Source organism: Bradyrhizobium mercantei (assembly GCF_001982635.1).
GTDB classification, from domain to species: Bacteria; Pseudomonadota; Alphaproteobacteria; order Rhizobiales; family Xanthobacteraceae; genus Bradyrhizobium; species Bradyrhizobium mercantei.
In genome coordinates this window covers 113,558-168,959 of the sequence record NZ_MKFI01000005.1, presented here as the reverse complement: position 1 = coordinate 168,959, position 55,402 = coordinate 113,558, and the positions used below count along the sequence as shown (strand labels likewise).

The window sequence follows — 55,402 nt, the reverse complement described above, 5'->3', positions numbered from 1 at the left end:
CCGAGATTGGCCGCCAGCGGCCAAACAGCGCGCCCTCGACCCGTGCGCCGCTCTCGCATACGACGTTTGTGAGCGTTCACTCAACAGCGCTGACGTCGCGCGGCGGACATTCGCGGTCGGCGGCGCGCCGCATCATTGCCGATTTGTTAACTTGGCCCGGGGTTGCCTTGGGCTTGAACCGGTGCCGCAGTCGGACTGACACAATCTTTCAAACGTCAGTCTTTTCAGGCCTCAACGTTGCGTCCAGTCCTTGCGGGCAGGACCCTCTCTCCTATATCAGGCTCACCGTCGCAATATCGCGAGTATGTGAACGTCTGGGGGTTCGGTACGGAGCGCCGTCAGGGCCCAACCAACCTGCCGTAGCAAAGAGGATATCAAAATCATGGGTAAGGTCATTGGGATCGACCTCGGCACCACGAATTCGTGCGTCGCCGTAATGGATGGCAAGAACGCCAAGGTGATCGAGAATGCCGAGGGCATGCGGACGACGCCGTCGATCGTTGCCTTCACCGACGATGGCGAGCGCCTTGTCGGACAGCCGGCCAAGCGCCAGGCGGTGACCAATCCCGAGCGTACGTTCTTTGCGGTGAAGCGCCTGATCGGCCGCCGCTATGACGACCCGATGGTCGAGAAGGACAAGAAGCTCGTTCCCTACAAGATCGTCAAGGCATCGAACGGCGACGCCTGGGTCGAAGCCGACGGCAAGACCTATTCGCCCTCGCAGGTCTCGGCCTTCATTCTGCAGAAGATGAAGGAGACCGCTGAGGCGCATCTCGGCCAGAAGGTCGATCAGGCCGTCATCACCGTTCCCGCTTATTTCAACGACGCGCAGCGTCAGGCCACCAAGGACGCCGGCAAGATCGCCGGCCTCGAAGTGCTGCGCATCATCAACGAGCCGACGGCTGCCGCGCTCGCCTATGGTCTCGACAAGTCGAAGTCCGGCACGATCGCCGTGTACGACCTCGGCGGCGGCACCTTCGACGTCTCGATCCTCGAGATCGGCGACGGCGTGTTCGAGGTGAAGTCGACCAACGGCGACACCTTCCTCGGCGGTGAAGATTTCGACATGCGCCTGGTCGGCTATCTCGCCGACGAATTCCAGAAGGAGCAGGGCATCAACCTGCGCAACGACAAGCTCGCGCTGCAGCGTCTGAAGGAAGCCGCTGAAAAGGCCAAGATCGAGCTGTCGTCGACCACGCAGACCGAAATCAACCTGCCGTTCATCACGGCCGACCAGACCGGTCCGAAGCATCTGACGATGAAGCTGACCCGCGCCAAGTTCGAGGCGCTGGTGGCCGACCTCGTCGAGAAGACCATCGAGCCGTGCCGCAAGGCGCTGAAGGATGCCGGCCTGACCGCCGGCGAGATCGGCGAAGTGGTGCTGGTCGGCGGCATGACCCGCATGCCGAAGATCCAGGAAGTCGTGAAGCAGTTCTTCGGCAAGGAGCCGCACAAGGGCGTCAATCCCGACGAAGTCGTCGCGATCGGTGCTGCGATCCAGGCCGGCGTGCTGCAGGGCGATGTCAAGGACGTGCTGCTGCTCGACGTGACCCCGCTGTCGCTGGGCATCGAGACGCTGGGCGGCGTGTTCACCCGGATCATCGACCGCAACACCACGATCCCGACCAAGAAGAGCCAGGTGTTCTCGACCGCCGAAGACAATCAGGGCGCGGTCACCATCCGCGTCTTCCAGGGCGAGCGTGAAATGGCGGCCGACAACAAGATGCTCGGCCAGTTCGACCTGATGGGCATTCCGCCGGCTCCGCGCGGTATGCCGCAGATCGAGGTGACCTTCGACATCGACGCCAACGGCATCGTCAACGTCTCGGCCAAGGACAAGGCGACCGGCAAGGAACAGCAGATCCGGATCCAGGCGTCCGGCGGTCTGTCCGAGGCTGACATCGACAAGATGGTCAAGGACGCCGAGGTCAACGCGGCCGAGGACAAGAAGCGCCGCGAGGCCGTCGACGCCAAGAACCATGCCGATGGCCTGGTTCATTCGACCGAGAAGGCGCTGGCCGAACACGGTTCGAAGATCGCCGACACCGAGCGCCGCGCGATCGAAGACGCCGTCAGCGACCTCAAGGAAGCGCTGAAGGGCGACGACGCCGAGGCGATCAAGGCCAAGACCAACACGCTGGCGCAGGCTTCGATGAAGCTCGGCGAGGCGATGTACAAGCAGCAGGCCGAGGCCGACGCGGCCAAGGACGCTGCGAAGGATGACGTTGTCGACGCGGAGTTCACCGAGGTCGACGACGACAAGAACAACAAGAAGTCTGCCTAAGCGGATTTGCGATCATGACCCTCACACCAAAGAGCACGCGCCGCGTCTCGGAGGAGTGGGGGTCATTTTTCTTTAAGGCGATCGCTGCATCTTCCAGACAGGCGCAATCCTTGACGCAATCGTCAACGCAATCCCTGGCGCGACCTTTGGCGATCGCGATGAACTTCGGACGGAATTGAAGGATGTCCACCAAGCGCTGCTATTACGAGACCCTCGAGGTTGAGCGGAACGCGGACGAGACCAAGCTGAAATCGGCTTTCCGCAAGCTCGCGATGAAATGGCATCCGGACAAGAATCCGGGCGACGCCACCAGCGAAGTCCGGTTCAAGGAAATCAACGAGGCCTATGAGGTCTTGAAGGACGGCGACAAGCGCGCCGCCTATGACCGCTTCGGCCATGCCGCCTTCGAGCAGGGCATGGGCGGCGGCGGCCCCGGCTTCGGCGCCGGCTTCGCCTCATCCTTCTCCGACATCTTCGAGGACCTGTTCGGCATGGCCGGGCAGCGCCGCAGCGGCGGCCGCGAACGTGGCGCCGACCTGCGCTACAACATGGAGATCACGCTCGAGGAGGCCTTCCAGGGCAAGACCGCGCAGATCGAGATCCCGGTCTCGGTCACCTGCGAATCCTGCTCCGGCACCGGCGCCAAGGCCGGCACCAAGCCGAAGACCTGTTCGCATTGCGGCGGCGCCGGGCGTATCCGGCAGGCCCAGGGCTTCTTCACGCTGGAGCGCACCTGCCCCGGCTGCCAGGGCCGCGGCCAGATGATCGAGGACGCCTGCACCTCCTGCGCCGGTTCCGGCCGGGTGACGCGCGAGCGTGCGCTGTCGGTCAACATTCCTCCGGGCGTCGAGGACGGCACCCGCATTCGTCTCGCCGGTGAAGGCGAGGCCGGTGTCCGCGGCGGACCGCCCGGCGACCTCTACATCTTCTTGTCGCTGACCACGCACCAGTTCTTCCAGCGCGATGGCGCCGACCTGCATTGCCGCGTGCCGATCTCGATGGTCACCGCAGCACTCGGCGGCGAGTTCGAAGTGCCGACCATCGACAAGGGCAAGACCAAGGTGAAGGTGCCGGCCGGCACCCAATCCAGCCGGCGATTCCGCATCGCATCAAAGGGTATGCCGGTGCTCCGCTCACGTCAGACCGGCGACATGTATGTCCAGGTCGTGGTTGAAACGCCGCAGAATCTGACCAAGAAACAGCAAGAATTGCTGATGGAGTTCGAAAAACTGTCGTCCGGCGCAACCCAGCCGGAGGCAGCGGGTTTCTTCTCTAAGGTCAAGGACTTCTTCGGAAACCGTTCCGTCTAGCCGCAGTCGTTACGCTTGACCGTAACGACTTCGATCTATACGTGTTTGTGAACGTTTTCTGACAACCGCTCGATTGTGCGCGGTCCCGCCTGGTAGCGACATGCCTCTGCAATCGTCCGTGCGTGCGTCGAAGAAGCCCCTCCGTCTCGACGACGAGGTTCGTTTTCTCCGTTCATGGATCGAGAAGCCGCTGCATATGGGCGCGGTGATGCCGTCCGGTCGGCTGCTTGCGCGCACCATGGCGCAATATGTCGATCCCGACGCGGAAGGGCCTGTCGTCGAACTTGGGCCCGGCACCGGGGCGATCACCAACGCGCTGATCGAGCACGGCGTCGATCAGAAGCGTCTCGTCCTGGTTGAATACAATCCCGGCTTCTGCGCGTTGTTGCGCGAACGCTATCCGCAGGCCAAGGTGGTCCAGGGTGACGCCTACCGGCTGCGCGACACGCTGTGGGACGTCATGAAGTCTCCGGCCTCGGCCGTGGTCTCCGGTCTACCGCTGGTCACCAAGCCGATGCTGACCCGCCTGAAGCTGATCCGCGACGCCTTCCTGGCACTCGCGCCCGGCGCGCCCTTCGTCCAGTTCACCTATTCGGTGGCGCCCCCGATTCCGAAGTCGCTGCCGGGCGTGTCCACAGAGGCCTCGGAGCGGATCTGGATGAACCTTCCGCCCGCGCGGGTCTGGGTGTATCGCAAGGGCTGATCGCTCAGCATCGTCGCGCTGGGCGCGTGCCCAACCTGCGATTTCGAAATGTCCGCGTTGAAAATCCTCGTGATCCCGGGATCGCTTCGATCAGGCTCGCTCAATGCGAAGCTGGCCGCCGTGCTGGCGCACGAGCTCGCGCAGCTGGGCGCCGACATCTCCCGCATCTCGCTCGGTGATTTTCCGCTGCCGATCTATGACGGCGACCTGCAGGCCAAATCGGGCGTGCCGCAGCACGCCGTCAACCTGAAGCGGATGATCGGCGGCCATCACGGCGTGCTGATCGTGACGCCGGAGTATAATTCCTCGGTGCCGGCGCTGGTGAAGAACACCATCGACTGGGTGAGCCGCGTGCAGGATCCGCAGGAGACCCGCGGCCAGGTGTTCCGCGAGCGCGTGTTCGCGATCGCTGCGGCATCCGGCAACCGGCTCGGCGGCACCCGCGCGCTGGCGGCGCTGCGGCTGATCCTGTCGGCGTGCCACGCCACCGTGATCCCGAACCAGCTCGCGCTGTCATTCGCCGAGCAGGCCTATGACGATATGGATCGTCTGAAGCACCAGGCCGACATCGACACGATGCGGGCGCTGGTGCGGCAGCTGATCGACCATTCCCAACGCATGATGTGAGGTGACATGCAGCCAGCCCAGATCGCTCCAGGGATCGCGCCAAGAGACCGGTTGATTGTGGCGCTCGATGTGCCGTCGGTCGTGGCGGCCGAGGCGATGATCGACAGGCTCGGCGACAGCGTTACCTTCTACAAGATCGGCTATCAGCTCGGTTATGCCGGTGGTCTCGTGTTGGCGAAGCAGCTGGCAGGCCGCGGCAAGAAGGTCTTTCTCGATCTCAAGCTGCACGACATCGGCAACACGGTCGCGCGCGGGGTCGAAAGCGTCGCCGGTCTCGGCGCGACCTTTCTCACCGTGCACGCCTATCCGCAGACCATGAAGGCGGCGGTCGAGGCGCGCGCAGGCTCCGGCCTGAAGATCCTCGCGGTGACGGTGCTGACCTCCTACGACGACGCCGACCTGCACGCGGCGGGCTATCGCCTCAACGTCTCCGATCTCGTCGAGGCCCGCGCCAGGCAGGCCCAGGCGCTCGGTGTCGACGGCCTCGTCAGCTCGCCCGAGGAAGCCGCCGCCCTGCGCACAATCGTCGGCGATCAGATCAGCCTGGTGACGCCGGGCATCCGCCCCGCGGGCTCGGCGACCGGCGACCAGAAGCGGATCATGACGCCGGCCCGTGCCATTGCCGCCGGCGCTGACTATCTGGTGGTCGGGCGCCCGGTGATGGAAGCCGCGGATCCGAAGGCCGCGGCCGAAGCCATTCACGCTGAGATCGCCCAGGCGCTCGCCTGAACCAACAACAAGGGAGAACAGAGATGGCGAAGGGATACTGGATTGGACGCGTCGACGTTCATAACGATGAGGGTTACAAGCCCTATATGGCGGCCAATCCGGCCATCTTCCAGAAATTCGGCGGCAAGTTCATCGTCCGCGGCGGCAGGTTCGCCAGCGTGGAAGGCCAGAGCCGCTCGCGCAACGTGGTGATCGAATTCCCGGACTATGAGACCGCGCTCGCCTGCTACAACTCGCCCGAATACCAGGCCAACATCAAGGTCCGGCAGCCGCACTCGATCGCCGACCTGATCATCATCGAGGGGCACGCCAGCCCGTAGCCGGGGCCGCCGGTTCGGTTGCCGGAACAGCCTTTGCTCGCTATATCGCGTGCAGAGGTGAGCCATGGCTGACATGCGTCTGATTGTTGCGGGAGCTGGCGGCCGGATGGGCCGCACGCTGGTGCGGGTGATTTCCGAAACCCCGGGGGCGGTGCTGGTCGGCGCGCTGGAAGCGCCGGGCTCGGAACTGCTCGGCAAGGATGCCGGCGTGCTCGCCGGCCTTCCCGCCAATGACGTCAAGCTGTCGGCCGATCTGTGGTCGATGTCGGCGGGTGCCGACGGCATCCTGGATTTCACCGTGCCGGCCGCGACCATCGCCAATGTCGCGATCGCCGCCGAGCGCGGCCTCGTTCATGTCATCGGCACCACCGGCCTGTCGCAGTCCGACGATGCGGTGATCAAGAGCGTCACCAACCGCGCCATCGTGGTGAAGTCGGGCAATATGAGCCTCGGCGTCAATCTGCTCGCCGCGCTGGTCAAGCGCGTCGCGCAATCGCTCGACCAGAGCTTCGACATCGAGATTCTCGAGCTGCATCACAAGTCCAAGATCGACGCGCCGTCGGGCACCGCCCTGATGCTCGGCGAAGCCGCCGCGGCCGGCCGCAAGATCGCGCTTGACCAGCATTCGGCACGCGGCCGCGATGGCCTGACCGGCGCGCGGCGTGCCGGCGATATCGGCTTCGCCTCGTTGCGCGGCGGCACCGCGGCCGGCGATCACAGCGTGATCTTTGCCGGTCCCTCGGAGCGCATCACGCTGTCGCATCATGCCGAGGATCGCGCGCTGTTCGCGCAGGGCGCGCTGAAGGCGGCGCTGTGGGCGCACGGCAAGAAGCCCGGCATGTATTCGATGGCCGACGTTCTCGGGTTGAGCGACTGAGTCCGCTCGACGAAATCAAATCCAGCTAAGCGAAAACGGAATCAGAAATGAGTGATCGTCTTCTTGTGCTCGTTCGTCACGGTCAGAGCGAATGGAATCTGAAGAACCTCTTCACCGGGTGGAAGGACCCTGATCTCACCGAACAGGGTGTCGCCGAGGCCAAGGATGCCGGCCGCAAGCTGAAGGCGCAGGATCTGTCGTTCGATGTCGCCTTCACCTCCGATCTCACCCGTGCGCAGCACACGCTGACGCTGATGCTGGAGCAGATCGGCCAGACCGGCTTGCCGACCACGAAGAATCTCGCGCTCAATGAACGCGACTATGGCGATCTCTCGGGTCTCAACAAGGACGACGCCCGCAAGAAGTGGGGCGAGGATCAGGTCCTGATCTGGCGCCGTTCCTACGACGTGCCGCCGCCCGGCGGCGAAAGCCTGAAGGATACGCTGGCGCGTACGCTGCCCTATTACGTGCAGGAGATCCTGCCCGGCGTGCTGCGCGGCCAGCGCACATTGGTCGCCGCCCACGGCAACTCGCTGCGCGCGCTGATCATGGTGCTGGAGAAGCTCTCGCCCGAGCAGATCCTCAAGCGCGAGCTCGCGACCGGCGCGCCGGTGGTCTACCGGCTCAACGCCGATTCCACCGTGGCCTCGAAGGTCGATCTGGCCGGGTAGCTGAAGCGGTCAATATCACCGTCCCGTCATCCTGAGGTGCGAGCCTTGCGGCGCAATTGCGCCGCTGGGCGAGCCTCGAAGGATGCACGGCCCCGCTCGTGGCCGTCGACCCTTCGAGGCTCGCTTGCGCGAGCACCTCAGGATGACGGTGAGAGACCGGACGCTTTGTCCGCGCGCGCTCAGTGCAACCCGACCTGACCGGCTTCCCAGCCCAGCATCGCCTGCTTGCGGGTGACGCCCCAGTGATAGCCGGTCAGTGCGCCGCTCTTGCCGAGTGCGCGATGGCAGGGCACCACGAACGACACCGGGTTGCGGCCGACCGCGGCGCCGACGGCGCGTGACGCCTTCGGGTTGTTGATGTTGCAGGCGATGTCCGAATAGCTCACTGCGCGGCCCATCGGGATCTTGAGCAACGTCTCCCACACCCGCACCTCGAAGTCGGTGCCGATCAGGACGACGCGCAGCGGCTGGTCCGCTCGCCACAGCCGCGTATCGAACACGCGCTGCGCCAGGGCGGTGGTGCCGTCGGTGTCCTCGACATAAATCGCGTTCGGCCAGCGCCGCTTCATGTCGGCGAATGCGGTCTGCTCGTCGCCGGGGTCGGCGAAGGCAAGCCCCGCCAGCCCGCGGTCGGTTGCGATCACGATCGCGGTGCCGAACGGCGAGGGGTGGAAGCCGTAGCGCAGCGTCATGCCGCCGCCACCAGTCTTCCATTCGCCTGGTGACATCGCCTCGTGCGTGACGAACAAATCGTGCAGCCGTCCCGGCCCCGAGAGGCCGGAGTCGAGTGCCGCGTCGAGCACGCTGGCCGAATCGCGCAGCAGGTTCTTGGCGTGATCGAGCGTCAGCGCCTGCATGAAGGCCTTCGGCGTCAGCCCGGCCCAGCGGCGGAACAGGTGGTGCAGCTCATCCGGCGTCACGGCGGCGGCATCGGCCATCGCTTCGATGGTCGGCTGCGTACGCCAATGTTCCGAGATGAACGCGATGGCGCGCCGCACTGAATCATAGTCGCGCAGGGCGGCGCTCTGGAGGCCCGGCTTGGCCAGGCGCTGATCATGTATGGCGAGTGTCATCATGGTGTCTGATTTAGGAGCCATGGCGCGTCCAAACCACCCGATTTCTGACAAGCTCGACTAGGTGATGGGATTGTAAGTGGGTCCGCGTTTCGCGGCATTCAACGCAGCCGTCAATGCTTTGGAAAAGCTTGCCTTTTCGTCCGGACCCAGGAAACTGCCGACGCTGACCCGGCGGCCCCGGGACACCAGGTAAAGCCGCTCGATGCCGAACTCCTCATGCGAGATCTGCTCGAACCGCACCCAGAGCGGATTGAGCACCCATTCGACCACATGGCCGCGATGGCTGATCCTGCGCACCCGCAGTTCCGACGGCGTCACGGTGATCTCCTCACTCGCCTTGGCGGTGCGGAAATTGACCTTGAACGCCCAGTAGATCACCAGCACGTCGAGGCCGAAGAAGCCGAAGATCGGCCAGGCGCCCAGCCACCAGAACACCGCGCCGGCGATGAAGCTGATCACGGTGACGAACGACATCAGCACGATGAAGCCGGTGCGGTTCAGCGAGCGATGCGGCGTCAGCAGCGCCGAGAACAGTTTCGGCTCGGCCTCGGGGCCGGTCGCCTCGGCGTCGTTCGCGGGATCAAAGTCGTTGCCTGCGGTCATGACGTGTCAGTATATCCCGTTCATGGCCAAAATCATCCGCTCTCAACGCGCCAGCACGCCAAGCGTTCGGTCGCCGCCGAAGAAGAAAGCCGCCAAAGCGGCAAAGCCGCTGTCCAAACGCGCGGCAAACAAGCCGCCCGCAAAGGCCGCCAAGAAAACGACAAAGCCCAAGCCATGGACGGCCGCGGAGGTCTACGAGGTCTTCGACCGGTTCCGCAAGGCCAATCCCGAGCCGAGGGGCGAGCTCGAGCATCTCAACCCCTACACGCTGCTGGTTGCGGTGGTGCTGTCGGCGCAGGCAACCGACGCCGGCGTCAACAAGGCGACACGAGCGCTGTTCGCCGTCGCCGACACGCCGGAGAAGATGCTTGCGCTCGGCGAAGACAGTGTGCGCGACTACATCAAGACCATCGGGCTCTATCGCAACAAGGCGAAGAACGTCATCGCTCTGTCTGAGAAGCTGATCGCCGAATTCGGCAGCGAGGTGCCGCGTACCCGCACTGAGATCGAGTCGTTGCCCGGCGCCGGCCGCAAGACCGCGAACGTCGTGCTCAACATGGCGTTCGGCGAACACACGATGGCGGTCGACACCCATGTGTTTCGCGTCGGCAACCGCACCGGGCTCGCACCCGGCAAGACGCCGCTCGAGGTCGAGCTGGGATTGGAGAAGGTGATCTCGACGGAATTCATGCTGCACGCCCATCACTGGCTGATCCTGCACGGCCGCTACACCTGCCTCGCCCGCGGGCCACGTTGTGAAGTATGTCTGATCAATGATCTCTGCCGGTGGCCGGAGAAGACTGTCTGAAGCATGATCGTCATCGTGTGCTAGTAGAGCGTCTTCGGTAGCGCGCCTGAGGGAGTGTAGTGTGGCAGAGCAGGTTCAAGACGGTCCGTCACCCGCCACTCAGACCGCGCCTGGCCCGGCGGCAGCCCCGGTCGCGCCGAAATCTGCGACGAAGGGCTTCTGGCGCCGTTTCGCTATTCCGCTGTTTGCGGTGCTCGTCGCGCTCGCCTTCGTCGTGGTGGCAACCAGCCGCTGGAACGCGTGGGTCGGCGCCGCCACGATCCAGACCACCGATGATGCCTATGTGCGCGCCGAGTTGACCCAGCTCTCCAGCCGCGTCTCGGGCGAAGTGCTGACGGTCGCCGTCTCCGATTTCCAGCGCGTCAAGGCCGGCGATCTGCTGGTGCAGATCGATCCTGCCGACTACCAGGCGCAGGTCGCACAGGCCGAGGCCGGCGTGGTCGGCGCGCAGGCCGCGCTCGACAACCTCAACAACCAGGTCGAGCTGCAATATGCGACCATCGCGCAGGCCGAGGCTTCGCGGCTATCCGCCGAGTCGCAGCAGACCCTGGCGCGCCAGGAGGAGGAGCGCCAGCACTCGTTGTCGCAAACCGATGCCGGCACATTGCAGCGGCTCGAACAGGCCACGGCGGCTTACGCCAAGGCGCAGGCCGACGTGCAGGCCAGCCGCGCGGTGATCGCAGCGCAACGCCATCAGCTCGAGGTCCTGCAAGGCACCAAGAAGCAGCGCGCCGCCGATCTCGATGCCGCCAAGGCGCTGCTGGCGTCGGCCAGGCTCAAGCTCGGCTACACCAAGATCGTCGCGCCGTTCGACGGCGTCACTGGCGAGCGCCAGGTGCAGCCGGGCGACTATGTCAACATCGGCACCAATCTGATCAATGTCGTGCCGCTGCCGAACGTCTATGTGATCGCCAACTACAAGGAGACCCAGCTGACCAACGTCAAGCCGGGTCAGCCGGTCGAGGTCACCGTGGATACGTTCTCCGGCCGGAGGCTGCGCGGCACAGTCGAGCGCATCGCGCCGGCCAGCGGGTCGCAATTCGCGCTGCTGCCGCCCGACAACGCCACCGGCAATTTCACCAAGGTGGTGCAGCGCATCCCGGTGCGCATCCAGTTCGACAAGGGCCAGCCGTTGCTCGAGCGCCTGCTGCCGGGCATGTCGGTCGTGACGCGGATCAACACCGGCGAGGCGGCCGCCAATGGCGGAAAGTGACGACCGACACAGCGGTCCGGTCTCGCGCGGCGACGTCGCGCGCTATCCGTTCTTCGCTGTTGTCGCCGTATTGCTCGGCGCGTTCCTGGCGAATTTCGACAGCCGCCTGACCACGGTCGGCCTGCCCGACCTGCGCGGCGCGTTCTCGCTCACCTTCGACGAGGGCGCCTGGCTCTCGACCGCCGCGATCGGCTCGCAGATCTTCATCGCGCCCGCGGTGGCCTGGCTCGCCACCGCGTTCGGCCTGCGGCGCGTGCTCGGAATTCCGAGCCTGGTCTATGCCGTGGTCTCGCTGACCATTCCGTTCGTGCGCGACTACACGACGCTGATCGCGCTCAGCATCGCGCATGGCATGCTGCTCGGCACCTTCGTGCCGGCAACGCTGATGATCATCCTGCGCAATCTGCCGATCCGATGGTGGGTGCCGGCGATCGCGATGTATTCGATCCGCGTCGGCTTCGCGCTGGACTCGTCGAGCTCGCTGGTCGGCTTTTATGTCGAGCACCTCGGCTGGCAGTGGCTGTATTGGCAGGGCGTGGTGATCGCGCCGCTGATGGGCTTGATGGTGTATCTCGGCACGCCGAACGAGCCGGTCAATCGCGACCTGCTGCACCATGCCGATTGGGGCGGCATGCTGCTGCTCGGCGCCGGCGTCGCGATGGTCTATGCCGGGCTCGACCAGGGCAACCGGCTCGATTGGCTGTCGTCAGGAACCGTGATGGCGCTGCTGATCGCGGGCGGCGCGTTGATCGTCGCCTTCATGATCAACGAGATGGTCGCGCCGCGGCCCTGGGCGCATTTCAACGTGCTGTTCTCGCGCAATATTGGGCTCTCGCTGATCGTCATCCTCTTGTACACGCTGACCAGCCTGTCGAACTCGTCGCTGGTGCCGAATTTCCTCGGCTCTGTCGGCGCGCTGCGTCCGGAACAGTCCGGCGTGCTGTTGTTCACCTATGGCGCGCTGCCGATGTTCGTGCTGGTGCCGATCTCGATCCTGCTGCTCCGTCATTTTGATCCGCGCATCGTCGTGGTGCTCGGCTTCTCGGCATTCGCGGCGGCCAATCTCTGGGGCACGCAGCTGAGCCATGTCTGGGCGCGCGAGGATTTTGTCGGCATCGTGCTGCTCACGTCGGTCGGGCAGGCGCTGACGCTGCTGCCGATCATCATCATGGCGCTGTCGAACTCCGATCCGTCGCGGGCGACCGCGTTCGCGGCCTATATCCAGATCATGCGGCTCGGCGGCGCCGAGATCGGCATCGCACTGATGGGGACGTGGCTGCGGGTTCGCGAGCAGATCCATTCGAACTATCTCGGACAGCACGTCCAGAATGGCGATATCGACGTCGTGAACCTGTTGAAGCGGCTGGCGGGTGAGTTTTCCGGCCACGGTGTGGGGGCGGCGACAGGGCGTGCCGTCGGCACGCTCGCGGCGCTGGTGCAGCGCGAAGCCAACACGCTCGCCTATATTGACGGCTTCTGGCTGTGCTTCTGGTTCGCGATCCTGGCGCTGGTCCTGGTCGCCCTCATCACGCGCGCGCCGCAGGGTCCGCTGTCACCGGTGCCGCTCGGCTTCGTGAAGAACATGCTGCGCAAGTCGGACGCCACCGCTTCTTGATTGGCCAACGGCGCCGCGCGGATAGCGCGCCGGGGGTCAATTTATAGTGAAGGCGGCGCCGCCTCTATCTCTCGGCGTCTGAAATATTTTGCACGTCGCGTGGTTCCACAAGCGGGGGAACTGGAGCCACGATGATTGAGACCAAGCAGACGGCCGCACTTGTTTCCCTGTCGACGGCGGTTCCACCGCATCTGTTCCACCAAGGACAAGTCCTGCAGGCCGCGCGTAACCTGCTCGCCGAGCGCTACCCCGAATTCGAGACGCTCTCCAGCCTGTTCGCCAATACCGGCATTCAGCATCGCTATGGCGTGAAGCCGATCGAATGGTATCTCGAACGGCGCGGTTGGCCGGAGCGGACGCAGGCCTTCCTCGAAGGCGCGGAGGCGCTGTTCGTCGACGCTGCCCGCAAGGCGATCGCGCGAGCCGACCTGACCGGCAACGACATCGATATCGTGGTCACGGTGTGCTCGACGGGGATCGCTACGCCGACGCTGGAGGCGCGCGTCGCCGGCAAGCTTGGCCTGCGGACCGATGTGTCGCGCGTGCCGGTGTTCGGTCTCGGCTGCGCGGGCGGCGTGTCGGGCCTGTCGATCGCCTCGCGGCTGGCGGAAGCGCGGCCCGGCGCGAACGTGCTGCTGGTTGCGCTCGAACTCTGCACGCTCGCGGTCCGCCACGACGAGCTGACCAAGGCGAACATCGTTGCCGCCAGCCTGTTCGGCGATGGCGCCGCCGCGATCGTGCTGCGCGCCGGTGATGGCGGTGCGACGCGGATCGAGGCGGCGGGCGAAAAGCTCTGGCCGGATACGCTCGACATCATGGGCTGGACAGTCGATCCGGAGGGATTCGGCGTCGTGTTTCAGCGCACCATTCCGGATTTCGTCCGCGACCGTCTCGGGCCGGCTGTTGCCGAAATCCTGGCGCGGATGCAGCTTGAGGCCGATGATATCGATCGCTTCCTCTGCCATCCCGGCGGCGCCAAGGTCATCGCCGCGCTGGAGCGGGCGCTTGCGCTCGATCAGGGCACGCTCGATCACGAGCGCGATGTCATCGCGGCCTGCGGCAACATGTCGGCGCCCACGGTTCTCTTTGTGCTCGAACGCGCTCGCGCAAAGGGATTGCCGCCACGCTCGCTGCTCACGGCGCTCGGACCCGGATTCACGCTCAGCTGTGTTGCGCTCAGGCATGCGGCGTGAGCATCGCGTCGGTCATCCTTGCGCTGGTCACGCTGCAGCGTCTCGGCGAGCTCGTACTGTCACGCCGCAACACGGCGCGGCTGCTAGCGTGTGGCGCAATCGAGGTCGGCGCCGGTCACTACAAGCTCATCGTGCTGGTTCACGCCGGCTGGCTGATCGCGTTGTGGATCTGGGGCCGTAACCAGGACGTCAATCTGACGATCCTGGCGGCGTTTGCGTCGCTGCAAGTCTTGCGGCTGTGGGTCCTCACCGCGCTCGGGCCGCGATGGACCACGCGCATCATCGTATTGCCGGGCGTGCCGCTGGTCGCGTCCGGGCCTTATCGATTCTTCCCGCATCCAAACTATGCCGTCGTCGTCGGTGAAATCGCGCTGCTTCCGCTCGCACTGCATCTGCCGCTGTTGGCGCTGGTCTTCACGGTGCTCAATCTCGCGGTGCTTGCGGTCCGAATCCGCGCCGAGGGCCGTGCCCTCTCGATTTCCGACTGGCCGCGTAGCAGCACGCCATGAGCGCCCGGGCGGATCACCCAACCGACAGCCCATCGGTTGTGACCTGGGCGGGCTTCCTCCTGATGTGCCTCGGCATGTTCATGGCGATCCTCGACATCCAGGTGGTCGCGACCTCGTTGCCGACGATCCAGCGTGCGCTTGCGATCTCGCCGTCCACGATGAGCTGGATCCAGACCGCCTATCTGATCGCCGAGGTGATCGCGATCCCGCTGACCGGACTGCTCACGCACGTGCTGTCGCTGCGATGGTTGTTCGCGATCGCCGTCAGCCTGTTCACTGTCGCGTCGATCGGCTGCGCCGTCAGCGGCGGCTTTGCCTTGCTGCTGGTGTTTCGCGTGCTGCAGGGATTTTCCGTCGGCGTCCTGATCCCTGCGGTGTTCTCCGCCGTGTTCATGTTATTCCCGGTCCGTCTTCATGCGGTAGCCACCACGATCGCCGGCGTCGTCGCGGTGCTTGCACCGACCGTTGGACCCGTCGTCGGCGGCTGGATCACGCAAACCTGGTCGTGGCCGTGGCTGTTCCTGATCAATGTGATTCCCGGGGCGATTGCCGCCTCGGTCACACCGTTGCTGCTTCCGAAGGAAGAGGTGCATTTCCGCGCGGTGATCAGGCTGGACAAGGGATCGCTGGTCTTGCTCGCAGCGGTGCTCGCAAGCTTCATGATCGGCCTGAAGGAAGCGCCGCAACGTGGCTGGGTCTCGATGCTGTGCCTCAGCTTGCTGATTGGAAGCGTCGCCGGGATGGCACTGTTGATCCGGCGTACACTTGGTGCTGCGTATCCGATTGCGCGATTGACTCTGTTCCGGCGGCGTTCGTTCGCGATCGGTTGTGCCCTGAGCTTTTGCCTCGGCGTCGGCCTGTACGGATCGACCTACCTGATGCCGGTGTTCCTCGGCTTCGTCCGCCGCCATGATGCCTTCGAGATCGGCACCATCGTGCTGGTCACCGGAATTGCGCAGCTCGTCGCCGCGCCGCTTGCGGCCGTCCTTGAAAGCCGCATCGGCGCCCGGTTGTTGACCGGCGCGGGCTTCGCCTTGTTCGCACTCGGTCTCGGCTTGAGCGCCTTTCAGCCCCGCACCGCTGATTTCGGCGAGATGCTATGGCCGCAGGTCGTCCGTGGTGTCGCGATCATGTTCTGTCTGCTGCCGCCGACGCGCATCGCGCTGGGCGCGCTGCCGGAGGCGGAGATTGCCGACGCCAGCGGACTGTTCAACCTGATGCGCAATCTGGGTGGCGCGATCGGGATCGCCCTGATCGACACGATCCTCTACGGCCGAAGCCCGATCTATGGTGAGGATTTCCGTGCGCGGCTGCTGGCAGGCGATGTCAGCGCGGCGCAGGCGATCGGGCTCGATCCGATGTTGCTGATCAACCGTCCGCCGGGTCCGCCCGACGAGGCGACGGTGGCGTTCATCCGGCCGCTGGTCGAGCGGGCGTCGCTTGCACTCAGCGTCAACGAGGCATGGGCGATGCTTGCCTGCGTGGCAATCGTCGGGCTGCTGCTGGTGCCCTTTGCGCGCGATCGGACGCCTGCATCGGTGCCGGCGCCGCGGGATGCGAGCTAGATCGAGGAGACGTTGCTTCGCCGCGCCGGCTCAATCAGCTCGCGCCGCGGGCCGGACAGCCGCTTGTACATGTGAACCATGAAGGCCATGCCGAACAGCGGCGTCGCCAGATTGACGATCGGGATCGAGACGAAGGCTGCGATGAACAGGCCCGCGGTGAACACCGTCGCCGCATTCTCCTTGCGCATCGCCTTGGCGTCAGCAGGCGAGCGGAATCGCATCGCCGCGAGCTCGAAATACTCGCGGCCGAGCAGCCAGGCGGTCGCGATGAAGAAGATGATGAAGCCCGCGCCCGCGAACAGCACGAACGGCAGCGCGACCAGATAGACCAGGATCGTCAGCAACGCGGTCTTGACGCCCTCGATCGTCGCCAGCGTGACCGGCAGCGCCACGCCGGGATGATCGGCCGGATAGTGCTCGCGCTCGACATGGTCGGCGACGTCGTCGACGAACAGGCTCGCCACCAGCGAGGTGATCGCGGGCATCAGGAAGATGCCGCCGAGCACGACGCCGAGGCCCGCCGAGATCGAGATGATCCAGGACAGCACGTGCAGCGTGGAATGGAAGTTGGGGCCGAGCATGCCTTCGGCCCAGACCTCGCCGGTGTCGGCAAACCAGCTCAGCAGCCGCTGCAACCCGATTGCCAGTACGGTGATCAACACCAGCGCAAGCCCGATCGAGCGCCACAGGATGGTGCGCATCGGCGGCGACAGGATTTGCGAAAGCGCCTTGACGGCGGCGTCGAACATGACCGGGTTACCTCTGCAAATTGACGAGCGAGAGGTAGCCACCCAATATGGCTTCGGCAAGTGCCGTTTGTGTCGCGTTGAGAGCGTTTCAGGCGTCGAGCGGCTTGCCGCGGACCAGAGGTCCCCAGACACCGATCGCAACGATCACGATGACCATCGCCGCGGTGATCAGGCCGAACACCCCGCTGACGCCGGCCTCCTTCAACATGAACGCCACGATGAAGCCGGAGAAGGTCGCGCTGAGCCGGCTCATCGAGTAGACCAGCCCCGCCGCGCGGGCCCGGATCGCGGTCGGGAACACCTCGGTCTGATAGGCGTGATAGGCGTAGGACAGCGTCATGTTGGCGCCGGTCACCAGCACGCCGCTGGCAATCAGCAACACCGGCTCAGTGAGTTGCGCGAAGGCGAGGCCGAACACCGCGATCGCGGCGGCCGCGCCGCAGATGATCCATTTGCGCTCGAAGCGGTCGGCGAAGGTTGAAGCCAACAGCGGCGCCAGCGGATAGGCGAACGCGATGATGAAGGAATATTGCAGGCTCTTGGTGACGTTGATGCCCTTCTCGACCAGCAGCGCCGGAACCCAGTTGGAGAAGCCGTAGACACCGAACGCCTGGCAGAGATTGAAAATCATGAACAGCACGACCAGCGAAGCGTAGGGCGGCCGGAACAGGTCTGCGTAACCGGTCTCGGCCCGCGCGCGCGCCGTCGTCGGCACGGCCACGGGTGCGGGGCGCGATGCCGTCGTGCCCGAGGCAGCCTCGAGCGTCCGCATGATCTTTTCGGCCTCGGCGGCGCGGCCATGGCGGGCGAGCCAGAGCGGGCTTTCCGGCACGTACAGCCGCAGCACCCAGATGATCATGCTGGCGGCTGCGCCGATCAGCACCACCCAGCGCCAGCCGTCGATGCCGTGAGGCGAGAGCGGCACGAGCCACCACGACAGCGCGGCGACAATCGGCACCGCCGACAGCATCACCGCCTGGTTGATCGCAAAGGCCCGGCCGCGCATCCAGCTCGGCACCAGCTCGGTGATGTAGGCGTCGATGGTGATGACCTCGATGCCGATCCCGATTCCGGCGATGAAGCGCCACAGCAAGAGGCCGCCCGGGGTGGTCTGGCACGCCATGACGACGGATGCCGCGCTGTAGAACAGCAGCGACCAGGTGAAGACCGCCTTGCGCCCGTAGCGATCGGCGAGGAAGCCGAGGCAGAAGGTGCCGATGAAAAGGCCGGCGAAGGTCGCCGCGACGAAGGCGCCGATGCCGGAGAAGCCGAAGAAGGCCTGCGTCGTCGTGGTCATCAGCCCGCTGCGGGCGAGCCCCGGGGCGATATAGCCGGTGAAGAACAGATCGTAGATTTCGAAGCAGCCGCCGAGCGAGAGCAGGATCACCAGCCGCCAGACATAGGCGGACGTCGGCAGCGCCTCGAGCCGCCGCGAGATCTGGTCCGGTCCGCTGGTCGTGTTGGTGAGATCGGCAACCGGGCCGAGTTCGACGGCGCTCATGATGGTCCTCCCCGTGTGGTCCAGCGGCCGCCTTTCTTGCGAAGGCGTGCCCGTCGCCCATGTTTGGCAGCCGGAAGCCAGAAATCCAGACGAACATATCGAAGAGATCGTTCGATATTTTCGATGGGACTATCCAAGACGCGCTTTCTTGACGCGAACCGGCGTCCACCCCGCATCGCGTGCGGGACAGGCTTCGCTTGAAAGCGCTTCAGATGAGAAGCGTGGCCTCCCAGGCGCCGCGGCCGACCTGGTCTGCGATCAGGGCGCGGATCAGGCGGCACATCTCCTCCATGACATACGTCATCGGGCGGTTGCGCAGGCGGCAGAGATAGAGCGTGCGGGTCAGTTTTGGTTCGATGACCTCGCGCGCGACCAATAGCCGTGCCTTCAACGGCTCGCTGACGAAATGCGTCGTCGCGATCGTGCAGCCGAGGCCCGCGGTCAGCGCGCCGATCATGCCGCTGGTCGAGTTGAGATGCATGATGGCGTTGGCCTCGAGCCGCTTCAGCAGCACGGGATCATCCAGCAATGCGCGCGCCGACAGTCCGTAGCGCAACAGGATCAGCGGCAGCCGCGTCACTTCCTCGAAGGCGATCGGCGCCTTCTTGCCGATCAGCTTCTCGGTGCCGACGCAGAACATCTGCTCCTCCAGCACCGGCTCGGCGACCAGGTCCTTCTCCGAGGGCGGGTTGTAGACCAGCGCGAGGTCGACATCGGAGCTCAGCAGATGCAGCAGCGTCGCGCCGGAGAGACTCTCGGTCAGCGACAGCTTCAGGTTCGGATATTTGGTCAGCACGGTCCGCATCAGCGGCACGCCGATCGCCTTCATCCCGGAATTGGCCATGCCGATCGAGATGTCGCCGGCGATCTCGCTGCCGCCTTCCTTGATCTCGCGCTCGGCCGCCGCCATCGCGCGCAGGATGATGCGGGCATGCTCGTAGAGCCGCTCGCCGGCGGCGGTCGGTTCCATGCCGCGTGGCTTGCGCTCGAACAGCGGCGTGGCGAATTCCGCTTCGAGATTGGCGATGTGGTGGCTCAGCGCGGATTGCGCGACGTTGGCCTGATCCGCCGCCCGCGACAGGTTGCGCTGTTCGTAAACTGCGATGAAATAGCGAAGCTGGCGCGAATCCATGAGGGTTCAGCGTTCTAGAACGACGAATGCACTATTCGACAGATTATATTTTTCAGATAGCGTGCGGAAGCCTAACCTGCGCCTATTACAAAGCGTTTTCGAGCCAACTGGGTAGCGGTTCGCATGATGAAAACGCGTCAGAACAAGAGCGCACGAGCACGGAGAAACCGATGACCGGGAGCGGACTGCCGCTGGAGGGCGTGAGGGTCGTCGAGATGACCCACATGGTGATGGGGCCGACCTGCGGCATGATCCTGGCGCAACTCGGCGCCGAGGTAATCAAGGTCGAACCTCCGGCGGGCGACAAGACCCGCTCGCTCGGCGGCATGGGCGTCTCGTTCTTCCCGCTGTTCAACCGCGGCAAGCGCAGCATCGTGCTCGATTTCGCCAAGGCCGAGGACCGCGACACGATGCACAGGCTGCTCACCGGCGCCGACGTGTTCCTGGAGAATTTCCGCGACGGCCAGCTCGACAAGCAGGGGCTAGGGCCCGAGGAGCTACGCCAAAAATATCCGCATCTGATCATCGCCGGCCACAAGGGCTTTCTCTCCGGTCCCTACGATCATCGCCCGGCGCTCGACGAGGTCGTGCAGATGATGTCGGGGCTCGCCGCGATGACCGGCACCAGCGAGAAGCCGCAGCGCGTCGGCTCGTCCGCCAACGACATCATGGGCGGCATGTTCGGGGTGATCTCGATCCTCGCCGCGCTCTATCAGAAGCGTGGCGGCAAGGCTGATGGCGCCGACATCCGCATCGGCCTGTTCGAGAATTGCCTGTTCCTGGTTGCCCAGCACATGGTCGAGTACGAGATGACCGGACGCAAGCCGCGCTCGATGCCGGAACGCGAGCACGCCTGGCCGATCTACGACATCTTCGACGCCGCCGGCGGCGATCGCATCTTCATCGGCGTCGTCACCGAAGGCCATTGGCAGAGTTTTTGCCGCGAGTTCGGCTTGCAGGAATTCGCCGACGATCCGACGCTGCGCTCGACCACGGATCGCATCATGGCGCGCGACCGGATCATTCCGCGCGTCGCCGAGGTGATCAAGGGCTGGAACGTCGCCGATCTTTCGACGAGGCTCGACGCGCTCAACATCTGCTTCTCGCCGATCAACCGGCCGGAGGATTTGTTGCAGGACCCGCATGTGCTGCGTCCCGGCGGTCTCGTCAACAATTTGAACGCCGACGGCAAGCCGTTCCGCGTTCCTGCGCTGCCGGTCGAATGGAACGGCCGCAATATCGGCGAAGGCCTGAAAGTGCCGGTGCTCGGCGCCGATACCGAGGCGGTCCGCGCCGAGCTCGCACAACAAAAGATTTCATCAACCGGAAACGCTGCGTGAGGCTGACATGACCCGCGTCCACGATATCTATCCCAACGACAGAGTGAGTCTGCGCGAGGTCGGTCTGCGCGACGGCCTGCAGCTCGTGAAGACATTTCCGTCGACCGCGGCGAAACAGCGCTGGGTGCGCGATGAATATGCCGCCGGCGTCCGGCATTTCGAGGTCGGCTCGTTCCTGCCGGCCAAGACTTTTCCGCAATTCGTCGATGTTCGCGACGTGGTTGCCACCATCGCCGCGCTGCCCGGCGCGCATGGCGTCGCTCTGGCGCTGAACGAGCGCGGCGTCAACGAGGCGCTGGCCTCCGGTGTCGCCGAGATCGCTTCGGTGGTGTCCGCGACCGAGGAGCACAGCCAGGCCAATGCCAACCGCTCGCGTGAATCCGCGATCGAGAACATCAAGCGCCTTTGTGAATTGCGCGATGCCAGCGCGCACAAGCCGCTGGTCAATGCCGCGATCTCGATGGGGCTGGGCTGCTCGATCGTGGGCGCGGTCGATCCGAAGGAGGTGCTGCGCCTCACCGAGAAGCTCTACGAGGTCGGCGTCGACATGGTCGCGATCGCCGATACCGTCGGCTATGCCGGGCCGAAGGCGGTCGGCGAGCTGACGCGCGGCGCGGTGAAGATCGCGGGCTCCAAGCCGGTCTGCGTCCACCTGCACGACACCCGCGGCATGGGCATTGCCAATGCCTCCGCCGCGCTTGATGAAGGCGCCCGCGTGCTCGACGGCTCGCTCGGCGGCCTCGGCGGCTGCCCGTTCGCGCCGGGCGCGACCGGCAATGTCGTATTCGAGGACCTCGTCTTTCTGTGCGAGAGCAAGGGATTTCCGACCGGCATCGATCTCGATCGCCTGGTCGAGGTGCGCGCGATCCTGAAATCCGAGATGCCGAACGAACAGCTCTATGGCGGCCTCGCCCGTGCCGGTCTGCCGCGCGGCAGCAAGGCAAAGGCGGCGTAGCCGGTCTTCTCCCGCCCCGCTCTTGCGGGGAGAGGTAAGCGTCCTCAATCGTGCCGATGCCCCCGCTTCCGCGACTTCTTGTCCGCGGCGGTCGGGATCATCACGACGCGGCCGTAGCGCACGCCGCGTTCGGCGATGATGTGATCGGCGAGATGGCGGACCTCGCCGCTCGCGCCCTTCAGCGCCGTCACCTCCATGCAGCTGTCGTCGTCGAGATGGACATGCAGCGTCGCCAGCGACAGATCGTGATGGCCGTGGAAATTCTGCACCAGCCGTTTCGACAGGTCGCGCGCGGCATGATCGTAGACATAGACCAGCGCCGCGACGCATTGCCCTGACGGCGCTTCCTCCGCGCTCTGCTGCAAGCCGGCGCGCGCGAGATCGCGGATGATCTCGGAGCGGTTCTGATAACCGCGCGCCTCGGCGGCGGCGTCGATCTCCGCGAGCAGGTCATCCTCGATGGTGATGGTGATGCGTTGCATGGATTATCCGTGTTGCTGAACGCGAGTATGATATTTCTATTGTAACGTCATACCGCGCTTGCTAGCGTGCGCTGGCCGGGGTTGGTTGGACTGGTGCGGTCGTCGCGTGACTGTAACAGGTATCATGCGGGGGCATGGGCGTTGCGTCGTAGTGCATGGCGGATATTTCCCGCCGCCGCATCCATTGCCGCATTCGTGCCGGTCGCTGAAGCGCAGACCGTCGCCGCCACACCGGGGCAGTTGCCGCCGGTGACGGTAACGTCGCCCGATCAGGCGCCGCCGAAGCGTGCCAAGCCCTCCCGGCCGCACCATGTCACCGGCGGCGGCCGCAAGCCCGCAGCGCCGCAGCCGAGCCAAGCTAGTTCCGCGAGCAACGGAATCACCAGCGGTTCCGCGACCGTGGCTGCCTCCAATCTGCAACCGACCGGCGCCAGCGCGCGGCAGATCAGCGGCGACGAAGTGAACGCACGACCGGTCTCGCGCGTCGGCGAAGTGCTGGAGGTAGTGCCGGGGCTGATCGTCACCCAGCATTCCGGCGAGGGTAAAGCCAATCAGTATTTCCTGCGCGGGTTCAATCTCGACCACGGCACCGATCTCGCCATCACCGTGGACGGCATGCCCGTCAACATGCCGACCCATGGCCACGGCCAGGGTTATGCCGACATCAACTTCCTGATTCCGGAGCTGATCCAGTCGATGGATGTCCGCAAGGGACCCTACTATGCGGACAAGGGCGATTTCGCTTCGGCCGGCGCGGTCGACATCAATTATCTGAACGGGCTGCCGAAGAATATCGCCGAGCTGACCGCCGGCAGCTTCGGCTATCAGCGCGCGATGGCCGCGGGCTCGAGCAGGGCCGGTGAGGGGACGCTGCTCGCTGCCTTCGAGGCCAACAAATACAACGGCCCGTGGGACGTGCCCGACGACATCCGCAAGCTGAACGGCGTGCTGCGCTACAGCCAGGGCACCGCGACCGACGGCTTCTCGCTGACCGCGACGGCCTATTCCAACGGCTGGAATTCGACCGACCAGCTCGCGCAGCGCGCCATCGATCAGGGCCTGATCGGCCGCTACGGCTCGCTCAATCCGACCGACGGCGGCACCTCCAGCCGCTTCAGCCTGTCCGGCAACTGGGCGCAGTCCAGCGACTACGGGCAGACCAAGCTCAATGCCTATGTGATCCGCTCCTCGCTGCAGCTCTACAACGACTTCACCTATTTCCTCGACGACCCCGTCAACGGCGACCAGTTCAACCAGACCGACCGGCGCACCGTGTACGGCTTCGATGCCAGCCACGCCGCCGATATCCGCATCGCCGGCATCGATACCCAGACGCGCGTGGGCGTGCAGACCCGCTACGACGACATCAATGTCGGCCTGTTCAAGACCGCGCAGCGCGAGATCCTGTCCACCGTGCGCAACGACCAGGTGCAGGAGGGCAGCGTCGCGCTGTGGGCCGATAGCACCGCGCGCTGGACCAACTGGCTGCGCACCACGGTCGGCCTCCGCGAGGACTATTTCGCCGGCCATGTGCTGAGCGACACGCCACAGAATTCCGGCAATGCACAGGCCGCGATGACGAGCCCGAAGGCCGGCATCGTGCTCGGTCCCTGGTCCAGGACCGAGTTCTACGGCAATGCCGGCCTCGGCCTGCACTCCAACGATATCCGCGGTGCGACGATCACGGTCGATCCCAACGACAAGGTGACGCCGCTCGAGCGCGTGCCGCTTCTGGTGCGCTCGAAGGGCGCCGAGCTCGGCATCCGCACCAAGGCGATCGACGGCCTCACCTCGTCGCTGTCCGTGTTCGTCCTCGACTTCGATTCCGAGCTGCTGTTCGTCGGCGATGCCGGCACCACCGAGCCGAGCCGGCCGAGCCGGCGCGTCGGCGTCGAGTGGACCAACCAGTACAAGCTGCTGCCGTGGATGAGCCTCGATTTCGATCTCGCCTACACGCGCGCGCGCTTCACCGATGATGATCCGGTCGGCAATTTCATTCCGGGGGCACCGGCCTGGGTCGCCAGCGGTGGCATCACCTTCGGGCGCGACAGCGGCTGGTTCGGCAGCCTGCGTGCCCGCTACTTCGGCCCGCGTCCGCTGATCGAGGACGACAGCGTCCGCTCGCAATCGTCGTTCATCGTCAACGCCCGCGCCGGCTACAAATTCGACAACGGGATGCGGCTGCAGCTCGACGTCCTCAATCTCTTCAACGCCCAGACCAACCAGATCGAATACTACTATCTGTCGCGGCTGCCGGGCGAACCGATCGACGGTGTCGCCGACCGCCATGTGCATCCTGCCGAGCCGCTCGCCGTCCGGCTGACACTGGCGGCGACGTTCTAGACTCTCGCGGTCTCTGCCACCGTCACTTCCGCAGCCGGAAGCGCCGTCTCTTCGTCAATCGTTTCAGGAACAAGCGGCGGCGATTCTGGAAACACACCGAATTCGCCCGCTACCTCCTGGAGCGGCTTCTGCTTGTCGGCCCAGTGCAGGGCCGTGTAGTCGAAACCGTGCACGATGGTGGGTTTGATGACTTCGAAATAGGGCGAGATGTCGAAGTCGCGCGGCATGTAGAGCGAGGAATCGCGGATATGCAGGATCTCGCGGCGCGCCTTGCGGCTGGCGGCGCGCGTGATCTTGGGCAGGATCGGATAGCGCACGGCGTCGAACGCCTGCGCGATCAGCGCCGAGCAGATGATCTTGGTCGGATCGCCGGAACCGAACGCGATCATGCGGCGGCGCCAGCGCTGCGGAATCGGCAGCGGGAACAGATAGCGCGCGAGATCGACGATGTTCTTGGTGTCGTAGCCGAAGCCGATGCGGTTGATGGCGTAGCGGCACACCGTGGTGCGGTCCTCGAACGACAGTCCGACCGGACGGCAGAGGCGAGTGTGATAGGCCAGGTATTTCGACAGCGGCGCGGAGGTCACGCCTTCACCGATATTGGCCTCGATCAGCACATGCTGTTCGCCGTCGGGCTCGAACGCGCCGTCGATCGGCCCGACAAACAGCGCGGCGTGCGACCAGGTCGATTGCGTGAGGTATTTGATGATGCCGGAAATGCGGTTGTTGCCTTCGACCAGCAGCACATCGCCGGGCTGCATGATGCCCCGCAACTGGTCCGGGTCGCTCGGCGTGAACGGCTCGTAACCGGGGACTTCCTTCGACAGGTACCCCGCGAGCCATTTACCGACGGTATCGAGCATTACGCCCATGGATTCCCCCCAGCGGTTCTACGACCGCTTCGTTTGACTTAATCATGGTCGCAAGCCGTTGCAATTTAGTTCATGCCATCGGCGGATCAATCATGATTGATTTACCATGAGTGTTGCTGCGGTCGGTGAGATGCGGCACAGTTCGCGAAGCGTTCCCATTCTCTGCAAGTCGGCGGAAACCATGCCAGAAGCTATGTCATGCCTGTGACCCGCCGTGATTTCCTGTCGGCGTCGGCTGCTCTCGCGCTGACGCCTGTGCTGGGCGGCCGGGCGCTTGCTGCGCCGTCGCCGCGCGAGGCCGACATCGTCGTGATCGGCGCCGGCGCCGCCGGCATCGCCGCGGCACGGCGGATCGCGGCTGCAAACCGCAAGGTGATCGTGGTGGAGGCATCGGGCCAAATCGGCGGCCGCTGCCAGACCGATGCATCGACCTTCGACGTGCCGTTCGATCGCGGCGCGCGCTGGATGCACAATCCCGAGACCAATCCGATGATCCGGCTGGCGCGTTCCGCGGGCCTCGACATCGTCACCGCGCCCGCGGGCCAGAAGATCCGCATCGGCCGCCGCTACGCCCGTCCCGGCGAGACCGAGGAATTTCTCGCGGCGTTGGTGCGCGCCAATCGCGCCATCGACGACGCGGCGCGCAAGGGCGATATCGCCTGCGCCGCCGCGATGCCGAAGGATCTCGGCGACTGGGCCGGCACCGCGGAATTCCTGCTCGGTCCCAATTTCTGCGGCAAGGACCTGAAGGATCTCTCCGCCGTCGACAAGGTGCGCGCGCAGGATCGCAACACCGCGATCGCCTGCCGGCAGGGGCTCGGCGCGCTGATCGCAAAGCTCGGCGACGGGCTGCCGCTGGCGCTGTCGACGCCGGCGCAGCGCATTCTGTGGAGCAACCGCGACGTGATGGTCGAGACGCCGTCCGGCAAGATAGTCGCGCGCGCTGCCATCGTCACCGTGTCGAGCAACGTGCTCGCAAGCGGCAACATCAAGTTTGCGCCCGAGCTTCCGAAGCGCGCGCTCGATGCCGCCGCCAAGCTGAGCCTCGGCAGCTACGATCGCATCGCGCTGCAACTCCCCGGCAATCCGCTCGGGCTGTCGCACGACGACGTCATCATCGAGCAGAGCAATTCGACCAAGACGGCGCTGCTCTACGGCAATATCGCCGGCTCCTCGCTGTGCACGATCGACGTCGCCGGCTCGTTCGGCCGCGATCTCTCCGCGCAGGGCGAGAAGGCGATGGTTGCGTTCGCGGTGGAATGGCTGACCAGGCTCTATGGCAGCGAGGTCGGTGGTGCCGTGAAGAAGACCAGCGCGACGCGCTGGAATGCGCAGCCCTTCATCCAGGGCGCGATGTCGGCGGCAGTACCCGGCGCGCAATTCTCCCGCCGGATCCTGACCGAGCCGATCGGCGCGATGTATCTCGCCGGCGAGGCCACCCATGAGACGCTGTGGGGCACCGTCGACGGCGCCTGGGAAAGCGGCGAGCGCGCCGCCGACGCCGCGCTGCGCAGAATCGGCGGGATCAAGGAGACGGCGCCGGAGTCCGCTGCGTCGTCCACAAAGCACAAGCGCCGCGCGCCGCGTTCGGCCGGGCCGATGAATTGATGGTCGAGTCAGGTGACGGCTGAGTATGGCCTCCTTGTCGCAGTGTTTGTCGCGATTTGGTGTCGAGTGCTGCCGCAAAATAGGTGTCGTCCCTGCGAAAGCAGGGACCCATACGCCGCGGCAGATGTTGTGATCGGGATTCGTCGTTCCGCCGTCGTTCAGCAATAACCATTTGTGGTTATGGGTCCCTGCTCCCGTGCGCAATTGCGCACTAGGCAGGGACGACAGCGCGTTTGCTGCGCGGTCGGTGAGTCGCGTATCCGATCAACGCCCGCGCCGGCGCGACCGGTCAATTTCTGCGCAGAGCGTCGCTCGAATCCGACGCCAGGCGTACGCCGGCTGATCGCGCGGATCTCGGGGGCGCAAGATCCTGGATGAAATCCCTGAGTGCCTCGGTATCGAACGGCTTGCGCAGTATTTTCAGACTAGGCGGCGCTGCATTTGCAGCGTCGCTGTAACCGGTGGTGAGGGCTATCGGCAAACCCGGGTACCGCGACCGCACCTCTCTCGCGAGCCCGACGCCATCGATGGTTCCCGGCATCACGATATCGCTGAAGACGAGATCGATCCGTGTGCCGGCATCGAGCAGTTTCAACGCCGCTTCGGCCGAATCCCGATAGATCGTTTCATAACCCAGATGTTCGAACAGCGAGGATGTCACATCCGCCACTTCCGGGCTGTCGTCGACGACGAGAACAGTCTGGCGCTGCGGCTGCCTCGGTCTGGCCTTGGCGGCGGCGAGGTCTTTGTTGGCGATCTGCTCGTCTGCGCAGGACGGCAGGTAGATTGTAATGGTTGTTCCTTGTCCAACCTTGCTGTCTGCCGTCACCGTTCCGCCGGCCTGGTGCGCGAAACCATAGACCTGGGACAGACCGAGCCCGGTCCCTTTGCCGACCTCCTTGGTCGTGAAGAACGGATCGAACATCTTGGACAGAAGGTTTGGCGGAATGCCGGTGCCGGTATCGCCAAGCGCGATCGCAAAGAAGGTCTTTGCGCGGCGATCGCCGCCGGTTTCCTGGTTCGCGGTCACCGCATGGACGGACAAGGTGAACGTGCCGCCGCTTGGCATTGCATCGCGCGCATTGACCGCGATGTTGACGATCGCAAGCTCCAGCTCGGCGAGGTCCACCTTGACCGAGGCTATGCCCTCACCGACGTTCTCGTTGTACACGATGTTGCCGCGTAGCGAGCTCTCGATCATGGTCCGCATGTTCTTGATGGACGCATTCAGATCAACGATCGTCGGGCTGAGATGCTGGTGACGGGAGAATGTCAACAATTGGCGCGTGAGGCTCTCGCCGCGTTTGGCCGCGGTCTGGATGGCTTCGATTGCCTTGGGCAGCTTTGGATCAAGCAGTCGCGTGAAGATCTGGGCGCTGCCTCCAATGATCATCAATAGATTGTTGAAGTCGTGCGCAATCCCGCCGGTCAGTTTGCCGATTGCCTCCATTTTTTGCGACATCGCGAGCTGCTCGCGGGCCTGAACCAGCTTCTCTTCCGCATCGCGTCGTTCGGTTGCGTCTCGTAGAATACTGATGAAGCCGATCAGATTTCCTGCGTCGTCATGGCTCGACGAGACTGATCCCGTGATGAAGAACGGCGTACCATTCTTTCTGATGCGCCAACCCTCGACGTCGTACTTGCCTTTTTCGATTGCCGTCTCCAGTGCGTGTGCTGGCGAACCCGCGCGGCGTTCATCCGGCCGATAGAATATTCCAAAATGCTTGCCTACGATTTCTTCCGAGGTGTAGCCGATGATTTTCTGAGCGCTGCTATTCCAGCTCGTGACGTGTCCTTCTTTATCAAGCGCAAAAATCGCATAGTCGACGACGCCTTCGATCAGGGTTTGGAAGTGTCGTCTGATGCTGTCCAGCGCCAGGGCTTTCCGTTCCAGTTGATCGTTGAGTTGGCCCTGAACAGAAAGGAGACGGGCTTCCGTAGTCTGGCGCGTCGCGATTGCCGCTGCCAGGGCAAGAGGAGGCGCCGATACGCTGATCGAAAGCACGAGCAGGGACAACAATGCGCCATTCGGATCCATTTTCGGAAATGGATCATTCCCCACCGAGAACCCCCACACGGCCATTCCGACAAAAACGAACGCAGCCGTCGACGCGCTGCATCGATCCCCGCGCAGGCCGGCCCATACCAGGGGTAGTAAAATCAGAAAGCCCAGCAGGCCCCGATGCGGCAGCGACACGTCAAGGCCAGCACTGATGAGGTTGCTGCCGATCAGCGGGCTGTAAGCAACCATCCCGATGATAGCAGCGAGAGCGGTGACAGCGATCGATTCCAACAGCTTCCATCTGGAGGAGCCGCCTAGGCGCATCGTCGCCCAGAGCACGATGACCGGCGCAATCACCAGGGCCCCCGCGGCGTCCGCATGCCACCAGCTCAACCCGGTGACGACGGAATCGGAGAGACTCGATTCGTTGACGAGCGTGAAACCGGCCAACGCGATGGTTGAGCTGATGATCGCGGTCGGCGCAAAGCAAATGATAGCAAACTTTGCGACGCCGAGAGGCGTGGCAAATGTCCGGCGACCGTTCGACCAACGGCCGATCATCCATGCCCCGGCAGATGCAGCAAGCAGGCTGCCGATCCCGGCGGCGCCCAACGCCAGGAGCGACCGGTCGGCCGCCATAAGGTAAGGAGAGAGGGCCCCCAGCAGGATCGCGGGCCAGATCCGATAGCCGCGCAGCAGGACCAGCGCGAGCGCAAGCCCGGTCGGTGGCCATAGCGGTGTCCCGGTTGGATTTATCGCGGGAAGGAACTGGGCGGATTCGGCAAGGCCGCCATAAATCACCGCAACTATCAAGATTTCGGCCGAGTAGGTCGCGATGCTCCGAGCGTCGCCAAAAGCGAGATTCCTGGCCGTTTCGAACCCTGCCCTTTCCATCGCAAGCCTTTGCAGCGGGCATCTCAAGAATGCGGTGGCGACCTGTCCCCTGATCCCGGGTCACCAAAAGAGGCGAATCGCATCGGTTCGTTACGTCGATGGTCCCGCCAAACACTCAACGCAGTTTTGACCAAAGCATGGCCGCACGATCGTAAGTAGGGTGACGCCAGGCAATTTCGGAACGAGGGGATATCGGGCAGCAGCATTGACCTAATAGCAATACAAATTGGGTCCGATCCCGCTGCGTGTCGATAGATCATCAGCCGTCATTTTCGCGGTTGGCGCAAGGATGAACTCTCGCGCTCATGACCGCATCGGATCAAAAGCCATCGGCGACGGCCGACCCGGGCAACCACGGGCCCTCGGAAGGGGATTTTCATGCGTATGCGCCGGCTGCTCGTGCTGCACGAGCCGGTCCGCTCAGCTCGCCAGCGCCATCCCGGCTTCATCGAGCGTCTGCAGGAAGCCGTGCTCGATCACGGCGTTGCGGCCGCGGCGCTTGGCGGCGTAGAGGGCGGCGTCCGCGGCTTCGATGAGGTCGCCCGGCCGCTGGGTCTCGTTCGGCCTGGTGGTGGCGACGCCGACGCTGACGGTGACGACGCAATGGCTCGAGGATGCATGCGGCACCGCGAGGCCGAGCACCGCGGTGCGCACGGTCTCGCCGATCGCGAGTGCATGCGCGGCGTCGGTGTTCGGCAGCAGCAGGCAGAATTCCTCGCCGCCATAGCGGCCGGCAAAGCCCATCGTGTCGGCGGCGATTCCGGCGAGCGCCTCGCCGATCCGGGTCAGGCAGGCGTCGCCCTCGGGATGGCCGTAGGTGTCGTTGTAGAGCTTGAAGTGATCGACATCGATCATCATCAGCGACAGCTCGCATTCATATTGCTGCGCCCGCATCCACTCGAAATCGAGCCGGCTCTGGAAGCCGCGGCGGTTGGCGAGGCCGGACAGCGCGTCGATCGACGCCATCACGGTGAGACGATCGTTGGAGGCGACCAGCTCGCGCTCGCGCTGACTGAGCTGTGCCGCCATCGCGTTGAAGGCGCGCGCCAGCGGCACGAATTCCGACGGCAGCTTGTGCTTGGCGACGCGCGCCGACCAGTCGCCTTCGCCGAACCGTCGCGCCATGCCGGTCATCAGCTCGATCGGGTGGATGACGAGCCGCTCCGCGCCGACCAGCGCGCCCAGCAGGACGAACAGGCAGACGAAGCCGAGCTGCAGATAGGCGGTCCGGATATCGCGGTTGATCGCCGCCGTCACCTTGGCCTCGTCCATGCTCACGATCAGCCGCGATTGCGTTCCGGTGATACGGGCGAAGCTCAACGTGCGCTGCGTGCCGTCGGATGCGGTGAACGAGATCGAGCCGGACGGCTCGTCATAGCTCAGCGCCTTCTCCGCAATCGCCGACATCAAGGGGATGGTGTCGAGCGAGCGGCCGATCAGGCTCGCATGATCTGCGGGTGCCGCGACCACGACGCCGGTGCTGTCGACCAGCACGGCCGACATGCCGGGCTGGCCGCCGAGATTGGCCATGATCTGCGACAGCCAGTCGATGTTGATGCCGGCGACCACCACGGCATCCTGCTCCGGATTGATCGCAGCCACCGGATAGGCCGCCATCATCATCGGGCGGCCGTTGGTCCTGCCGCGCAGATAGTCGCTGAACACGAAGCCGCGATTGTCCTGCGCCTTCTTGAAATATTCGCGGTCGCCGAGATTCATCCCGACCTGGCTGTTGAGCGTGGAACACTGCACGACGCCGTCCCTGGAGACGAACATGATGCTGCGGATCCAGGGCAGCACCGTCGGCAGGCTGGCGCGCAGCACCTCGCAGCTCTGCCCAATACCGCCGGAGGCGCGGATATAGGCGGCGGATTTCAGCATGGTCTCGACCGAGGACACCACTTCGCGCTGGGTTTCGGCAGCGTGGGCGGTGAGGCTGGCATAGCCGGCTGCGGCCTGCGCGATCTGCTTGGTACGGGAATCTTCCAGCGTGCGGACGCGATCGAGCATCAGGGGCGCGACCAGCATCAGCGCAAGCAAGGCCAGCCGGGCACGGATGCCCAGAAGCTTCTTGAGTCTGACCCGGTTGCGGTTGAAAGTGACGCCCGACATTCTATTCCCTTGCCCGTGTGCAGGGTAAAATGAAGGGCTTCAAAAAGCCTTTCCCGAATTTGGTAAAATTCGAGCCAACCCCCCGCACCTGTCAGAGAACGGCACAAGCATGACGCAAAGCCCGACCACGCCGTTATCGGCGGATTCACCACATGACCCCGCCTCTGGCCTCGCCGCGGTGGAGCAGGAGATCCTTCATGCCTGCAAGGAGGCGCGGCGCGACCGCGCCTCGGTGACGCTGATCGCGGTGTCGAAGACGTTCGCGGCCGACGCAATTTTGCCGATTATCGGCGCCGGACAGCGCGTATTCGGCGAAAATCGCGTGCAGGAGGCCAAGGGCAAGTGGCCGGAGCTGATCCAGGCCAATCCCGGTGTGAGGCTGCATCTGATCGGGCCGTTGCAGTCGAACAAGGCCAAGGAGGCGGTCGCGCTGTTCGATGCGATCCATTCGGTCGACCGCACCAGCGTTTGCGAAGCGTTAGCCAAGGAAATCAAATCTCAGCAGAAACATCCGGAATTGTTCGTCCAGATCAACACCGGCGAGGAGCCGCAGAAGGCCGGCGTCGCGCCGCAGGACGCGGATACCTTCATCGCGGCGTGCCGCGAGAAATATGGCCTGCCGATTTCAGGACTGATGTGCATCCCGCCGGTCGACCAGGCACCGGCGCCGCATTTTGCATTGTGCGCCAAGATCGCCGCGCGCAACGGCTTGACGAATCTCTCGATGGGAATGAGCGCGGATTTCGCCGCGGCGATCGCGATGGGCGCGACGCATGTGCGGGTGGGGTCGGCGATCTTCGGCACGCGGACGGTGGTGCATAACTGACGAGGAGCGTGCCGCATAGCCAGTGTCGTCCCTGCGAAGGCCGGGACCCATAACCACCGAAGGTAGTTGTTGAGCGCCGACTAGCCGCGTGCCCTTTGCGCCGGCCACGGCGTATGGGTCCCTGCTTTCGCAGGGACGACGATGCGGATTGCCTCTACGCCATCATCAGACCCGTCATCCTGAGGAGCCGCGAAGCGGCGTCTCGAAGGATCGACGGCCACTAGCCGGGCCGTGCATCCTTCGAGGCTCGCAAGCGCTCGCACCTCAGGATGACGGTGTTGGCTTGCTACGCGAACCGCACTGACACCTTACCTATCGCGCCGAAATCGGCCGCGAACACATCACCCGCGGCGATCGGCAGCGGCGGATGGCAGGTGCCTGTGGTGACGACTTCACCTGCGCGCAAGGTGATGCCGAGGGCGCGCAATTCGTTGGCGCACCACGTCAGCGCTATCAGGGGATCGCCGAGCACGTTCTTGCCGTGGCCGGTGTAGCGTTCGCCGCGCAGCGTGATGGTCGGCCGCTGCTCGACCAGATCGATCGCGCGCCAGTCGGCGGTCGTTGCCTCTCCGAGCACGAACAGATGCGCGCAGGCATTGTCGGCGATCAGCTGAGCCTCACCGGCGGAGACGAAATCGGCGAACCGCGAATCCGGAATCTCGATCGCCGGGTGCAGCGTGCCGACGGCGTCGAGCACCTCCTGCACGCTGTATGGCGTCGTGCGCGGCGCGAGGTCGCGCGCCATGCGGAAGGCGTATTCCGGCTCGCCGACGCGCATCTCGTTGCCCTTCATCGATGCGGTGCCGCCATCCGGGATCAGCGTCTCGGCGAGGATGCGCCCGGCGAGCGGGCCGGCGACGTTGATGTGCTTCTGGCCGGCCGCGCTGGTTGCCGCGATCTTCCAGCCGAACAGTTTTTCGCGCGACGTCTTCTCCAGCTCAGCCTGCACCGCATAGCCCTCGGCGCGATCGCGCGGCCGCATCGCGGCCTCGAGTGCGCCGAGTTTTGTTCCCGCGCGCCAGTGCTCGTGCAGGACGTTTGCGGCGGCGGCGATCTGGTTGTTGTCGAGCATGGTCGGATCCCTACTGTCTTTCGTCTCGTCATTGCGAGGAGCGATAGCGACGAAGCAATCCATCTTTCGGCATGCGCGGTGGCAATGGATTGCTTCGCTTCGCTCGCAATGACGATTCCCTTACCACGAGGAGTTTGAGACTAGCCGATGATGATCCGGGTCTGCGGACCCATCCGCCGCAACAGCCGCAGCATCGAGGCTCTCGTCATCGAGACACAGCCAGCCGTCGGCGCGAAATTCGGCCGCGCCAGATGCAGGAACACGGCGCTGCCGCGGCCGGCGATGCGCGGCGTGGCGTTGTGGTCGATCTCGACGATGAAGTCGTAGAGGTGGTCGTCGCGCCTCAGGCGGTCGCCGGTCTGCTCGCGGTCGAGCCGGATCGGCTGGTTGTAGTGGCGGTCGGCCGGATCCTCGCACCAGGCGTCCTCGCGGCGGATCGGCCGGGTCGGCAGGAAGGTTGTGGGGCGCTGGTGCCGGTCGGCCCGCCACCACAGCTGTCGCGGATGGAAGACGCCGCGCGGGGTGCCGCCGTCGCCCTCGCGCTTGTTGGCGAGGATCCCGCCGCGTCCGAGCGCCACCGGAACGGTCCAGCCGTCGGCCGTCAGCCAGCCCCGGCGCGGATCGCCGGCGGCTGCGTGGACCTCGATGGCGGAGAGCGGGCAATCACGTTTGATTGTCATATAAGTGATTGAAATAGCTGATCTTCCCCTAAGAATCGTTCCAAACTGAACTTGCCTTGGCCGCGCGGATCATTCTATCTCCCGGCATTACAGGACATTCACGTCCTGCCCCGCCGGATTTGAGTTAGACTGCGCTGCCTTGTGAATCGGTAACAATCGCCTACCTGAGCACATATCTAGCCGATGTTACGGCCATAAGCGTCCTCCGCTTCTGACCGCCCCGCCCCCGAAGGATTGTACCTATGGCCAATGCCCGCAAGATCTTGATCGTGGATGACGATACCGATCTGCGCGATACGCTGGTCGAGCAGCTGTCCCTGCACGAGGAATTCGAAGCCTCCGCAGTCGATACCGGCGCCAAGGGCGCCACTGCCGCCAAAGCCAATTCCCCCGATCTGGTCCTGATGGATGTTGGCCTGCCCGACACCGACGGCCGCGAAGTGGTCCGCAGCCTGCGCAAGGGCGGCTTCAAGGCCCCGATCATCATGCTGACCGGCCACGACACCGATTCCGATACGATCTTGGGGCTGGAAAGCGGCGCCAACGACTATGTGGCCAAGCCGTTTCGTTTTGCGGTGCTGCTGGCCCGGATCCGGGCCCAGCTGCGCCAGCACGAGGCCAGCGAGGACGCGGTGTTCTCGGTCGGCCCCTACTCGTTCCGGCCCGGCTCCAAGATGCTGACCGGCGCCAACGCCCGCAAGGTGCGGCTGACCGAGAAGGAAACCGCGATCCTGCGCTTTCTCTACCGTGCCGGCCAGATGCCGGTGTCGCGCGAGACCCTGCTCCAGGAAGTCTGGGGTTACAATTCCGGTGTCACCACCCACACGCTGGAAACCCACATCTACCGCCTCCGCCAGAAGATCGAGAAGGACGCCGCCAACCCGGAAATCCTGGTCACGGAAGCCGGTGGCTACAAGCTGGTGCCGTGATACGCTTCGCGCTCAACGATTCGTGAAATCGAGGCGCACCGCGGTTACCGGACCTGAATGTCGATCGATGATGACGTAGCCCTGCTCGAGCGGGTCCCGACGATGCGTCTGTTGGGCGACAGCTCCTTGCGCATGCTGGCGATCGGCTCCGAGCAACGCGACTTCAACGCAGGCGAAGTGCTGTTCAAGACCGGCGACACTGCGGACGCCGGCTATGTCGTGCAGCGCGGCACCTTCCGGGTCGAGGAAGGCGGCGCCGAGATCATCGCAGGTCCCGGCGCGCTGATCGGCGAGCTCGCATTGATCGTCGCGATGAAACGGCCGTCGACCGCGACCGCACTGGAGCGCGGCTCGGTGATCCGCGTCGCACGCAGCCTGTTCCAGCGCGTGCTGGAAAGCGATCCCGCCGCCGCCCGCCGCCTGCGCGACGAACTCGCACTGCGCACCAGCCAGCTGGCGAGCGATATCCTGATGGCGGGCGGGAAGCTGAGTACCTAGCCCGCTGTTACCGGCAGTTCAATGATCCGTCACCCTGAGGAGCGCGCTCTTGCGCGCGTCTCGAAGGGTCGACGGCCACCAGTGGGGCCGATTCATCCTTCGAGGCTCGCTCCGCTCGCACCTCAGGATGACGGTTTCCGATTCGGCGAGAGCCTCAAACCTCCATCACCGCGGTCACCGGCACATGGTCGGACGGGCGCTCCCAGCTGCGGGCGTCGCGGGTGATCTTGAAGTCGCTGACGTGGTCCTTCAGTGCGCGCGAGACCCAGATGTGGTCGAGCCTGCGGCCGCGGTCGCCGACGGTCCAGTCCGCGGCGCGATAGCTCCACCAGGTGTAGACCTTCTCCGACATCGGGATCCGCTCGCGCGCGATGTCGAACCATTCGCCATGCGCTTGCGCGGCGAGCAGCTTCTCGGTCTCGACCGGCGTGTGCGAGACCACCTTCAACAGCTGCTTGTGCGACCACACGTCGTTCTCATGCGGCGCGACGTTGAGGTCGCCGACCAGGATGTGGCGGTCCTCGCCGCGCGGATGCAGCGGCTCGCAGGCCTTCATCTCGTCGAGGAATTGCAGCTTGTGCTCGAATTTCGGATTGAGCGCGGGATCGGGAATGTCGCCGCCGGCCGGGACGTAGAAATTATGCAGCACCAAGGGCTTTGACAGCTGCGCTTTCTCGCCGAACGAAACCGAGATGTGCCGCGAATCGATCTTGTCGCAGAAGGTGCGGATGTCGGTCGTCTCGAACGGCAGCCGCGAGACGATGGCGACGCCGTGATAGCCCTTCTGTCCGTTCAGCGCGACGTGCTCATAGCCGAGCCGCTTGAAGCGCTTCAGCGGAAACGCATCGTCGATGCATTTGGTCTCCTGCAGGCACAGCACGTCGGGCCGCGCGCTCTTCAGGAACTTGGCGACGATGTCGATGCGCAGGCGCACCGAATTGATGTTCCAGGTGGTGACGGAGAACCGCATGAGAACCGCGTCTTAGCATGGTTCTCAGTGGGGGTTTCAATTGTCCACAGGCGAGGGAGAAGAGTGCGTTAGCCCGGCGAGGAGCCGGGATAGGTCGTGAAGTCGATCTTGAACAGCCCCGGATCGGGCTTCTGCGTCACGTCGAGATTGTAGACTGCAACGGTCGTGTCGTAGCCCTGGGGATCGGTGACGGTCCACTGCTTGAGCTTGCCGTCCTTGGCGCCAATCATCAAAAGGAAGCGGCTGGTGCCGACCAGCGCCTGCTTCTCCTCGATCGTGATGCTGACGAACACGTCGTCGGCGGTGACGCTGATGACGTTGGTGTCCTTCATCAGGTCGATGCGGTCCGACAGCAGATAGCGCAGCGGGGTCTGCGACAGCGGATAGACGTCCTGGGTGGCGAGCCTGCGGTCGCGCACCGCGACCGACGAGCCGTCGGCGATCACCTCGATGGTGCTCGGATCGTCATATTCGAAGCGCAGCTTGCCCGGCTTCTGGATGTAGAAATCGCCCTTGGTCTTGGTGCCGTCGGGACCGACCTGGACGAAATTCCCGACCAGCGTCTGCAGCGACGACAGATAGGCCGAGACCTTGGCGGCCTGTGCCTTCTGGTTGGCGTCGAAGGTCTGGAAGATATTGGCAGGGACGTTGCGGCGCGGATCGGGGATCACCGGGTTGGGCGGTGCCTGGGTGGCGCCCGTGGTGGTCGGGCCCTTGTCCGCATTGCTCTGCGCGCCGGCGTCCTTGGCCTTCGGCGCAGTCTTGGATCCTGCGTTGGGTGCGGATTTCGGCGCCGGCGCATTCTGCGCAGTCGCGCCGCCGGCGATCGCGGCGGTGACGAGAAGAGCCAGCGCAGTGCGCGCGCCGCGGTCAATGAGGTATTTTGCCATCAGATATGTCAGGTCTCTGTTCGACGCTCGTCCCGCTTGGCCGGATTCTATCCCGCCTCTTCCGAGGGAGATATGGTTTTTCCGTGATGATCGCCCCCGATCAGAACTGGCCTTCTTCCTCCCCGACCAGGATTTCGCGCTTTCCGGCGTGATTCGCCGGGCCGACGATGCCCTCAAGTTCCATCCGCTCCATCAACGAGGCGGCGCGGTTATAGCCGATCTGCAGCCGGCGCTGGATGTAGGAGGTCGACGCCTTGCGGTCGCGCTTGACGATCGCAACCGCCTGCGTGAACAGGTCGCCGCCGCCGTCGCCACCCATGCCGGTGGCATCGAACACCGCGCCGTCTTCCTCGCTCGGCTCTTCCGCCGTGACCGCTTCGAGATATTCCGGGGCGCCTTGCGTCTTGAGGTGGCGCACCACCTTCTCGACTTCCTCGTCGGAAGCGAACGGGCCGTGCACGCGGCTGATGCGGCCGCCGCCCGCCATATAGAGCATGTCGCCCTGGCCGAGCAGCTGCTCGGCGCCCATCTCGCCGAGGATGGTGCGGCTGTCGATCTTCGACGTCACCTGGAAGGCGATGCGGGTCGGGAAGTTCGCCTTGATCGTGCCGGTGATGACGTCGACCGACGGACGCTGTGTGGCGAGGATCACATGCAACCCGGCGGCGCGCGCCATCTGCGCGAGGCGCTGCACCGCGCCTTCGATGTCCTTGCCGGCGACCATCATCAGGTCGGCCATTTCGTCGACGATGATGACGATATAGGGCAGCGGCTCGAGGTCGAGCTTCTCTTCCTCGTAGATCGCCTTGCCGGTCTCCTTGTCGAAGCCGGTGTGCACGGTGCGCGTCAGCTCTTCGCCTTTGCCCTTGGCCTCGACGAGGCGGGCATTGTAGCCGTCGATGTTGCGCACGCCGAGCTTGGCCATCCGCTTGTAGCGCTCTTCCATCTCGCGCACGGCCCATTTCAGCGCCACCACCGCCTTCTTCGGATCGGTGACGACGGGCGTCAGCAAATGCGGGATGCCGTCATAGACCGAAAGTTCGAGCATCTTCGGGTCGACCATGATCAGGCGGCACTGGTCCGGGCGCAGCCGGTAGACCAGGCTCAGGATCATGGTGTTGATCGCGACCGATTTGCCGGAGCCGGTGGTGCCGGCGATCAGCATGTGCGGCGTGCGGGCCAGATCGATGATGACGGGATCGCCGCCGATCGTCTTGCCGAGGCACAGCGGCAGCTTCGCAACCGAATCGACGCTCTCCTTGGCGACCAGGAGCTCGCGCAGGTAAACCTTCTCGCGATGCGCGTTCGGCAGCTCGATGCCGATCGCGTTGCGGCCGGCGACCACGGCGACGCGCGCCGACAGCGCGCTCATCGAGCGCGCGATGTCGTCCGACAGGCCGATCACGCGCGACGACTTGATGCCGGGCGCGGGCTCGAGCTCGTACAGCGTGACCACCGGGCCCGGGTTGGCTTTCACGATCTCGCCGCGCACGCCGAAATCCTGCAGCACGCCTTCGAGCGCGCGCGAATTGGCTTCGAGCTCGGCCTTGCTCAGCGGTTGGCGATCGCTCGCCTTCGGCGCGCTGAGCACGGAGACCGACGGCAGCTCGAACTTGTCGGAGTTCTTCTTCTTCGGCTTCGGCTCGGCCTTCTTGCGCGGGGCGCGGGCGGCGGGAGCTTCCTCCTCGTCCTCTTCTTCCTCTTCGTCGTCGCCGGGATCCTCGGCGTCGTCCTCGTCGTGATCTTCATGCGCGGGCGCGATCGAGGGCGCCGCGCGGCCGCCGCCGATATTCGGCTCCTGGCGCTCGAAGGCGGCGCTGCGGCCCTGCGATCCGCTCGACACCAGCGATCTATAGGCGGTGGAGAACAGCCAGCCGAGCCGCGCTTTCGCGCTCATCAGCGCATGGAACAGCCAGCCCAGCGAGACCGAGCTGCGGTCGTTGTCTTCGTCCTCGACGAACGGCTCGTCCTCGTCAGTGATCGGCGTCAGCTCGTCGTCCTGCTCCTTGGCGCCCCAGCCGCAGGCGAACAGGAAGCACGCAGTCATCGCGACGAACAGGATCAGGCCGAGCACGACGCGATAGAGGAAGCCGGGCGGGCCGAACACGACGGCAGGCGCGCGCAGCAGCGCGTCGCCGACCACGCCGCCGAGCCCGGTCGGCAGCGGCCATGAGGTGTTGTGCGGCCAGCAGCTGGCGAAGCCCGCCGCGATCACCGTGCACAGGATCCAGCAGCCGAGCCGCAGCGCCTCGCGGTCGAACGGACGATGCGTCAGCATCCGCCAGCCCCACACCGCGACCGGCAGCACCAGCATGATCGCGCCGAGGCCGAGGATCTGCATCAACAGGTCGGCGCCGATCGCGCCGGGATAGCCGAGCACGTTGCGGATCGCGCGCGAGGTGGCGTGGCTGAGCGACGGATCCTGCACCGACCAGGTCATCAGCGCCGCAGCGATGGCGCCTGACAGCGCGATCAGGCCGAGCCCGGTGAGTTCGCGCAGCCGTCGGGCCAGCGCCTCGCGCAACGAGAGCGGCAGATGGCCGACCAGGGGGATGACACGTTCGATCGCTGGCATACTCAATCTTCGCGCTTCGCGATTAACCCAGGGTTTCGACCAGGCGATGCATCGCCTCGGCCGTGGATTCACTGTCGGAGACGAGCGCAAGGCGGATATAGCCCGCGCCCGGATTGGAACCGTCGTTCTGCTGGCGCGCCAGATAGCTGCCGGGGATCACGCGAACGCCGGCGTCCCGATAGAGCCTGACGGCAGCCGCCTCGTCGCCGCCGCGATCGGAGACGTCGAGCCAGACGCAGAAGCCGCCGGCCGGCCGCTTGTAGCCGTAGCGGTTGCCGAGGATCTGGTCGGCGAAATCGAACTTGATACGATAGAGCCTGCGGTTCTCCTCGACATGCGCCTCGTCGCTATAGGCGGCGACGCCGACATGCTGGAGCGGCACCGGCACCTGAGGTGCTGCGACATTGCGCAGCTCGTGGAACGCGGCGAGAAATTTCCCGTCGCCCGCGGCAAAGCCGACGCGCATGCCCGGCAGGCTCGAACGCTTCGACAGCGACTGGAACGCAACGACATTGCTGAAGTCGGGACCGGCGCATTCGAGGATGCTGCCCGGTGCCTCGCCGGTGTAGATCTCCGAATAGCACTCGTCGCTCAGGATCATGAAGCCATGGCGGTCGGCGAGCTCTTTCAGCCGCGTGAAGTAGGCGCGCGAGGCCACCGAGCCCTGCGGATTGGCGGGCGAGGCGATGAAGAAGGCGACGGTGCGTGCCAGCGTCGCCTCGTCGATCGAATCAAGGTCGGGCAGAAAGCCGTTGGCGAGCGTGGTCGGCAGATAGATCTGCTCGCAGCCGGCCGCGCGGGCGCCGGCGCCGTAGGCCGGATAGAACGGATTCGGCATCAGGATCGCCGGCCGGCCCTTGCGCGGCGAGACGTAGCGCGACGCCGTGATCGCGGCGAAGAACAGCCCCTCGCGGCTGCCGTTCAAGACCATGACCTCGCTCTCGGGGTCGACCGGGCGCGGCAATTGGAACCGGCTTCCGAGCCAGGCCGCGACCGCGCGGCGGAACGGCTCGATGCCCTTGGCGATCGGGTAGCGGCCGAAATCAGCGGTATATTTTGCCAGCACCGGCCCGACGAAATCGGGCACCGGGTGCTGCGGCTCACCTAATGACAGCGTAATCAAGGGCTTGGCGGGCTGATAGGGCGCCAGCAGCTCGGTCGTACGCAAGAACGGGGAACGCTCGGCCTGGCCGGCGGATGCGACATCGCCGGCGCCCTGCGCCAAGCCGGATGAGGCGGTCATTGCCATGGTTGAAATGCCAGTACTTTCACTGCGGTCGGAGGGTAGGGGCGCCGACCGTAAACCGATCAAATCACCATAGATAGGGCGAGGTTAAGACGCGATTAACCATCGGCGGCGCGGCACGATCGGCCGCCGCGTGATATCAGCGCTGGCCTGAGAAAATCGCACCGAAATTGCTCCGAATTGCTCCTGGACATGATCCACCGCCGCGCCGTGAGGGCGCTCATCATCACGGCCGAGCGCGAAGTCCTGCTGCTGCGGATCCGCCCGCCGCATGGCGGCGACTGCTTCTGGGTCGCTCCCGGCGGCGGCATCGAGGGCGACGAGACGCCGGAAGCGACGTTGCAGCGCGAACTGGCCGAGGAATTGGGACTGCTCGATTTCGAGCCCGGCCCAACCGTCTGGCGGCGTCACCACACCTTCAATTGGGGCGGCCGGCGGATCTCCCAGAAGGAAGAGTACCGGATCGTTCACGCCGATCGATTCGCGCCTGTCATGGCCGACGACGCCGAGGCCAAGGTGCTCGACTGCTTCCGCTGGTGGCCGGTCGCCGATCTCGCGAGCGCCGAAGAGCGGCTTACCCCGTTTTCGCTTGCCACGATCCTTGAAGGCTATCTGCGCGACGGCGCACCGAGCGCGTTGCCCGATGAGGAAGTTCTGATCGACTGAAGCAACTCGTCATGCCCGGGCTTAACCGGGCATCCATCATCGGAAAAGAGTCTCGCGAAGCAAGATGGATGGCCGGGTCAAGCCCGGCCATGACGAGCGCGCGGCGCCGTAGCCCGGATGAAGCGTAGCGAAATCCGGGGCGGTCTCTCCTGCGCAGACGTCGTTCCCGGATTGCGCTACGCTTCATCCGGGCTACGCGCTGGTGGTCGCGGCAGTTGTCGGGGCAAGGGCTAGTCCGGGTGTATTCTCGAGCGCGAAAGATCGATGAAGAGCTATTTTCTCGAAGAGCTGGGCGAGGTGTCGCTTGTCCGGAGCGAGCTATCTGCGGTGCTTCCACGCCAAGTCGATCCATGGTTGCTCCTGGCGGATGACGAGACCCCGGTTGCATATTTCAGCATCGCAGACGCAACTGACGGAGGTTCATGTGTTCAGGCAGATATGAGTGGCCGCCACTTCCATCAGGACGAGCTGGTCCTGAGTGTCCTGCGCAAGCTGCAAGCTCGACTGGGTGGTGTCATTCGAGACGACGAACTGTAGCTACGTAGCCCGGATGAAGCGAGCGTGATCCGGGAACGGCGCCTCTGCGGGAGAGACCGTTCCCGGATTTCGCTGCGCTCCATCCGGGCTACGTGCCGGATCTGCGACGCCTACCGCGCCGGCAGCTTCTCGAACGACGGCTTGCCGTCAGGCAGATGATGGAAGGTCTGCTTGTCGCAGGTGTAGATCGTCATCTGAGGCGTGAACACGCTGGGGTCGTCGAAGGTGCCGACCTTCAGGATGGTGGCGGGCAGGCCCGGCACCTTGGTCACCAGATGGGTGCCGCATTCCGGGCAGAACTCGCGGGTCACGGCGCGCTCGAGGTCCTTGCGCGTGAACTGCTTGGGTTGGCTTGCGGTGTATTTGAAGCCGGTGGTCGGCATCGCCATGAACATGTTCGGCCCGCCGCCCGTGATGTACTGGCATTCGCGGCACAGGCATTGCGCCGCCATCATCGGTTCGCCCTCGGCCTCATAGCGTACGTTGCCGCAATAGCACCTGCCTTGTACCTTCATGACGTCCTCCCATTCTTATTGGTTGTAGCCTGTCATTCTACGATGACAGGCAATTCCGACAATATTTTCTCAAGCCGCGGAAAAAAGAAAGGGGCTCCAACTTGCGCTGGAGCCCCTCAACGGCCCGGACATTGCCGGGTATGTGTCCGGACCGTAGTTCTGGGAACGACCGCTTGGGGAGGTCGCGCCCCGGGAGAACTCTTACATGTTGTAGGCGCGCTCCGTGTGCTCGGTGATGTCGAGGCCTTCACGCTCGGTCTCGACGTTGGCACGCAGGCCGACGATCACGTCGACGATCTTGTAGAGGATCGCCGAACCGATGCCCGACCACACCAGCGTGGTGCCGACGCCCCAGACCTGCGAGATCATCTGCGCCGCGAAGTCGTAATCGGCGACCTTCGGCGGGATCGCGGTGTAGTCGATGATCCCTGCACCGCCGAGCGCCGGGTTGACCAGGATGCCGGTGCCGAGCGCGCCGATGATGCCACCGACGCAGTGGACGCCGAACACATCGAGCGAGTCGTCATAGCCGAGCGCGTTCTTCACGACCGTGCAGAAGAACAGGCAGACCACGCCGACCACGAGGCCGAGCACGATGGCGCCCATCGGACCGGCATAGCCGGCCGCCGGCGTCACCGCGACGAGGCCCGCGACCGCACCCGAGAGTGCGCCGAGCAGCGAGGGATGGCCCTTGATGATCCATTCCGCGAACATCCAGGCCAGCGCCGCCGCGGCCGTTGCCACGAAGGAGTTGGTCATGGCGAGTGCAGCGCCGCCATTGGCTTCGAGGTTGGAGCCGGCGTTGAAGCCGAACCAGCCGACCCAGAGCAGCGAGGCGCCGATCATGGTCATGGTCAGCGAGTGCGGAGCCATCAACTCCTTGCCGTAGCCGGTGCGCTTGCCGATCAGCAGCGCGCCGACCAGGCCGGCGATGCCGGCGTTGATGTGCACGACGGTGCCGCCGGCGAAGTCGATCGCACCCTTCTTGAAGATCCAGCCGGCATCGGCGTTGATCTCGTCGAGCTTGGCCTGCGCCGCGGTCTTGGCCGCACCGTCAGCCGCAGCGGCGAGCGCCTTGGCGGCATCCTGGATCGCGTCCGGGCCCGGCCAGTACCAGACCATGTGCGCGATCGGGAAGTAGATCAGGGTCACCCAGAGCGGGATGAACAGCGCGATCGCCGCGAACTTCATGCGCTCGGCGAAGGCGCCGACGATGAGGGCCGGCGTGATCGCCGCGAAGGTCATCTGGAAGCACATATAGACGAGCTCCGAGATGTTGGCGTCGACCGAGAAGGTCGCAGCCTTCGAGTCCGGCGTGACGCCCATCAGGAAGGCCTTGGAGAAGCCGCCGATGAAGTCGGAACCGCCGGTGAAGGCGAGGCTGTAGCCGTAGAGAGCCCAGAGCACGGTGACCAGGCAGACCGTGTAGAACACCTGCGCCAGCACCGAGAGCATGTTCTTGGAGCGGACCAGGCCGCCATAGAACAGCGCGAGGCCCGGGATGGTCATCAACAGCACCAGCACCGTCGATGTCAGCATCCAGGCGTTGTCGCCCTTGTTGACGGTTGGCTCGGCGTAGGCGGCGGTTGCGGCAAACAGGCCGACTGCGAGGGCCGCCAGTCCCGCGCCATAGGGACGCTTGAACGTCATGTTATTTCACTCCTGAGGTCTTAAGGTTTGTGCGCGAAATCAGAGGGCCGCGGCATCGGCCTCGCCGGTGCGGATGCGCACGGCGTGCTCGAGGCTGATGACGAAGATTTTGCCGTCGCCGATCTGTCCGGTCTTGGCGGCGGAGGTGATGGCGTCGATGGTCTTGTCGACCTGATCGGAGTTGACTGCGACTTCGATCTTGATCTTGGGCAGGAAGCTCACGGCATATTCGGCGCCGCGATAGATTTCCGTGTGCCCCTTCTGACGGCCGTAGCCCTTGACTTCCGTCACCGTGAGACCGTGAACGCCAATGGCGGTCAGGGCGTCACGGACCTCTTCCAGCTTGAATGGCTTAATGATCGCCATAACAATTTTCATGAGTCCTATCCCCGCTTGGGCCCGGCGCAAACGGGCGCCGGGAGTTTCGACTGAGGTTCACCACGCGGAGGACTTCCACTACGCGGGCACAGCCGGGACCCTTAGAATCAAATGCCGTGCCAGTCGGCCGGACTTCGCTAATGGATTATGAATCCGGGTATTTTCCCGCTTTGCGGGAGGACGGCGCCCCTGCGCTATTCCGTCGCGCCTAAAATATCATCAGGCCTGTCTAGAACTCAGGCACGGCCAAGTCCGGACACAATTCTGCCCAGCGGCGCGGCAGCTCGCGGTATCCGGCTGAAGCGCCCGTAGGCTGGTTCCAACCTCCCCTTGAAAAGGGGAGGTCGCTTTGCTCGCAGAGCAAAGCGGGTGGGGATCTGCTCTCTCCACTTGCAACGTTGCCTGCAGCTCGACCCCCATCCCGACCTTCCCCCTTTCAGGGGGAAGGGGAAGAGGGAGCTGTCGCCAGGATTGCGCGACCGCTCCGCGAATCCCGCGTCAGGCGGCGTCGCGTGCCGCGAAGACCTTGTCGATCAGCCCCCAGTCGAGCGCCTGCTGCGCCGACATGAAGTGATCGCGGTCCAGCGTCCGTTCCACGTCCGCCTCGGTGCGCCCGCAATGCTGCGCGTAAAGCCGGATGATGCGCCGCTTGGTCTCCTGCATCTCGGTGGCATGGATCAGGATGTCGGAGGCCTGGCCCTGGAAGCCGCCGAGCGGCTGATGCACGTGGAGGCTCGCATTGGGCAGCGCGGCGCGGTGACCGGGCTCGCCGGCCATCAGCAGGAACGAGCCCATCGAGCGCGCGGTGCCCATGCACAGCGTGTGCACGGGGGCCTTGATGAACTGCATGGTGTCGTACATCGCAAGCCCGCTGGTGATCACGCCGCCATAGGAGTTGATGTAGAGGTTGATCGGCTTGTTGGGGTTGTCGGCCTCGAGGAACAACAGCTGGGCGCAGACCAGCCCGGACATCGCATCATTGACCTCGCCGTTCAGGAAGATGATCCGTTCGCGCAACAGCCTGGAATAGATGTCGAAGGAACGCTCGCCACGGGTCGACTGTTCGATGACCATGGGGACGAGTTGCATCATGTCGCGCATCGGCGACCTCCATTTCTGCAGGTGATGAAGTCTCAGCGGTGAAGTTTGCGATCAGGCCGCGCGCATCAGGGTGCGGCGGTTGCTGTTGGCCGGTTGCGGCCGTTCTTCCCTGATGTCGCAGGCTTGCTGGATGATGCGAAACCGTGTGCCGCCGGCCTCGTTCGGCTCGATCCGGAAGGTGACATGGCTTTCGCGGAACGGCGGCTCGGACTCGCGGAGCCGGTAACGCACCTCCTCGCCCGTGATCGTTGCTTCAGGCTCGGCGCCGGCGAGATCGCAATCCGGAAGCCAGCGTTCGCGCAGCGCCGGAATGGTCACGGCGCGCCAGACCTTTTCCGGCGGGGCGTCGAGCTCGTATTCGATCACCAGGGCTGCGTCGGCGTGATCAGGCTTCACTGCGTCGCTCATTGATCCATGTCCTTCAGCAGGTCGGCGAGGGCTTCGATCCGCTTCGGCCAATAGGCGCGGTAGCGGGCGAGCCAGGTCCCGATGCTGGCGATGCCGTCCGGGTCGACTTCATAATTCACGAAGCGGCCCTGCCGTTGCTCACGCACCAGGCCGGCCGCGCGCAGCACCGCGAGATGCTGCGACATCGCCGGCTGGCTGATCTCAAGGCCATCGCGCAAGGCGCTGGCGTTCAGGCTGCCGCCGGCGAGCTTTTCAAAGACCTTGCGGCGGGTCGGATCGGCCAGCGCCTTGAAGATATCGGTGTCGATCATGCCGACACATAAGCACATACTTATGTGTTGCGCAAGCCTGAACTGCCTCAGCGCCGTGCTGCGTGACGTCGCGGCGCTCCCCGGGCCCTTTGCATGGGGTTGTTTTGCGGATTTGCCATGGCCCTGCGAGTTCGGCTGCTACTGCAGCGCCTCGCCGTGCTGCGAGATGTCGAGGCCCTCGAGCTCCTGCTGCATCGAGACCCGCAGCGGGACGAAGGCAGAGACCAGCTTGAGCAGCACGAAGGTGATGCCGCCGCACCAGACGAACGTGACGGCGACGCCGTAGAGCTGGATCAGCAGCTGCTTCGGATTGCCTTCGAACAGGCCTGACGTGCCGCCGATCGCGGCGACCGCGAAAACGCCCGCGAGCAGCGTGCCGGTGAGGCCGCCGATGCCGTGCACGCCGAACACGTCGAGCGAATCGTCATACTTGAAGCGATGCTTCAGCCAGGTACAGGCCCAGAAGCAGACCAGGCCGGCAATGATGCCGATGATGACGCCGTGCCATGGCGCGACGAAACCGGAGGCCGGAGTGATGGTGCCGAGCCCTGCGACCGCACCCGAGATCATGCCGAGCACCGACGGCTTACGGCGCGTCGCCCATTCGATTGCGCCCCAGGTCAGCGCGCCGGCACAGGCTGCAAGATGCGTGGCGGTGATTGCAAACACGGCGCGCGAATTGGCCGCGAGCGCCGAGCCGCCATTGAAGCCGAACCAGCCGACCCAGAGCAGGCCGGTGCCGACCACCGCGAGCGACAGGTCGAACGGCGACAGATTGTCATGGCCGTAGCCGTGCCGGTTGCCCATCACCTTGGCTGCGACCAGGCCGCTGATGCCGGCGGAGAGATGCACGACGAGGCCGCCGGCGAAATCCAGCACGCCCGCCGAGGCGAGGAAGCCGCCGCCCCACACCCAATGCGCCAGCGGCACATAGGCGAAGATGAACCAGCCGATCGAGAACAGCACATAGGCGGAAAAGCGCATGCGGTCGGCGACCGAGCCCGCGACCAGCGCCACCGTGATGATCGCAAACGTCATCTGGTACAGCATGAACAGCACTTCGGGGATGGTCTTGGCCGCCGGATTGACGCTGTCCATCGTCAGTCCCGCCAGGAACCAGCGATCGAGCGAGCCGAGCCACGGCCCGTCGCCGACGAAGCTCAGCGAATAGCCGAACGTGACCCAGAGGATCGAGATCAGCGCAACGGCGGTGAGGCTCTGCGCCATCGTCGCCAGCACGTTCTTCTTGCGCACCATGCCGGAGTAGAACAGCGCGAGCCCCGGGATCGTCATCATCAGCACCAGCGCGGTGGCGACGATCATCCAGGCGGTGTCGGCGGCGTTGATGCCGGAATTGGCTGCCTGGTCTTGCGCGAAAGCCGGCGCGGCCTGTGCGAGCAGGATTGCAGCAGTGATCGGCGCAGCTGTTATCGCTGCACGAAGAGCTCGTGCCCCCATCATCATTCCCCGGCGTGTCGTCGTTTCTTGGTGCGGATTGTCTGGGTGTGCCGGCGTCGTTGCCGGCCGTGATCTCGATAAGACTCAGAGCGCGTCGTTGTCGGTCTCGCCGGTGCGGATGCGCAAGGCGTGGTCGATCGGCGTCACGAAGATCTTGCCGTCGCCGATCTGGCCGGTGCGGGCGTGCTGGGTGATGACGCTGACCGCCTGCTCGGCGAGGTTGGAATCGACCGCGATCTCGATCCGGAGCTTGGGCAGGAAGTTCACGACATATTCGGCGCCGCGATAGATCTCGGTGTGGCCCTTCTGGCGGCCATAGCCCTTCACCTCGGTCACCGTCATGCCGTGGACGCCGATCGCGGTCAGGGCCTGGCGGACCTCATCCAGCTTGAACGGTTTGATGATCGCGACGACGAGTTTCATGGTTCAGGCCTTCATTCCCTAGAGGTTTTCCGTGTCCGGCCGTCGCCGGAGCGGCAAATTGCCGTCCCCGGCCAGCGTTTCGCGCGCGCCAAATCTGGCAGCTTTCTGGGCAAATGGCACAAAAAAGTTGCAGGTTGAAGGGGAAAACGTGCGCAGCCGGTGAACTCCGTCACTGTACGGGACGACAACCGTCGGCCAGAATATGGCCTTCCCGCCCCGGCCAGTGGATCCGCTGGCTCGTTTCGCCTACCGCGTGTCCCGCACGCGTGCCCCGAGGTACCAAGAAATGTCGAACCGAAACTGGTTTTATGCATCCGAAGGCCAGCAAAAAGGCCCCCTGCCTGAAGCCCAGCTCCGCGACCTGATCACCCGGGGCATGGTGGGAGCCGATACGCTGGTGTGGACCGAGGGCATGGCCGGCTGGCAGAAGGCCGGGGAAATTCCGGGCCTCGTCCCCAGCGCCGCGGGCGCGCCGCCGGCGTTTCCGCAGGCCGGCGGACCGCCGCCGGTGGCGGCGTCGGCAAACTATAGCGGCGGCGCGCTGTCGGCCGACTTCCCAATCTGGGGCCTGTTCGGACGCAGCCTCCTGATGTTCATCGGCCAGATCTTCGTCATCCCCGCGCCGTGGACCGCGACCGCGCTGTACCGCTTTGCGATTCCCTATATCCGCGTGCCGGGCCGGCCGCATCTCGCCTTCACCGGGCAGCCGCTCGACATCTGGTGGGTCTTCGTCGTGCTCGGTCTGCTGACCTATGCCGGCGCCGCCAACAGCAACATCGTGACGCTGCTCTCGCTGGTGTTGCAGGGCTTCCTGAGCTGGATGATCGTCCGCTGGATCCTGGGCCATCTCAGCTCCAGCGGCCAGGACCTGCCGATCTCATTCAAGGGCAGCCCGGTCGCCTATATCGGCTGGTATGTGGCGATGGTGATCTCGGCGATCACCATCATCGGCTGGGCCTGGGTGCTGACCGCATGGATGCGCTGGATCTGCAGCAACGTCGACGGCACACGCCGCGAGGTCAGCTTCAATGCCTCCGGCCTCGAGGTGCTGTGGCGAACCATCGTGTTCACGATCGGCTGCGGCTTCCTGATCCCGATTCCGTGGGTGCTGCGCTGGTACGGCAACTGGATCATCTCGCAATTCGCGCTGACCGAGCGCGGCGCCTACGCAGGTAATTGACGGGTTACTTGCGTTCGCGCACCGAACCCTCTTGCGCGACGGACGCCACCAGGGTGCCGTCGGGCTTGAAGATCAGGCCGCGGGTCAGACCGCGGCCGGACTGCGCGCTAGGCGAATCCTGCGCATAAAGCAGCCATTCGTCGGCGCGGAACGGGCGGTGAAACCACATCGCGTGATCGAGGCTCGCCGGCATCATGCGGCGGTCGAACAGCGTGCGGCCGTAGCGCGCCATCACCGCATCGAGCAGCGAGAAATCCGACGCATAGGCGAGCGCGCACAGATGCAGCGCCGGATCGTCGGGCAGCTTTGCCGCGGTACGGATCCAGACATGGATGCGGCCGTCGTCGATCTTCTGGCCGAAATAGCGGCCGAGCTCGACCGGGCGCAGCTCGATCGGCCGGTCGCTCTCGTAATAGCGGCGGATGAACTCCGGCATCTCCTTGAACATCGGCTGCTTCGACACTTCTTCCGCGGTCAGCTTCTCCGGCGGCGGCACGTCGGGCATCTTCTCCTGGTGATTGAAGTTGCTCTCCTCCTCGGCGTGGAACGACACCATGATGGAGAAGATCGCGTTGCCGTGCTGGATCGCGGTGACGCGGCGGGTGGTGTAGCTCTTGCCGTCGCGCAGCCGCTCGACCTGGTAGATGATCGGGATCTGCGGATCGCCGGGCAGGATGAAATAGCAATGGATCGAATGCGGCAGGCGGCCCTCGACGGTGCGGCAGGCCGCGACCATCGCCTGGCCGATCACCTGGCCGCCGAACACCCGCTGCCAGCTCGTCTTCGGGCTGTTGCCGCGGAACAAATTCACCTCGAGCTGCTCGAGATCGAGGATGGACAACAGGTCGATCAGGCTCTTGGACATCGCGAAGCGTTCTCCTTCCGGGGCTCGCGAAGCGAGAATCCGGTATCCATTCATCTGCGGATCGTGTGGCCCAGTGGATTCCGGGTTCACGCTGCGCGTGCCCCGGAATGACGACCGCTAGATCTGGGCCTTGTTTCTATCCCCTGTTTCGCCCAGCTATAATCAGGTAGCAAGCACAGTCTGAGGGCGTAAGGCGCGTAAGGGAACGGCATGCCGGCACAGCGAAGTATTGTCATCTGCGGGGGCGCATTTGCAGGGTTGGCGCTGGCTGTGGCGCTGCGCCAGGGGCTTGGGCCCGACATCCCCGTGATCGTGGCCGATCCGGCGCTGAGCCTGCGCCCGAGCCGCGATCCGCGTGCGACCGCGATCGTGGCGGCCTGCCGGCGGTTGTTCGAGACGCTCGGCGTCTGGGGCCAGGTCGCGCCGACCGCGCAACCGATCACGGACATGGTCGTGACCGACTCCAAGCTCGAGGACGCCACGCGTCCGGTGTTTTTGACCTTCGCCGGCAATGTCGAGCCCGGCGAGCCGTTCGCCCACATGGTCGAGAACCGCTATCTGATCGATGCGCTGGCCGCGCGCGCCGAAGCCGAGGGCGTCGAGCTGCGCGCCACCGCGGTGTCGAGCTTCGAGTCGCGGCCCGACGGGGTCAGCGTCAAGCTGGCCGACGGCGCGGATATCGATGCCAGCCTGCTGGTCGCCGCCGACGGCGCGCGCTCGAAGCTGCGCGAGCGCGCCGGGATCGCGATCCATGGCTGGGACTATGATCAATCCGGCATCGTGGTCACGGTCGGGCATGAGCGCGCGCATCACGGCCGCGCCGAGGAGCATTTCCTGCCCGCGGGCCCGTTCGCGATCCTGCCGCTGACCGGCAACCGCTCGTCGCTGGTGTGGACCGAGACGCGCAAGGACGCCGCCCGTATTGTCGCCTTGAATGAAGAGCAATTCCACGCCGAGCTCGAGCAGCGTTTTGGTTTGCATCTCGGCGAGATCAAGCCGCTCGACAAGCCACGCGCATTCCCGCTCGGCTATTTCGTCGCGCGCTCGTTCATCGCCGAACGGCTGGCGCTGATCGGCGACGCCGCGCATGTGATCCATCCGATCGCGGGGCAGGGGCTCAACATGGGCCTGAAGGATGTCGCAGCACTTGCCGAGGTCGTGGTCGATGCGGCGCGGCTCGGCATGGATCTCGGACAGGCCGACGTGCTCGAGCGCTATCAGCGCTGGCGGCGCTTTGACACGATGGCGATGGGCGTTGCCACCAACTCGCTGAACTTCCTGTTCTCCAACGAATCGACGCTGCTGCGCACCGTGCGCGACATCGGCCTCGGCCTCGTCGATCGCGCGCCGCCGCTGAAGGAGATGTTCATCCGCCAGGCGGCGGGATTGTCAGGCGAAGTGCCGCGGCTGCTGAAGGGCGAGGCGCTTTAATCGATCTTGCGCGCCTCTTCCGGCAGCATGATCGGGATGCCGTCGCGGATCGGATAGGCGAGCTTGGCGGAACGCGAGATCAGCTCCTGCCGTGCGGCGTCGAACTCAAGCGGTCCCTTGGTGATCGGGCACACCAGGATTTCGAGCAGTTTTGGGTCGGCGGTGCTTTCGAGATGATCGGTCGTCGAATTCATTGCGGTCTCCGGCTCGCCGACATCTAGCACATCCAAATAGAGGCTGTCAGCGCCTGGCGATCCGCAGCAACTCGTCGATCGCGGCCTGCTGCTGCGCCTTCGGCAGCGTCTGCTCGGACAGCGCGTAGCCGATGAACGCCCAATAAAAGATCTGCGCACGGCCGCGCGCCACCGCGTCGGGGAATCCGGCCTGCCGGAGCAGGGTTTCGATATAGCCGATGCGGCGCTGGTCGACCTCGAGCACGGCGGCGCGCGCCGCGGCATCAGTGGTGGCCCAGCTGCGCACCGCGCGTTCCAGCGCCAGCCGCGCCGAGAAGGTCCGGCGCAGCAAGAGCGCCAGCGCGTCGCCGCCTTCCGGAATGGTCTCGAGCTCGGCGATCACCTGCTCGGCCGCAACCTCGCGCCAATGGGTCAGGATCGCGGTGCGATAGGCGCCGATGTCGGCGAAGTGCCAGTAGAAGCTGCCGCGCGACACGCCCATGGCCTTGGCCAACGGCTCGGCCTTCAGCGCCGTGAAGCCGCGCCGCGCCAGCGTCTTCAGGCCCTGATCGAGCCAGTCCTTGGCCGAAAGCTGTTCCGTCATGGTTCCCCGTCTGCGCCTCCACCATACACAAGTGTATTGACAGGCGCCAGCCGTTGATGTCTTCTCCATACAGTACTGTATGGAGATATCGCGATGCGTGATCTTCTGCTGCAAGGCGCCGGTGTCATTGCCATCCTGGTCAGCCTGATCCATGGCGTGCTCGGCGAGACCAAGATATTCGCGCGCGCCATCGTGGAGCCGCCGCGGCTGCGCCTGTTGCTCCGGCTGGTCTATCAGGCCGGCACCGTCGCCTGGATCGGCGGCGGCGTGTTGCTCATCGCCGCGCCCGCAATGGCCTCCGATGCCGCGCGGCACTGGATCGTGGCGACGCTCGCCGTCGTGTTCGGCTGCGCCGCGCTGGCGAATGCGGTCGCGACCCGCTTCCGTCACTTCGGCTGGATGGCGATGAGCGCGGTCGTGGCGCTTGCCGCCGCCGGCTACTAGCGAGCACGATGATGACGAGCGATCGCATCAGCCTGAGCATCGCCAATGGCGTTGCCGAGGTCAGGCTCAACCGCCCGAACAAGCTCAATGCACTCGATCCGGCGATGTTCACCGCGATCGCCGATGTCGGCGCACAGCTCGCCGGCAACCCCATGGTCCGCGCCGTGGTGCTGTCGGGCGAAGGGCAGGCGTTCTGCGCCGGCCTCGACATCGAGCGTCTCGTCGCCACCACCGAGGGCGAATCCATCCTGCCATTTGCCGATCTTGGCCAGCGGACCCACGGCATCGCCAATTTCGCGCAGCATTTGGTATGGCTCTGGCGTGAGCTGCCGGTGCCGGTGATCGCCGCAGTCCATGGCATAGCCTTCGGCGGCGGCTTTCAACTGATGCTCGGTGCCGACATCAGATATCTCGCGCCCGGCACGCGGCTTGCGATCATCGAAGCCAAATGGGGCCTGGTGCCCGACATGGCCGGCACGCAGCTGATGCGCCATCTCGCACGCGAGGACGTGGTCCGCGAACTGACCTACACCGCCCGCGTGTTCTCCGCCGAAGACGCGCTCGGTTACGGCTTCGCCACCCGGATCGTCGAAGATCCGCGCGCCGCTGCGCTTCAGACCGCGCGCGTGATCGCTGACCGCAGCCCGGATGCGATCCGCGCCGCCAAGCGGCTGCTCAATCTTGCCGCCGACGGCGATGCGGCGATTGTGCTCGCGGCTGAAACCGCCGAGCAGGCGCTGCTGCTCGGCACGCCCAATCACATCGAGGCGGTCAGGGTCAGTCTGGAGCGACGGCCGCCGCAATGGAGAATTGCATGAGCGCTGGCCCTGGATTCGATCTCGAACGACTCGTTGCAACCAACGCATCGGCGGCCTTCAACCGGCTTGCCGGCTTCGAGGTGGTCTCCGCCGGTGCCGGCGAGGTGGAGCTGCGCATGCGATGGCGCGACGATCTCACCCAATATGCGGGGCACCTGCACGCCGGCATGATCGCGGCCCTGCTCGACACCGCCTGCGGCTTTGCCGCGGCGTCGATCGCGGGTTCCGTCACTGCATCGCATTTCTCGATGAATTGCCTGAAGCCCGCGGTGGGCCGCTGCTTCATCGCCAAGGGCAACACGCTGCGTGCCGGGCGCAGGCAGATCTTTGCGCGCGCGGAACTGTTTGCGGAGGGCGAGCAGGGCGAGGCGTCTCTGGTCGCAACCGGTGAAACCGTGCTGGTTCCGCTCGAAGGTTGAAGACGCGCGTTTGCAGATCGCGTGTAGAATTTATGGGGTCATCAATTTCCGTGTGGAATCGGCTTACGCGCGGATAACCATGCCACCAAAAGTTGCGGAAAATTATCGAGACGACAATGCAATCGGCCTAGCTTGTCCACGCGGACAACCATGGACCGACGCATGTTTCGTGTTCTGACGTGCCTTTCAGGTGAGCATGACTGGCGGCTCGTTCTGCTCGCCGGACTGGTCTGCTTCGTTGC

At 64.9% G+C, this 55,402-nt stretch carries 55 protein-coding genes (1 of these 55 only partly in view); 29 read left to right on the top strand and 26 right to left on the bottom strand.

Annotated elements, in window-relative coordinates; all coding sequences use genetic code 11:
- The first annotated feature begins 382 nt into the window (after positions 1-382).
- The 8 genes from dnaK (at position 383) to BI327_RS23455 (ending at position 7,521) form a co-directional block, all read left to right on the top strand.
- Positions 383-2,284, top strand: a complete 1,902-nt coding sequence (dnaK, locus tag BI327_RS23490; RefSeq protein WP_076863447.1) for a molecular chaperone DnaK — start codon at positions 383-385, stop codon at positions 2,282-2,284.
- 182 nt (positions 2,285-2,466) lie between these two features.
- Complete coding sequence (gene dnaJ / locus BI327_RS23485) at positions 2,467-3,594, top strand: molecular chaperone DnaJ (RefSeq protein ID WP_076863444.1); 1,128 nt, start codon at positions 2,467-2,469, stop codon at positions 3,592-3,594.
- 100 nt (positions 3,595-3,694) lie between these two features.
- A complete protein-coding gene (locus tag BI327_RS23480) occupies positions 3,695-4,297 on the top strand; it encodes a class I SAM-dependent methyltransferase (protein WP_076863442.1) in 603 nt (200 codons plus the stop codon).
- Between the two features lie 48 nt (positions 4,298-4,345).
- Positions 4,346-4,924 carry an NADPH-dependent FMN reductase gene (locus tag BI327_RS23475; RefSeq protein WP_076863440.1) on the top strand — a complete coding sequence of 193 codons (579 nt, stop codon included), beginning with the start codon at positions 4,346-4,348 and terminating at the stop codon, positions 4,922-4,924.
- Positions 4,925-4,930: 6 nt separating this feature from the next.
- On the top strand, positions 4,931-5,653 hold the full coding sequence (gene pyrF / locus BI327_RS23470) for an orotidine-5'-phosphate decarboxylase (RefSeq protein ID WP_076863438.1): 723 nt from the start codon (positions 4,931-4,933) through the stop codon (positions 5,651-5,653).
- 23 nt (positions 5,654-5,676) lie between these two features.
- Entirely contained in the window at positions 5,677-5,973 is a 297-nt protein-coding gene (locus BI327_RS23465; RefSeq protein ID WP_076863436.1) for a DUF1330 domain-containing protein, read from the top strand.
- 64 nt (positions 5,974-6,037) lie between these two features.
- Positions 6,038-6,850, top strand: a complete 813-nt coding sequence (gene dapB / locus BI327_RS23460; RefSeq protein WP_076863435.1) for a 4-hydroxy-tetrahydrodipicolinate reductase — start codon at positions 6,038-6,040, stop codon at positions 6,848-6,850.
- A 47-nt stretch (positions 6,851-6,897) separates the two neighbouring features.
- The gene (locus BI327_RS23455; protein ID WP_076863433.1) at positions 6,898-7,521 is read left to right on the top strand and encodes a 2,3-bisphosphoglycerate-dependent phosphoglycerate mutase; all 624 of its coding nucleotides are present in this window, start codon (positions 6,898-6,900) and stop codon (positions 7,519-7,521) included.
- 179 nt (positions 7,522-7,700) lie between these two features.
- Here the strand turns inward: BI327_RS23455 and BI327_RS23450 are convergent, their stop codons facing one another.
- Both BI327_RS23450 and BI327_RS23445 read right to left on the bottom strand, forming a co-directional pair.
- Positions 7,701-8,597, bottom strand: a complete 897-nt coding sequence (locus BI327_RS23450; protein ID WP_076863431.1) for a methylated-DNA--[protein]-cysteine S-methyltransferase — start codon at positions 8,595-8,597, stop codon at positions 7,701-7,703.
- Positions 8,598-8,654: 57 nt separating this feature from the next.
- Complete coding sequence (locus BI327_RS23445) at positions 8,655-9,200, bottom strand: DUF2244 domain-containing protein (protein WP_076863428.1); 546 nt, start codon at positions 9,198-9,200, stop codon at positions 8,655-8,657.
- Between the two features lie 22 nt (positions 9,201-9,222).
- Between BI327_RS23445 and nth the strand changes: the two genes are divergently transcribed.
- The 6 genes from nth to BI327_RS23415 all read left to right on the top strand — a co-directional run bounded on the left by nth (position 9,223) and on the right by BI327_RS23415 (position 16,103).
- Positions 9,223-10,008: an endonuclease III gene (nth, locus tag BI327_RS23440; protein WP_076863426.1), complete on the top strand. Its 786-nt coding sequence runs from the start codon at positions 9,223-9,225 to the stop codon at positions 10,006-10,008.
- A 61-nt stretch (positions 10,009-10,069) separates the two neighbouring features.
- Positions 10,070-11,221, top strand: coding sequence for an HlyD family secretion protein (locus tag BI327_RS23435; RefSeq protein ID WP_394329882.1), 1,152 nt, complete (start codon positions 10,070-10,072; stop codon positions 11,219-11,221).
- Entirely contained in the window at positions 11,208-12,836 is a 1,629-nt protein-coding gene (locus BI327_RS23430) for an MFS transporter (protein ID WP_076863422.1), read from the top strand. The genes BI327_RS23435 and BI327_RS23430 overlap by 14 nt, the downstream gene beginning before the upstream one ends.
- 131 nt (positions 12,837-12,967) lie before the next feature.
- The gene (locus tag BI327_RS23425) at positions 12,968-14,029 is read left to right on the top strand and encodes a type III polyketide synthase (protein WP_076863419.1); all 1,062 of its coding nucleotides are present in this window, start codon (positions 12,968-12,970) and stop codon (positions 14,027-14,029) included.
- Positions 14,026-14,538, top strand: a complete 513-nt coding sequence (locus tag BI327_RS23420; RefSeq protein WP_083742206.1) for an isoprenylcysteine carboxyl methyltransferase family protein — start codon at positions 14,026-14,028, stop codon at positions 14,536-14,538. Before BI327_RS23425 ends, BI327_RS23420 begins: the two co-directional genes overlap by 4 nt.
- On the top strand, positions 14,535-16,103 hold the full coding sequence (locus BI327_RS23415) for a DHA2 family efflux MFS transporter permease subunit (RefSeq protein WP_167386905.1): 1,569 nt from the start codon (positions 14,535-14,537) through the stop codon (positions 16,101-16,103). The genes BI327_RS23420 and BI327_RS23415 overlap by 4 nt, the downstream gene beginning before the upstream one ends.
- On the opposite strand, the gene BI327_RS23410 is transcribed toward BI327_RS23415, so the two are convergent.
- The 3 genes from BI327_RS23410 to BI327_RS23400 form a co-directional block, all read right to left on the bottom strand.
- Positions 16,100-16,852, bottom strand: a complete 753-nt coding sequence (locus BI327_RS23410) for a sulfate transporter family protein (RefSeq protein WP_076863418.1) — start codon at positions 16,850-16,852, stop codon at positions 16,100-16,102. The two genes, BI327_RS23415 and BI327_RS23410, sit on opposite strands and share 4 nt — an antisense overlap.
- A gap of 88 nt (positions 16,853-16,940) precedes the next feature.
- Positions 16,941-18,353, bottom strand: a complete 1,413-nt coding sequence (locus tag BI327_RS23405) for an MFS transporter (protein ID WP_076863416.1) — start codon at positions 18,351-18,353, stop codon at positions 16,941-16,943.
- Positions 18,354-18,561: 208 nt separating this feature from the next.
- The gene (locus BI327_RS23400) at positions 18,562-19,485 is read right to left on the bottom strand and encodes a LysR family transcriptional regulator (RefSeq protein WP_076863414.1); all 924 of its coding nucleotides are present in this window, start codon (positions 19,483-19,485) and stop codon (positions 18,562-18,564) included.
- A gap of 170 nt (positions 19,486-19,655) precedes the next feature.
- On the opposite strand from BI327_RS23400, the gene BI327_RS23395 reads away from it, so the two are divergent.
- Together BI327_RS23395 and BI327_RS23390 are read left to right on the top strand one after the other, a co-directional pair.
- On the top strand, positions 19,656-20,825 hold the full coding sequence (locus tag BI327_RS23395) for a CaiB/BaiF CoA transferase family protein (protein ID WP_076863412.1): 1,170 nt from the start codon (positions 19,656-19,658) through the stop codon (positions 20,823-20,825).
- Positions 20,826-20,832: 7 nt separating this feature from the next.
- A complete protein-coding gene (locus BI327_RS23390) occupies positions 20,833-21,780 on the top strand; it encodes a hydroxymethylglutaryl-CoA lyase (protein WP_076863410.1) in 948 nt (315 codons plus the stop codon).
- Between the two features lie 44 nt (positions 21,781-21,824).
- Here BI327_RS23390 and nikR read toward each other — a convergent pair whose 3' ends face one another.
- Complete coding sequence (gene nikR / locus BI327_RS23385) at positions 21,825-22,262, bottom strand: nickel-responsive transcriptional regulator NikR (RefSeq protein WP_076863409.1); 438 nt, start codon at positions 22,260-22,262, stop codon at positions 21,825-21,827.
- Positions 22,263-22,403: 141 nt separating this feature from the next.
- On the opposite strand from nikR, the gene BI327_RS23380 reads away from it, so the two are divergent.
- Positions 22,404-24,605: a TonB-dependent receptor domain-containing protein gene (locus tag BI327_RS23380; protein WP_394329881.1), complete on the top strand. Its 2,202-nt coding sequence runs from the start codon at positions 22,404-22,406 to the stop codon at positions 24,603-24,605.
- Here the strand turns inward: BI327_RS23380 and BI327_RS23375 are convergent.
- On the bottom strand, positions 24,602-25,477 hold the full coding sequence (locus tag BI327_RS23375) for a YiiX/YebB-like N1pC/P60 family cysteine hydrolase (RefSeq protein WP_245334915.1): 876 nt from the start codon (positions 25,475-25,477) through the stop codon (positions 24,602-24,604). The genes BI327_RS23380 and BI327_RS23375 overlap by 4 nt on opposite strands.
- Before the next feature lie 198 nt (positions 25,478-25,675).
- Between BI327_RS23375 and BI327_RS23370 the strand changes: the two genes are divergently transcribed.
- Positions 25,676-27,085: a flavin monoamine oxidase family protein gene (locus tag BI327_RS23370; protein WP_076863404.1), complete on the top strand. Its 1,410-nt coding sequence runs from the start codon at positions 25,676-25,678 to the stop codon at positions 27,083-27,085.
- A gap of 289 nt (positions 27,086-27,374) precedes the next feature.
- On the opposite strand, the gene BI327_RS23365 is transcribed toward BI327_RS23370, so the two are convergent.
- Together BI327_RS23365 and BI327_RS23360 are read right to left on the bottom strand one after the other, a co-directional pair.
- The gene (locus tag BI327_RS23365; protein WP_076863402.1) at positions 27,375-29,981 is read right to left on the bottom strand and encodes an MASE1 domain-containing protein; all 2,607 of its coding nucleotides are present in this window, start codon (positions 29,979-29,981) and stop codon (positions 27,375-27,377) included.
- Positions 29,982-30,401: 420 nt separating this feature from the next.
- A complete protein-coding gene (locus tag BI327_RS23360) occupies positions 30,402-32,093 on the bottom strand; it encodes a sensor domain-containing diguanylate cyclase (protein ID WP_076863400.1) in 1,692 nt (563 codons plus the stop codon).
- A gap of 109 nt (positions 32,094-32,202) precedes the next feature.
- On the opposite strand from BI327_RS23360, the gene BI327_RS23355 reads away from it, so the two are divergent.
- On the top strand, positions 32,203-32,919 hold the full coding sequence (locus BI327_RS23355) for a YggS family pyridoxal phosphate-dependent enzyme (RefSeq protein WP_076863398.1): 717 nt from the start codon (positions 32,203-32,205) through the stop codon (positions 32,917-32,919).
- 286 nt (positions 32,920-33,205) lie between these two features.
- Here the strand turns inward: BI327_RS23355 and BI327_RS23350 are convergent, their stop codons facing one another.
- Together BI327_RS23350 and BI327_RS23345 are read right to left on the bottom strand one after the other, a co-directional pair.
- Positions 33,206-33,991: a 2-keto-4-pentenoate hydratase gene (locus BI327_RS23350; protein ID WP_076863397.1), complete on the bottom strand. Its 786-nt coding sequence runs from the start codon at positions 33,989-33,991 to the stop codon at positions 33,206-33,208.
- 140 nt (positions 33,992-34,131) lie between these two features.
- Positions 34,132-34,671 (bottom strand): L,D-transpeptidase family protein, encoded by a 540-nt coding sequence (locus BI327_RS23345; RefSeq protein WP_076863395.1) that lies wholly within the window; start codon positions 34,669-34,671, stop codon positions 34,132-34,134.
- A 242-nt stretch (positions 34,672-34,913) separates the two neighbouring features.
- Between BI327_RS23345 and BI327_RS23340 the strand changes: the two genes are divergently transcribed.
- Positions 34,914-35,600, top strand: coding sequence for a response regulator transcription factor (locus BI327_RS23340; RefSeq protein ID WP_016841446.1), 687 nt, complete (start codon positions 34,914-34,916; stop codon positions 35,598-35,600).
- Positions 35,601-35,657: 57 nt separating this feature from the next.
- On the top strand, positions 35,658-36,098 hold the full coding sequence (locus BI327_RS23335) for a Crp/Fnr family transcriptional regulator (protein ID WP_050627983.1): 441 nt from the start codon (positions 35,658-35,660) through the stop codon (positions 36,096-36,098).
- Between the two features lie 154 nt (positions 36,099-36,252).
- Here BI327_RS23335 and BI327_RS23330 read toward each other — a convergent pair whose 3' ends face one another.
- The 4 genes from BI327_RS23330 to BI327_RS23315 form a co-directional block, all read right to left on the bottom strand.
- Positions 36,253-37,068, bottom strand: coding sequence for an exodeoxyribonuclease III (locus BI327_RS23330; protein ID WP_076863394.1), 816 nt, complete (start codon positions 37,066-37,068; stop codon positions 36,253-36,255).
- Positions 37,069-37,136: 68 nt separating this feature from the next.
- Complete coding sequence (locus BI327_RS23325) at positions 37,137-37,958, bottom strand: outer membrane lipoprotein carrier protein LolA (RefSeq protein ID WP_076863392.1); 822 nt, start codon at positions 37,956-37,958, stop codon at positions 37,137-37,139.
- Between the two features lie 100 nt (positions 37,959-38,058).
- A complete protein-coding gene (locus BI327_RS23320) occupies positions 38,059-40,539 on the bottom strand; it encodes a DNA translocase FtsK (RefSeq protein ID WP_076863390.1) in 2,481 nt (826 codons plus the stop codon).
- A 16-nt stretch (positions 40,540-40,555) separates the two neighbouring features.
- Positions 40,556-41,782: an aminotransferase class I/II-fold pyridoxal phosphate-dependent enzyme gene (locus BI327_RS23315; RefSeq protein ID WP_076863389.1), complete on the bottom strand. Its 1,227-nt coding sequence runs from the start codon at positions 41,780-41,782 to the stop codon at positions 40,556-40,558.
- A gap of 189 nt (positions 41,783-41,971) precedes the next feature.
- Here BI327_RS23315 and BI327_RS23310 point away from each other — a divergent pair, with 189 nt between their 5' ends.
- Both BI327_RS23310 and BI327_RS23305 read left to right on the top strand, forming a co-directional pair.
- Positions 41,972-42,445, top strand: a complete 474-nt coding sequence (locus tag BI327_RS23310; RefSeq protein WP_076863387.1) for an NUDIX hydrolase — start codon at positions 41,972-41,974, stop codon at positions 42,443-42,445.
- 264 nt (positions 42,446-42,709) lie between these two features.
- On the top strand, positions 42,710-42,982 hold the full coding sequence (locus tag BI327_RS23305) for a hypothetical protein (RefSeq protein WP_076863385.1): 273 nt from the start codon (positions 42,710-42,712) through the stop codon (positions 42,980-42,982).
- Between the two features lie 110 nt (positions 42,983-43,092).
- Here the strand turns inward: BI327_RS23305 and BI327_RS23300 are convergent, their stop codons facing one another.
- From BI327_RS23300 to BI327_RS23265, 8 genes are all read right to left on the bottom strand, one after another.
- Positions 43,093-43,497, bottom strand: coding sequence for a GFA family protein (locus BI327_RS23300; protein WP_076863381.1), 405 nt, complete (start codon positions 43,495-43,497; stop codon positions 43,093-43,095).
- Positions 43,498-43,698: 201 nt separating this feature from the next.
- Positions 43,699-45,147 carry an ammonium transporter gene (locus tag BI327_RS23295; protein WP_076863380.1) on the bottom strand — a complete coding sequence of 483 codons (1,449 nt, stop codon included), beginning with the start codon at positions 45,145-45,147 and terminating at the stop codon, positions 43,699-43,701.
- A gap of 39 nt (positions 45,148-45,186) precedes the next feature.
- Positions 45,187-45,525 (bottom strand): P-II family nitrogen regulator, encoded by a 339-nt coding sequence (locus tag BI327_RS23290; protein ID WP_024583097.1) that lies wholly within the window; start codon positions 45,523-45,525, stop codon positions 45,187-45,189.
- Between the two features lie 498 nt (positions 45,526-46,023).
- Positions 46,024-46,626 carry an ATP-dependent Clp protease proteolytic subunit gene (locus tag BI327_RS23285; protein WP_076863378.1) on the bottom strand — a complete coding sequence of 201 codons (603 nt, stop codon included), beginning with the start codon at positions 46,624-46,626 and terminating at the stop codon, positions 46,024-46,026.
- Positions 46,627-46,677: 51 nt separating this feature from the next.
- Positions 46,678-47,034 (bottom strand): SRPBCC family protein, encoded by a 357-nt coding sequence (locus BI327_RS23280; protein WP_076863377.1) that lies wholly within the window; start codon positions 47,032-47,034, stop codon positions 46,678-46,680.
- Positions 47,031-47,345, bottom strand: coding sequence for an ArsR/SmtB family transcription factor (locus BI327_RS23275; protein WP_076863374.1), 315 nt, complete (start codon positions 47,343-47,345; stop codon positions 47,031-47,033). The genes BI327_RS23280 and BI327_RS23275 overlap by 4 nt, the downstream gene beginning before the upstream one ends.
- 138 nt (positions 47,346-47,483) lie before the next feature.
- On the bottom strand, positions 47,484-48,803 hold the full coding sequence (locus BI327_RS23270) for an ammonium transporter (RefSeq protein ID WP_076864246.1): 1,320 nt from the start codon (positions 48,801-48,803) through the stop codon (positions 47,484-47,486).
- 84 nt (positions 48,804-48,887) lie between these two features.
- Positions 48,888-49,226, bottom strand: a complete 339-nt coding sequence (locus BI327_RS23265) for a P-II family nitrogen regulator (protein WP_024583102.1) — start codon at positions 49,224-49,226, stop codon at positions 48,888-48,890.
- Between the two features lie 286 nt (positions 49,227-49,512).
- Here BI327_RS23265 and BI327_RS23260 point away from each other — a divergent pair, with 286 nt between their 5' ends.
- Positions 49,513-50,406, top strand: coding sequence for a DUF4339 domain-containing protein (locus BI327_RS23260; protein ID WP_076863372.1), 894 nt, complete (start codon positions 49,513-49,515; stop codon positions 50,404-50,406).
- 4 nt (positions 50,407-50,410) lie between these two features.
- Here the strand turns inward: BI327_RS23260 and tesB are convergent, their stop codons facing one another.
- Positions 50,411-51,271: an acyl-CoA thioesterase II gene (gene tesB, locus BI327_RS23255; RefSeq protein WP_076863370.1), complete on the bottom strand. Its 861-nt coding sequence runs from the start codon at positions 51,269-51,271 to the stop codon at positions 50,411-50,413.
- Between the two features lie 210 nt (positions 51,272-51,481).
- Between tesB and BI327_RS23250 the strand changes: the two genes are divergently transcribed.
- The gene (locus BI327_RS23250) at positions 51,482-52,702 is read left to right on the top strand and encodes a ubiquinone biosynthesis hydroxylase (protein WP_076863368.1); all 1,221 of its coding nucleotides are present in this window, start codon (positions 51,482-51,484) and stop codon (positions 52,700-52,702) included.
- Here the strand turns inward: BI327_RS23250 and BI327_RS23245 are convergent.
- Positions 52,699-52,896, bottom strand: a complete 198-nt coding sequence (locus BI327_RS23245) for a Trm112 family protein (protein WP_018269337.1) — start codon at positions 52,894-52,896, stop codon at positions 52,699-52,701. The two genes, BI327_RS23250 and BI327_RS23245, sit on opposite strands and share 4 nt — an antisense overlap.
- A 46-nt stretch (positions 52,897-52,942) precedes the next feature.
- On the bottom strand, positions 52,943-53,479 hold the full coding sequence (locus BI327_RS23240) for a TetR/AcrR family transcriptional regulator (RefSeq protein WP_076863366.1): 537 nt from the start codon (positions 53,477-53,479) through the stop codon (positions 52,943-52,945).
- Between the two features lie 93 nt (positions 53,480-53,572).
- Between BI327_RS23240 and BI327_RS23235 the strand changes: the two genes are divergently transcribed.
- The 4 genes from BI327_RS23235 to BI327_RS23220 form a co-directional block, all read left to right on the top strand.
- Complete coding sequence (locus BI327_RS23235) at positions 53,573-53,923, top strand: hypothetical protein (RefSeq protein ID WP_076863365.1); 351 nt, start codon at positions 53,573-53,575, stop codon at positions 53,921-53,923.
- A gap of 11 nt (positions 53,924-53,934) precedes the next feature.
- Positions 53,935-54,741 (top strand): crotonase/enoyl-CoA hydratase family protein, encoded by an 807-nt coding sequence (locus BI327_RS23230; protein ID WP_076863363.1) that lies wholly within the window; start codon positions 53,935-53,937, stop codon positions 54,739-54,741.
- The gene (locus BI327_RS23225) at positions 54,738-55,160 is read left to right on the top strand and encodes a PaaI family thioesterase (RefSeq protein ID WP_076863361.1); all 423 of its coding nucleotides are present in this window, start codon (positions 54,738-54,740) and stop codon (positions 55,158-55,160) included. The genes BI327_RS23230 and BI327_RS23225 overlap by 4 nt, the downstream gene beginning before the upstream one ends.
- A gap of 162 nt (positions 55,161-55,322) precedes the next feature.
- A protein-coding gene (locus BI327_RS23220) for a bifunctional diguanylate cyclase/phosphodiesterase (protein WP_076864245.1) crosses the window boundary here: on the top strand, positions 55,323-55,402 show its start. 2,455 nt of this gene lie beyond the right edge of the window; 80 of the gene's 2,535 nt are visible here — the first part of the coding sequence; the start codon lies at positions 55,323-55,325; the stop codon falls past the right edge of the window.

Bases quoted from the DNA above. Each gene is read 5' to 3' on its own strand.
- dnaK (WP_076863447.1), top strand. From the start codon at position 383: ATGGGTAAGGTCATTGGGATCGACCTCGGCACCACGAATTCGTGCGTC.
- dnaJ (WP_076863444.1), top strand. From the start codon at position 2,467: ATGTCCACCAAGCGCTGCTATTACGAGACCCTCGAGGTTGAGCGGAAC.
- BI327_RS23480 (WP_076863442.1), top strand. From the start codon at position 3,695: ATGCCTCTGCAATCGTCCGTGCGTGCGTCGAAGAAGCCCCTCCGTCTC.
- BI327_RS23475 (WP_076863440.1), top strand. From the start codon at position 4,346: ATGTCCGCGTTGAAAATCCTCGTGATCCCGGGATCGCTTCGATCAGGC.
- pyrF (WP_076863438.1), top strand. From the start codon at position 4,931: ATGCAGCCAGCCCAGATCGCTCCAGGGATCGCGCCAAGAGACCGGTTG.
- BI327_RS23465 (WP_076863436.1), top strand. From the start codon at position 5,677: ATGGCGAAGGGATACTGGATTGGACGCGTCGACGTTCATAACGATGAG.
- dapB (WP_076863435.1), top strand. From the start codon at position 6,038: ATGGCTGACATGCGTCTGATTGTTGCGGGAGCTGGCGGCCGGATGGGC.
- BI327_RS23455 (WP_076863433.1), top strand. From the start codon at position 6,898: ATGAGTGATCGTCTTCTTGTGCTCGTTCGTCACGGTCAGAGCGAATGG.
- BI327_RS23450 (WP_076863431.1), bottom strand. From the start codon at position 8,597: ATGATGACACTCGCCATACATGATCAGCGCCTGGCCAAGCCGGGCCTC.
- BI327_RS23445 (WP_076863428.1), bottom strand. From the start codon at position 9,200: ATGACCGCAGGCAACGACTTTGATCCCGCGAACGACGCCGAGGCGACC.
- nth (WP_076863426.1), top strand. From the start codon at position 9,223: ATGGCCAAAATCATCCGCTCTCAACGCGCCAGCACGCCAAGCGTTCGG.
- BI327_RS23430 (WP_076863422.1), top strand. From the start codon at position 11,208: ATGGCGGAAAGTGACGACCGACACAGCGGTCCGGTCTCGCGCGGCGAC.
- BI327_RS23425 (WP_076863419.1), top strand. From the start codon at position 12,968: ATGATTGAGACCAAGCAGACGGCCGCACTTGTTTCCCTGTCGACGGCG.
- BI327_RS23415 (WP_167386905.1), top strand. From the start codon at position 14,535: ATGAGCGCCCGGGCGGATCACCCAACCGACAGCCCATCGGTTGTGACC.
- BI327_RS23410 (WP_076863418.1), bottom strand. From the start codon at position 16,852: ATGTTCGACGCCGCCGTCAAGGCGCTTTCGCAAATCCTGTCGCCGCCG.
- BI327_RS23405 (WP_076863416.1), bottom strand. From the start codon at position 18,353: ATGAGCGCCGTCGAACTCGGCCCGGTTGCCGATCTCACCAACACGACC.
- BI327_RS23400 (WP_076863414.1), bottom strand. From the start codon at position 19,485: ATGGATTCGCGCCAGCTTCGCTATTTCATCGCAGTTTACGAACAGCGC.
- BI327_RS23395 (WP_076863412.1), top strand. From the start codon at position 19,656: ATGACCGGGAGCGGACTGCCGCTGGAGGGCGTGAGGGTCGTCGAGATG.
- BI327_RS23390 (WP_076863410.1), top strand. From the start codon at position 20,833: ATGACCCGCGTCCACGATATCTATCCCAACGACAGAGTGAGTCTGCGC.
- nikR (WP_076863409.1), bottom strand. From the start codon at position 22,262: ATGCAACGCATCACCATCACCATCGAGGATGACCTGCTCGCGGAGATC.
- BI327_RS23375 (WP_245334915.1), bottom strand. From the start codon at position 25,477: ATGGGCGTAATGCTCGATACCGTCGGTAAATGGCTCGCGGGGTACCTG.
- BI327_RS23370 (WP_076863404.1), top strand. From the start codon at position 25,676: ATGCCTGTGACCCGCCGTGATTTCCTGTCGGCGTCGGCTGCTCTCGCG.
- BI327_RS23365 (WP_076863402.1), bottom strand. From the start codon at position 29,981: ATGGAAAGGGCAGGGTTCGAAACGGCCAGGAATCTCGCTTTTGGCGAC.
- BI327_RS23360 (WP_076863400.1), bottom strand. From the start codon at position 32,093: ATGTCGGGCGTCACTTTCAACCGCAACCGGGTCAGACTCAAGAAGCTT.
- BI327_RS23355 (WP_076863398.1), top strand. From the start codon at position 32,203: ATGACGCAAAGCCCGACCACGCCGTTATCGGCGGATTCACCACATGAC.
- BI327_RS23350 (WP_076863397.1), bottom strand. From the start codon at position 33,991: ATGCTCGACAACAACCAGATCGCCGCCGCCGCAAACGTCCTGCACGAG.
- BI327_RS23345 (WP_076863395.1), bottom strand. From the start codon at position 34,671: ATGACAATCAAACGTGATTGCCCGCTCTCCGCCATCGAGGTCCACGCA.
- BI327_RS23340 (WP_016841446.1), top strand. From the start codon at position 34,914: ATGGCCAATGCCCGCAAGATCTTGATCGTGGATGACGATACCGATCTG.
- BI327_RS23335 (WP_050627983.1), top strand. From the start codon at position 35,658: ATGTCGATCGATGATGACGTAGCCCTGCTCGAGCGGGTCCCGACGATG.
- BI327_RS23330 (WP_076863394.1), bottom strand. From the start codon at position 37,068: ATGCGGTTCTCCGTCACCACCTGGAACATCAATTCGGTGCGCCTGCGC.
- BI327_RS23325 (WP_076863392.1), bottom strand. From the start codon at position 37,958: ATGGCAAAATACCTCATTGACCGCGGCGCGCGCACTGCGCTGGCTCTT.
- BI327_RS23315 (WP_076863389.1), bottom strand. From the start codon at position 41,782: ATGGCAATGACCGCCTCATCCGGCTTGGCGCAGGGCGCCGGCGATGTC.
- BI327_RS23310 (WP_076863387.1), top strand. From the start codon at position 41,972: ATGATCCACCGCCGCGCCGTGAGGGCGCTCATCATCACGGCCGAGCGC.
- BI327_RS23305 (WP_076863385.1), top strand. From the start codon at position 42,710: ATGAAGAGCTATTTTCTCGAAGAGCTGGGCGAGGTGTCGCTTGTCCGG.
- BI327_RS23300 (WP_076863381.1), bottom strand. From the start codon at position 43,497: ATGAAGGTACAAGGCAGGTGCTATTGCGGCAACGTACGCTATGAGGCC.
- BI327_RS23295 (WP_076863380.1), bottom strand. From the start codon at position 45,147: ATGACGTTCAAGCGTCCCTATGGCGCGGGACTGGCGGCCCTCGCAGTC.
- BI327_RS23290 (WP_024583097.1), bottom strand. From the start codon at position 45,525: ATGAAAATTGTTATGGCGATCATTAAGCCATTCAAGCTGGAAGAGGTC.
- BI327_RS23285 (WP_076863378.1), bottom strand. From the start codon at position 46,626: ATGCGCGACATGATGCAACTCGTCCCCATGGTCATCGAACAGTCGACC.
- BI327_RS23280 (WP_076863377.1), bottom strand. From the start codon at position 47,034: ATGAGCGACGCAGTGAAGCCTGATCACGCCGACGCAGCCCTGGTGATC.
- BI327_RS23275 (WP_076863374.1), bottom strand. From the start codon at position 47,345: ATGATCGACACCGATATCTTCAAGGCGCTGGCCGATCCGACCCGCCGC.
- BI327_RS23270 (WP_076864246.1), bottom strand. From the start codon at position 48,803: ATGGGGGCACGAGCTCTTCGTGCAGCGATAACAGCTGCGCCGATCACT.
- BI327_RS23265 (WP_024583102.1), bottom strand. From the start codon at position 49,226: ATGAAACTCGTCGTCGCGATCATCAAACCGTTCAAGCTGGATGAGGTC.
- BI327_RS23260 (WP_076863372.1), top strand. From the start codon at position 49,513: ATGTCGAACCGAAACTGGTTTTATGCATCCGAAGGCCAGCAAAAAGGC.
- tesB (WP_076863370.1), bottom strand. From the start codon at position 51,271: ATGTCCAAGAGCCTGATCGACCTGTTGTCCATCCTCGATCTCGAGCAG.
- BI327_RS23250 (WP_076863368.1), top strand. From the start codon at position 51,482: ATGCCGGCACAGCGAAGTATTGTCATCTGCGGGGGCGCATTTGCAGGG.
- BI327_RS23245 (WP_018269337.1), bottom strand. From the start codon at position 52,896: ATGAATTCGACGACCGATCATCTCGAAAGCACCGCCGACCCAAAACTG.
- BI327_RS23240 (WP_076863366.1), bottom strand. From the start codon at position 53,479: ATGACGGAACAGCTTTCGGCCAAGGACTGGCTCGATCAGGGCCTGAAG.
- BI327_RS23235 (WP_076863365.1), top strand. From the start codon at position 53,573: ATGCGTGATCTTCTGCTGCAAGGCGCCGGTGTCATTGCCATCCTGGTC.
- BI327_RS23230 (WP_076863363.1), top strand. From the start codon at position 53,935: ATGACGAGCGATCGCATCAGCCTGAGCATCGCCAATGGCGTTGCCGAG.
- BI327_RS23225 (WP_076863361.1), top strand. From the start codon at position 54,738: ATGAGCGCTGGCCCTGGATTCGATCTCGAACGACTCGTTGCAACCAAC.